Origin of the sequence: Shewanella polaris (assembly GCF_006385555.1) — a bacterium.
Taxonomy (GTDB): Bacteria; Pseudomonadota; Gammaproteobacteria; order Enterobacterales; family Shewanellaceae; genus Shewanella; species Shewanella polaris.
Genome location: NZ_CP041036.1, coordinates 2,998,913 through 3,056,583, shown reverse-complemented (window position 1 = coordinate 3,056,583; position 57,671 = coordinate 2,998,913). Strand labels below are relative to the sequence as shown.

Sequence of the window (57,671 nt, the reverse complement as noted above, 5' to 3'; positions counted from 1 at the left end):
AATTTCATGTCTATGGTCTAGTGGCTAATGCCAGCGTAGATAAAATGCTGGCATTGTGTATTACCTATCAACCTGAATATGCTCATATGGTGGATGAGAGCGCCGCCATGCAACTTAAAGCCTTATTACCTCAAGGAAGTGTTACTCAGGTAACAACAGGGGCAGAAGCGCTTAATGCATTGGTTACCGATGCTAATACCGATACCGTTATGGCTGCCATTGTTGGTGCTGCGGGATTGGTGCCAACATTTGATGCTGTTAAAGCGGGCAAACGGGTACTGTTAGCCAACAAAGAAGCATTGGTGATGTCGGGTGAATTATTTATGCACACGGCAAGGGCTTCTGGTGCAACAGTGTTACCGGTCGATAGTGAACATAATGCGATTTTTCAATGTTTACCTACCAATGCACAAGCACAATTGGGTTATTGTGATTTAGCCGCATCAGGCATCGCTCATATTTTATTAACCGGTTCAGGTGGTCCGTTTTTGCAAACGGATTTATCGACACTTAGTGCGATGACACCGACACAAGCCTGTAATCATCCTAATTGGTCTATGGGACCTAAAATATCTGTCGATTCAGCCACGATGATGAACAAAGGCTTAGAGTTTATTGAAGCTCGCTGGTTGTTTAATACTCAGGCCGATCAACTCAAAGTAGTGATACACCCTCAAAGCGTTATTCATTCCATGGTGCAGTACCGCGATGGTTCAGTTATTGCGCAAATGGGTAACCCTGATATGCGTACTCCTATTGCTCATTGTATGAGCTATCCGCAAAGAATTAACGCTGGTGTTGAACCTTTGGATTTTTTCAAAGTCGGACAGTTAAGCTTTTGTGAACCTGACTTCAGTCGATTTCCATGTTTACGTTTAGCAATGCAAGCATGTGAACATGGACAGGAAGCGACCACAGTGTTGAATGCGGCCAATGAAATTGCCGTTGAAGCTTTCTTAAATGGTCAAATACGTTTTACTGATATTGCGGATATAAATGCACGGTGTTTAGATAGCATACCGCAAACATGTTTAGCGAGTATTGGCGATATTTTACAGTTAGATGGACAAGCTCGCATGACAGCAATGTCTGCTATTAAAGCACTTAATTAGTTCAGGGGAATGATGATAGATTTTTTTTGGAGCTTAGGTTCTTTTATTGTTGCATTAGGTATTTTGATTACCGCACACGAATACGGCCATTTTTGGGTTGCCCGTCGTTGTGGGGTAAAAGTTGAACGATTCTCTATTGGTTTTGGTAAAGCCATTTGGCGCAAAATGGGTAAAGATGGCACCGAATATGTGGTGGCTATGATCCCGTTAGGCGGTTACGTCAAAATGCTTGATGAGCGGGTAGAAGACGTCCCAGCCGAGCTCGTCGATCAAGCCTTTAACCGTAAAACGGTATGGCAGCGTATTGCCATTGTTTCAGCAGGCCCCATTGCTAACTTTATTTTTGCTATAGCAGCCTTGTACGTTATGTATCTGATAGGTACTCCATCAATCAAACCCGTTATTGATAGCACCACGTTAAATAGCCCTGCCAGTGTTATTCAGTTGGTTGAACCGCAACAAATAATGGCAGTATCAGGACAAAAAGTAAGAACCTGGGAAGAGGTTAACTTAGCCTTGGTTAGCCATATTGGTGATGAAAGCATTGATATAACCTTAGCGCCATTATCTGAACTATCAGGTGTGGATATGCCCTTACGTACCGTTAAGCTCGATACGCGTCAGTGGCAATTTGATCCAGAAAAAGAATCTCCAATTACTTCATTAGGTTTAGGCATTTTCCGTCCGGGAATAGATCCTACCATTGCGGTGATCAGCAAAGACAGTGCGGCAGAAAAAGCTGGCATTAAAGTGGGCGATAAACTCGTCAATATTAATGGTGTCCAATACAGTGATTGGAAAGCGTTTGTTGATGTGGTACAAAGCTCTGCCAACAAAAATATTAATATGACATTGATACGTGAAGGTCAATCCATCAATGTGAATGTAGTGCCAAAAGCACAGCAAAATTCTGACGGTAAAACTATCGGAATTATAGGCATTAGTCCAACCCAAGCACCATGGCCTGATAATATGCGCTTTGAGCTTGAGTATGGCATAGTAGATTCGATTGTCGCTGCAACAGATAAAACTTGGCAACTTGTTGCCGTCAGTTTTAAGATGATTGAAAAATTATTTACCGGCGATGTGTCGGTTAAAAACCTCAGTGGTCCTATTTCCATTGCACAAGGCGCTGGCGCCAGTGCAAGTTACGGATTAGTGTACTTTCTAGGGTTTATCGCGCTCATCAGCGTTAACTTAGGGATTATTAATTTAATGCCTTTGCCAGTGCTCGATGGTGGACACTTGCTGTATTACTTTATAGAAGTGATTACTGGTAAGCCTGTACCCGAAAAGGTACAGGAAATAGGTTTCAGGTTTGGTGCAGCTTTGCTGCTAATGTTGATGGGCGTAGCCTTATTCAACGATTTCGCCCGACTCTGAGCAAGACAGACAATAATTAGAAGTGCTCTATGAGATTGAATAAAATTTTTGCCTCGATGTTATTCGTCGGCGCGTCTTTTTCAGGGAATGGTTGGGCAGAGTCTTTCCAACCTTTTGAAGTGACCGACATCCAAGTAGAAGGTTTGCAACGAGTTGCTCTCGGTGCAGCACTATTGAGTTTGCCTGTGAAAGTAGGTGACACAGTAGATGAAGTTAAATTACAGCAAGCGATAAAGAGCCTTTACGGTTCAACCAATTTTGAAAACATTAGTGTCAGTCATGAAGACGGTATACTTTATGTAACAGTTAAAGAACGTCCAACTATTAGCGTTATCTCATTCGAAGGTAATAAAGATATTAAAGACGAACAGTTGCAAGAAAGTCTTGACGGTTCTGGTGTTAGAGCTGGCGAATCGCTCGATAGAACTATGTTGACAGGCATTGAAAAAGGTCTGCAAGATTTCTATTACGGTGTAGGTAAATACGGTGCCAAAGTTGAAGCGCAAATCATCAACTTACCTCGTAACCGTGTTGAGCTTAAATTTAAGTTCACCGAAGGTTTAGCGGCTGAAATCCGCCAGATAAACGTAGTGGGTAACACTGTGTTTTCTGATTATGAACTTATTGGTATGCTTGAATTGAAAGATTATGTTGCTTGGTGGGATTTGTTTGGTGAGCGTCGTTACCAAAAACAAAAGCTACAAGCTGACCTAGAAACCATCAAAACTTATTACCATAATCAAGGGTATATTCGCTTTGAAGTGACTTCAACACAAGTAGCAATGACACCAGACCGTAAAGGTTTGTACATTACTATCAATGTGAATGAAGGCGAAAAGTATAAAGTAAAAGAAGTTAACTTAATAGGCGATCTTATGGGTCGCGAAAAGTTAATGAAAGCTATTTTGCCGATTAAAGCCGGTAATATGTACAACGGTGCCGATGTGACATTCACCGAAGAAATGTACAGTAAATACCTTGGTCGCTTTGGTTATGCTTATCCAGAAGTGAAAACGTATCCTGAAATTAACGATGAAACTAAAGAAGTGGTTCTTAACATCAATGTTAATCCGGGTAAACGTGTATATGTTCGCTCAATTAACTTCACTGGTAACACAGTTACTAAAGATGAAGTAATGCGACGAGAATTGCGCCAAATGGAAGGGGCTTGGTTAAATTCGGCCCAAATTGAGCAGTCTAAACTACGCCTTAACCGTTTAGGTTATTTTGAAACGGTTGATGCTGAAACGATTCAAGTTCCGGGCAGTGATGATTTAGTAGATGTGGCCATTAAGGTGAAAGAGCAACCTTCTGGTTCATTTAATGCTGGTGTTGGTTATGGTACTGAATCAGGCGTGAGTTTGCAGTTTGGTGTTGAGCAAAATAACTTCCTTGGTACAGGTAACCAAGCTGGTTTCAGTATTAATACCAACAAATACTCAAAAAGTGCTAATTTATCTTATACCGACCCATATTTTACTAAAGATGGCGTTAGCTTAGGTGGCAGCATCTTTTGGAACGAGTTTGATGCTAATGAGGCTAATCTTGAGCGTTATAAGAATAAATCTTATGGCGTTGCATTAACTTCAGGGTTTCCAATTAACGAATCTAATCGTTTGAACGGTGGTATTGGCTACCGTCATAATACGATTTCAGAAATATCGTCTTACGAACAAGCTGTACGTTTTTATAATGTTTATCGTAATGATGATCCTGACGCAGACTTAAGTTTTGATAACTTTGAATTAAATGCTGGTTGGTATCGCAGCACAGTTAACCGTGGTCAGTTCCCTACTGATGGTTCGTCGCAACGTTTAAGCGGTAAGATGACAGTGCCGGGTTCTGATTTACAGTATTTTAAAACGGATTTTGACACTAGTTTTTACTTCCCTCTGACACCTCAACATGGGTTTGTCATGTTAGCGCGTGCTCACCTAGGTTACGCCAATGGTTATGGCAAATTTGACGACAACGATCAAATATTGCCGTTCTGGGAAAACTACTATTCAGGTGGTTCGAGCTCGTTACGTGGTTTTAAGTCTAATTCTGTAGGTCCTCGTTCATTTTACTTATATCGTGGTAGTGAGGCATGTTCACCAGACGCGTCGGGTGATGGTTGTAGCTTACCAGGCAATGTTGATACTGTTTATGTGAGTGAAGGTAATTCAATTGGTGGTAACGCCATTGCAACTGCAAGTTTGGAAGTGATTGTTCCTACACCATTCTTAGATGAAGCTTACACTAACTCTGTACGTACCAGTTTCTTCTTAGACGCAGGTAACGTGTGGGATACCGAGTTTGATTATGATGGTTATCGTTATTTACCAGCTGATCAATTCTCTCAGTTAAGTGATTATAGCGATCCGGAACGTATACGTGCCTCATGGGGTATGAGCGTCCAGTGGATATCCCCAATGGGTCCTATGGTGTTCAGTTTGGCTTGGCCATTGAAAGAATATGAAGATGACGAGACAGAAATTTTCTCGTTCAATATTGGCAAAACGTTCTAAAACAAATACACTCGGCAAGTTTTGCTGATAACAACAAGTTTAACAAGGAGTCTACTTTGAAAAAGATGGTAAATCGCGCCTTAATTACATTGGCATTTTGTGCAACACCTATGCTAGCTCAAGCGGAAAAACTCGCTGTAGTTGATATGGGCGAAGTGTTTGAACAGCTGCCTCAGCGTGAACAGATTTCAAAATCATTAAAAGCTGAATTTGGAGATCGTGTTGCAAGCGTCCAAAAAATGCAGGAAGAAATGCGTTCTTTGGTTGAAAAGCAACAACGTGATGGCGCGTTAATGAGCGACACACAAAAGACTGAATTAGTGCGTAAAATGGAATCTCTAAAATCTGAATTCCAATTGAAAGGCAAAGCATTAGACGAAGACATGCGTCGTCGTCAAGGTGAAGAGCAAAACAAGCTATTAGTTCTAGTTCAAAAAGCCATTAATACTATTGCTAGTAAAGAACAATATGACATGGTGCTACAACGTGGCGCAGTTATTTTTGTTAAGCCAGAAGCTGATATTAGCAGCCAAGTGGTAGAAGCCTTAAGCAAAGGCCAATAATAAATATGCAGAAAGTGACTTTAAAAGAGCTTGGCCAATTATTGGGGGCAACGGTTAAAGGTGATGACACCCTGGAAATATTTAGCGTGGCTACCCTTGAAAATGCAACTCAAGGCCAACTCTCTTTTTTAGCCAATAGCAAGTATCGCGATCAGCTTGAGGCTACTCAAGCTAGTGCGGTATTGCTGAGCGAAAAAGATGCAAATGGTTATTCTGGCAATGCCTTGATCGTTAACGATCCTTATGTCGGCTTTGCTCGTACAGCGCAATTACTTGATACCACCCCTAAAGACCCCCCAGGTATTCATCCCTCTGCACAAATAGATCCTTCAGCCATTTTGGGTGAAGGTGTTGCTATTGGTGCTAATGCGGTCATTGGTGCCAAGGTTATTTTAGGTGAAAATGTTCAGATAGGTCCAGGTTGTGTCGTCGGAGAAACCAGTATTATAGGTTCAAATTCGCGTCTTTGGGCCAATGTGAGTGTTTATCATAATGTTCATATAGGCCATGATTGCATCATCCATTCCGGGTCTGTTATTGGGTCTGATGGTTTTGGTTATGCCAATGAGCGCGGTAACTGGATTAAAATCCCGCAAACCGGTGGCGTTCGTATTGGCAATCATGTCGAAATTGGCGCATGTACCAGTATAGACCGTGGTGCATTATCAGATACCGAAATCCACGATGGTGTCATTATCGATAACCAAATTCAAATTGCTCATAACGTTGTTATTGGGCAAAATACCGCCATTGCAGGTGGTACTATTTTGGCTGGTAGCTGTACCATAGGTAAATACTGTATTATTGGCGGTAATTGTGCAATCGCAGGACACTTGAGTATTGCTGACGGAGTTCATGTTAGCGGCGGAACGAATGTGACCAGCATTATCCGTGATAAAGGTGTGTATTCATCTGCGACGATTGCGATGGAAAATAAATTATGGCGTCGAAACACTGTTCGTTTCCGTCAATTAGATGAGCTTTTTAATCGAGTAAAACATCTCGAAAAAAGTGCTAAGGGCACAGAATAATTGTAATTCTGCCTTATTTAAGGAATGTAGTGTGTCAAATCAATTAAACACCATGGATATTAAAGAGATACTTAAATATCTGCCTCATAGATATCCATTCTTGTTAATTGATCGTGTGTTAGATTTTACCGTAGGTGAGCAATTACATGCGATTAAAAATGTCACGATTAATGAACCATTTTTTCAGGGACATTTCCCTATACAACCTGTTATGCCTGGGGTTCTAATTTTAGAAGCTATGGCACAAGCAACAGGTTTGCTTGCGTTTAAAACCATGAGCACAGAACCATCTCCTGACGTATTGTATTATTTTGCTGGTATTGATAAAGCGCGTTTTAGACGTGTTGTTGAGCCAGGCGATCAAATACATTTTCACGTTAAAATGATTAAAGAGCGTCGTGGTATCGGTGTGTTTATTGGTGAAGCCTTGGTTGATGGTGAACTGGTTTGTTCAGCTGAAATTATGTGCGCACGTAGAGAGATTGAAAAGTGATAGATAAATTAGCGTTTGTTCACCCAACAGCCAAAATTGGTAACAATGTCACCATTGGCCCTTGGACCTATATTGGTGAAAATGTTGAAATCGGCGATGACACATGGATAAATTCTCATGTAGTGGTCAAAGGTCCAACCGTTATTGGTAAAGGTAATCGTATTTTTCAATTCGCTTCTGTTGGCGAAGAGTGTCAAGACAAAAAGTACGCAGGCGAACAAACTCGCTTAATTATTGGCGACAATAACATTATTCGTGAATCTGTCACGATTCACCGTGGTACCACTCAAGACAAGGGCGAAACTCGCATAGGGTCTAATAACCTATTTATGGCGTATGTTCATATTGCTCATGACTGTCTTGTCGGCAATAACGTTATTATGGCCAATAATGCTTCTATTGCCGGTCATGTGCATATTGGTGATTGGGTTATTTTAGGCGGCATGACTGGCGTGCACCAGTTTGTTCACATTGGTGACCATGCATTTACCGCCGGAGCATCATTGATTTTACAAGACGTACCGCCGTTTGTTATGGCTGCAGGTTCACCCGCGGCTCCGCGTGGCTTAAACCTTGAAGGCTTGAAACGTCGTGGATTTAGTAAAGCAGACCAGCGTGCTATTCTTAATGCTTATAAAACGGTATTTCGTAAGAGCTTAACTATTGAAGAAGCTAATGCGGAATTAAGCAGTGCGGCCGAAAATGACATAAATGTAAAAGCATTTATGGAGTTTATTAACCACTCTGGTCGTGGCATCATTCGATAGAAGACATAATGACTCACACTTCTCAAAAAGTATTTGCCATTGTCGCCGGAGAAATCTCCGGCGATATTTTAGGTGCCGGTTTAGTTAATTCACTTAAACAACGCTATCCAGATGCGCGCTTTATTGGCATTGGTGGCCCTCGTATGCAAGCGCTTGGGTTTGAAAGTTTATTTCCAATGGAAGAGCTTTCGATTATGGGATTAGTCGAGGTGTTATCACATTTACCACGACTGCTGCATATTCGTTCAAGCTTAGTGGAACAAATTACGGAATTAGCGCCAGACTGTTTTATTGGTATTGATGCGCCCGATTTTAACATTGGCCTAGAGCTTAAATTAAAAGCCAAAGGGATCAAAACAGTCCATTATGTCAGCCCGTCAGTTTGGGCTTGGCGTCCAAAACGTATATTTAAAATTGCTAAAGCCACTAATATGGTGTTGTCGTTATTGCCGTTTGAGAAAGCGTTTTACGACCAACATCAAGTGCCTTGTACTTTTGTAGGGCATACACTTGCAGACGACATTCCGATGCACAGTGATAAGCTGGTTGCTCGGCAGTTATTAGGATTAGATCCTAATGCTGAATACTTAGCGATATTACCAGGGTCCAGAGGCGGAGAGCTAAAGCAATTGGCAGAACCGTTTGTCAAAGCGGCTCAATTGGTCAAACAAGCTTATCCAGATATTAAATTTGTCACTCCAGTGGTTAATGATGCTCGTCGTCAACAATTTATTGCTGCGCTTGAGGAGTTTGCTCCCGATTTAGACGTCACTATTATTGAAGGGCAATCTCGCGAAGTGATGGCTGCTGCGGATTGTATTTTATTGGCATCTGGCACCGCGACGTTAGAGGCTATGTTAGTAAAACGTCCTATGGTGGTGTCGTATCGTGTCAGCCAGATTACCTATGCAATAGGTATCCGGATGATGAAAATTAAAAACTTTTCGTTGCCTAATCTACTGGCTAACGAAACCATAGTGCCAGAACTGATGCAAGCTAATTGCCAGCCACAGTTAATTGCCGATGCAGTGATCAAGCAACTCAATCAAGATTTTGCGCCACTAAATGCTCGCTTTGAAAAATTACATCAGTTACTTAAGTGCAATGCCAGTGAACGTGCAGCTGATGCTGTAGTTGCGCTAATTGAAACATCTTAGTGCTGTAGGATAAAACGAATGACTTCTATTAACGCATTACCCGTCGTGATAAAAAATATTACTCCTGAACAAGTTGCCATTATTTCACATGGGCAAGTTGCTGGTGTTGATGAAGTTGGACGTGGTCCATTAGTTGGCGATGTGGTGACTGCTGCGGTGATATTAGACCCGAGTAAACCGATAGTAGGCCTTAACGATTCTAAAAAACTCAGTGAAAAACGTCGTAATGCTTTGTATCAACAGATTATGGATAATGCGTTAAGTGTGAGTGTTGGCCGAGCGAGTCCGGCTGAAATTGATGAGCTGAATATTTTGCATGCCACTATGTTGGCAATGCAGCGCGCAGTGGCTGGATTATCTATTTTACCTGAACGAGTATTGGTAGATGGTAATCGGGTGCCAGAGTTTGGTATTGCTAGCCATGCAATTATAAAAGGCGATGGATTAGTTGCCGCCATCAGCGCCGCATCAATTATTGCTAAAGTGACTCGAGATGCAGAGATGGATACGTTAGACAGTCAATATCCACAATATGGCTTTGCTAAACACAAAGGTTATCCAACCAAGGCACATTTTGAAGCATTAGCCTTGTATGGTGTGTTACCTGAGCATCGTAAAAGTTTTAAACCTGTTGCAGAACGTATTTTGCTTCAGGATACCTTGTAATAAGACCAAGATTAAACGACTTAATCATTGGATAACGTCGCTTAGTTTGCTAGTCTAAATCCCGCATTTTCGTGTTGTTTCATTCATCTTTTTCGAAGAAAAAATAATCTATGTCCGATCCTCGTTTTGTTCATTTGCGTGTCCACAGTGATTATTCAATGTCAGATGGCGTTGCCAAAGTGAAACCTATCATTGCCGCCGCTGAAAATCAGGGGATGGCCGCGATAGCATTAACCGATCAAAACAACTTCTGCGGTTTGGTAAAGTTTTATGGAGCTTGTAATAATGCTGGTATTAAACCCATTGTAGGTGCCGATTTTTGGGTGCAAACCCCAGGTTTTGAGAAAGAATTTTGTGCCTTAACCATTATTGCCATGGATAACGAGGGCTATCAAAATCTGACTCAATTGATCAGTGAAGCCTATCTTCGTGGACATGTCGATAATAGAGTTGTGATAGATCAAGACTGGCTAATCAAATTTAACCGTGGTTTGATCATTCTTTCAGGCGCCAAAGATGGTGACGTCGGTAAGGCATTACTAAAAGGCAATCAACATCAAGTTGAGTCACTGATTACTTTTTATCAACAACATTTTGAAGATCGTTATTATATAGAGCTTATCCGTACTGGTCGTGCACATGAAGAACGCTATTTGCACATGGCGGTTGAGCTAGCATCGGAAAAAGGGTTGCCTGTTGTCGCCACTAACCAAGTGGTATTTTTAAAACAAGATGATTTTGAAGCACATGAAATTCGTGTCGCTATTCATGATGGTTTTACCTTAGTCGACCCACGACGTCCTAAAACCTACAGCGATCAACAATACCTGCGCACCGAAGACGAGATGATCGCCTTGTTTGCCGATATTCCATCGGCCATTCAAAATAGTGTCGAAATTGCTAAGCGCTGTAACGTCACTATTCGTTTACATGAATACTTTTTACCTAATTTCCCGACCGGCGATTTATCGATAGAAGACTTCTTAGTTACTGCCTCAGAAAAAGGCTTAGAAGAACGTCTCGAATTTTTATTCCCTGATCCGCAAGTTCGCCTCGAGAAACGGCCAGAGTATGACGAACGTCTCGAGATTGAACTGAAAGTGATTAACCAAATGGGTTTCCCAGGTTACTTCCTTATTGTGATGGAGTTTATTCAGTGGGGTAAAGACAACGATATTCCAGTCGGTCCAGGTCGTGGTTCTGGTGCGGGTTCGTTAGTGGCATACGCACTAAAAATTACTGATTTAGACCCACTTGAATATGACTTACTGTTCGAGCGTTTCTTGAACCCTGAACGAGTATCGATGCCCGATTTCGACGTCGACTTTTGTATGGACCGCCGTGACGAGGTAATTGATCATGTCGCTGAACTCTATGGCCGTGAAGCGGTATCGCAAATTATTACCTTTGGTACCATGGCAGCAAAAGCTGTGGTACGAGATGTTGGCCGCGTATTAGGTCATCCATATGGCTTTGTTGAACGTCTAACCAAATTAATCCCCGCTGAACCAGGGATGACATTGGCTAAAGCCTTTGAAGTTGAACCCGCGCTTCCTGAAGCCTATGACGGTGATGAAGACGTTAAAGAGCTTATCGACATGTGTCGCCGTTTAGAAGGTGTGACACGTAACGCGGGTAAGCATGCCGGTGGTGTGGTAATTGCCCCCACCCGAATTACAGATTTCGCGCCTTTATATTGCGACGCCGAAGGCTTAAACCCTGTTACTCAGTTTGATAAAAACGATGTAGAAACTGCGGGTTTGGTTAAGTTCGATTTCTTGGGCTTACGTACCTTAACCATTATTGATTGGGCGTTGCAGATGATTAATCCGCGCCAAATTAAAGAAGGTAAAGAACCCGTACGTATCGAAGCTATTCCACTTGCTGATCCTGCCTGTTTTAGATTATTGCAGCGCTACGAAACCACCGCGGTATTCCAGCTCGAATCTCGTGGTATGAAAGACTTAATTAAACGTCTGCAACCTGATTGTTTCGAAGACATGATTGCACTGGTAGCACTGTTCCGCCCAGGTCCTTTGCAGTCAGGCATGGTTGACAACTTTATTGAGCGTAAGCATGGCCGTGAAGAAGTTTCATATCCCGATGCTGAATATCAGCATGAGTCTTTAAAAGAGCTGCTAGCACCCACCTACGGTATTATTTTGTACCAAGAGCAGGTGATGCAAATTGCTCAGGTATTGTCAGGTTACACCCTAGGCGGCGCAGATATGCTGCGTCGTGCAATGGGTAAGAAAAAACCTGAAGAAATGGCCAAGCAGCGTGGCACCTTTAAAGAAGGGGCTATTAATAACGGCATCGATGGCGACTTGTCGATGAAGATCTTCGATTTAGTAGAAAAATTTGCTGGTTACGGTTTTAACAAATCGCATTCAGCTGCCTATGCTTTGGTGTCGTATCAAACCCTGTGGTTAAAAACCCATTTCCCATCGCAGTTTATGGCCGCGGTAATGTCTGCCGACATGGACAACACCGATAAAATTGTCACCTTGGTAGATGAATGTGAGCGCATGGGCTTACCGTTAATTCCGCCAGACGTGAACAAAGGCTTATTTAAATTTACTGTCGATGATGACCTTAATATTGTTTACGGTATTGGTGCGATTAAAGGTGTGGGTGAAGGCCCTGTAGAATCAATTTTAGAAGCACGTAAAGACAGTCCATTTACCGACTTATTTGATTTTTGTGCCCGTGTGGATTTGAAAAAGCTCAACAAACGAGTGATCGAAAAATTGATTTTAGCGGGCGCCTTAGACACGTTAGGGCCGCATCGCGCATCAATGATGGCAACCTTGCCAGAGGCTATTAGTGCCGCAGCACAACACGCAAAAGCAGAAGCCATTGGTCAGCATGACATGTTTGGTTTGCTCAATAGTGAGCCTGAAGACAGTAAGCAAAACTTTGTTCAATGTACACCATGGCCAGATAAAATTTGGCTAGAAGGTGAGCGTGAAACCTTAGGGCTTTATCTTACTGGTCATCCTATCAACCAGTATTTAAAAGAACTTAAGCAATACACTAATGGCCGCTTAAAAGACATTCACCCAACCGAGCGCGGTAAAACCGTTAAAGCGGCGGGATTAGTGGTGGCTACGCGAGTCATGATCACTAAGCGTGGCTCAAAAATGGGTTTAGTCACGTTAGATGATAAAAGTGCCCGTTTAGAAGTGATGTTATTTACCGAACCGTTTGAAAAGTTTGGCCACATGCTTGAAAAAGATCGCATTCTTATTTGTGAAGGTGATGTCAGCTTTGATGATTTTTCTGGCGGCAATCGCATGAACGCGCGCAATATCATTGAAATTGGTGAAGCGCGCAGTCACTTTGCCAAAGCGGTAGAAATCAACGTTCATGGCGATGATGTCACCCCTGATTGGCTAGAAACCTTTGAACAAACATTAACACCGTGGCGTAATGGCGCCGTGCCTGTTGTGATTAACTACACCAAACAACAAGCCAGTGGCAAAATCATGTTAGGTGAAGAATGGCGAGTGAACCCTAGTGATGAATTAATGCTAGCGCTAGAAAGTATGCTTGGTTCAACCAACGTCAAAATCGTGTTTAATTAGGCGATCATCATGATTGAAAAGTCTTCGTTATCAGAGCAAATGAGTGCACAACAACTGTTAAGTTTGCTCGAACAAGCTGTATTACCTCTTTACCAAATGAGTGTAGTTAAAGATGAATCATCGCCTAAGTTAGTACTGGCTTACAGTGGCGGAGTTGACTCAGAGGTGCTGGCGTATGGGTTAAGTGTATTTGCGCAAAAACACCCACATATTGCTTGCCTGCTTATTCATGTTCACCATGGGCTTAGTGCAAATGCCGACACTTGGGTACAACATTGTGTCACCCGAGCAGGGCATTACCAATTACCACTGCAAGTAGAACGAGTTAACGTTGATAAAGGCCCCAGACAAAGTCTTGAGGCACAGGCTCGCGACGCTCGTTATCAAGCATTTGATCGTTACCTTAATCCTGGTGACATTTTGCTAACTGCCCATCACCAAGATGACCAACTCGAAACGCTATTGCTGGCGCTAAAACGAGGCCAGGGGCCAAAAGGATTGGCGGCAATGGGCGTTATGCAAGCGTATAAACAGTCTTGGTTACTTCGGCCGTTATTATCAATAAGCCGTGATCAAATAGAGCAATTTTCCGTTCAATACCACTTAACTCACATTGAAGATGAAAGTAATCAAGACAACAGTTATGACCGTAACTTTCTCCGTTTAGATATTATTCCGCGTTTAAAGCAGCGTTGGCCCAGTATTGCCATCACAGCAGCGAGAAGTGCGGCATTGTGTGCTGAGCAACAACACATTGTTGATGATGAAGTCAGTCATCGCTTACCTCAATGGCTAGTATTGGCCAGTGATGAAAACGCATTAATGACCGAATCAAGCGGGTTTAAGCTCAATGGGTTTGGTCAATTGAGTGCCGCTTGGCAAGCATTACTGTTTCGTGGTTATTTAATTCATTGTGGCGTTAGTTTACCTTCGCAAGCGCAACTACAGCAGATACTGTCACAGCTTTTAGCTGCCAAAGATGATGCTAATGTGACCATTCAATGGGGCGAATATCACGTTAAGCGTTTTGCCCGTGTGGCATACGTACTCAAAAACAGTGAGCTTGAAACGCCACCCTCTAGCCAATTAACGGCTGACTTTATCAGCCTAGTTAATGGCGATAAGGCAGATATGATGTGTGAAATCGGCCAGCATCAATATCATTTAAGCCAACAAACATCTGCTGATATACCTTTATTAGCTTTTCCGCCAACTAACAGCAACATCACGATATGCTTTGGCGCTGTTGGCTCTATAAAATGTTATCCGCAATTTGCCACATCACAACGTCAAAAACCGCGTGAGTTAAAAAAACTGTGGCAAGAATGTAATATCCCACCTTGGCGTCGCCAGCAAATCCCATTGGTTTTTTATGATGACGTATTAGTTGCCGCTATCGGCTTATGGATAGACAAACGTTATTTAGGGCAAGCAGGGCAGCAAGGGATAAGTTTGCCGCTTTTTTAAAGCATCCTTGGGCTTGTGTTAATATCTGGTCTTTATTGGTTATTTCATGAGCAACACGTTCGCTTATTATCCCGTTACATTTTGCTGCTTTCCCTTTGTAAGCTTGCTGTTACAATGATTTTTCTAGTTATTAACAAAGGATGTAGTCTGTGAATACTTTTCGTTTGTTGGCCGTGTTTGGTGTGTTTTTGCTACCAAGCGTAAATGCTACGCCATTTCAATTTGATCAAAAAACCTACCGTCAAGATGTACAAACCCTCGCGAGTGATGAGTTTGAAGGGCGTGGGCCATTGTCCCATGGTGAAAAGCTGACAGTTGAGTATTTAGAAAGTGCATACAAAGCGATGGGACTTGCCCCAGGTTTTGGTGACAGTTACCGTCAAGCTGTGCCAATGGCGAAAATTACTGCCGATCAAACAATGCAACTGACTATGGGTGATGTAGTGTTTAAAAACGGCACTGATTTCACCGCTCGTACAGAGCAAGTGTTACCTCAAGTCAGTTTAGATAACAGCGATGTAGTGTTTGTTGGCTATGGTATTAATGCGCCAGAATATCAGTGGAATGACTACGCCAATGTCGATGTAAAAGGCAAAACAGTGATCATGCTGGTCAATGACCCAGGATTTGCCACCCAAGACCCAGCCATCTTTAAAGGTAATGCCATGACCTATTATGGTCGTTGGACTTACAAATATGAAGAAGCTGCAAGGCAGGGTGCCAAAGCGGTGTTTATTGTGCATGAAACTGCACCAGCAGCTTATGGCTGGAACGTAGTAGAAAACAGCAACACCAATACTAAATACACCTTAGTTGACGAACATAAAAATCAATCACACATTGGCGTTATGGGTTGGATTCAACATCAAACCGCACAAAAGGTGTTTCAGGCAGCAGGGCTAGATTATGACAAGGTAAAATTAACTGCGGCTAAGGCTGGGTTTAAGTCTATTCCTTTAAAGCTTAAAGCTAATCTAGCGGTGAAAAATACCATAGAATTAGCCACCTCATATAATGTCGCTGGGTTATTACCTGGTACAACTCAAGCCGATGAATGGGTGGTCATGCACGCTCATTGGGATCATTTAGGTAAAACCGTTCAAGATGGCAAGACCCGTATTTATAACGGTGCTGTTGATAATGCATCGGGTGTCGCTGGGGTATTACAACTTGCTCGTCATTTTAAACAGCAAAACAAAGCACCAAAACGGTCTATTTTGTTTGCAGCCTTTACCGCAGAAGAAACGGGCCTTATTGGCGCGCAATACTTTGCCGCCCATCCACCAGTGCCTACTAAGCAATTAGTGTCATTTTTAAACATCGACGGCATGAATGTCGGCAAGGGCGTGGATTACATCTTGCGTTACGGCCAAGGCGTCTCAGAGCTTGAAACTTATTTAGATGATGCTACCAAAGCGCAAGGTCGTACTGTAAAAGCCGATCCTCGTCCACAAAATGGCTTAATGTTCCGTTCAGACCACTTTGCCTTAGCCCAACAAGGCGTACCGGGCTTAATGTTTATGAGTTTAGGCGACACCGACCCAGACTACATCGCCCACAAGTACCATCAAGCTGCCGATGACTACGATGCCAGTTGGGATTTAGGCGGGGTAGAGCAAGACTTAGCATTAATCAGCGATATTATTGAAAAGCTAGCCAACAACAACGACTGGCCAAAATGGATCGAAGATTCAGACTTTAAAAAGCGTCGAGCGGAAGACGGTAAGTAATGTCAGTTGGCTATTAAAAAGTGATTAGATAAGCAAAAGGAGGCGAAAGCCTCCTTTTTGGTATTATCGTATAAATGTTAATATTTATACGATAAGTGGGTTAGCTATTCCACTATATCACTGGTTTTCCACCACATGACAAAAGAACGGGTGGGACAAAATAATTTCCAACGATTATCTTCGGTCGCGGTAAGATGTTTATCAATATTTTGATGAAATAGATGCCCAACATCTTGTTGAATATTACCCATAAACGTTAAATCATCATAGGCTTCTTGCTTGGTGTTATAGATAGCCTCAAAACCATCATCAAGGATTAACACATTTGGTTCTGCGCCCATGTCGTAAAGCATATTGTAAGTAATGTTATAACTAAATGCTCTGTCCTTTGTTGTTTTGCTTCTTTTAGCATTGGGAATCATACCTTCTAGAAACTCAAAATGAATCTGTTTTAAACTCGGCGCATTGGCAAATGCGATGATAATGGCATATTTTCTGGCAATTTTATTGAGCTTTTTTAAATCGGCTAAACCGACTGAACGGGAAGCTATTGCTATATCATGGATGCCTATTTGTTCTAAAGCATCTTCAGCTTCCCAATCTTGTAATAGCGGTTTGATATTATCAACACCTGCATTTTTAGCGTTTTTCATACAGCGGGCTAACATATTAGGAAAGGCATCCACAGCCGTTACTTGGCGAGCTCTGTGAGCTAATGGCACAGATAAACGACCCGGGCCACAACCAATATCGACAACGGTATCACTTGCTTCAATAGGCATACAGGCGACTTGCTGTTCGCTAAAACGTGCTTCAAGACGGATCATTCCATCATACATTTCGGCAAACTCATCCCAATTCAATAGAAACTCACTTTCTGGTCTCTTTTTTTTAGATAAGCGCTTATGTAGCAATTGCCAATTGATTAAACTTTGCATTATTAATACCTTATATCCACCGATATTGAATTTTATCTCTAGTAGACTTGATATAAAACGAATAAAAGTAACGCTAGCTCAAAAAATTGAAAAATAAGAACGTTAACTTTATCGAGTTAAGCTCTGGAGGTGATGCTTATTAGCTGATACATATGAGCTGATCTTCAACGTCCTCAAGTTCAGAGTTGAACTTGGACATTTTAGAGTCAAAAAATTAACTCTCTTATATCTCATTTTGTGTTAGTTAAGTTTATCAGGATAAAAATAATAATCAGTCAATGGAAAGTGAAATACTTTAAATCTCACCTTAAAAGGTGTAATCAGAACAGACAATTAGCCGAAAGGTTGTACAAAATACCACTACCGTTAAAAAGCAAATTCCTATAGCATAAAATATACAGATTAATATGGATATGGCATCGGCCAAGCCTAACAAGCGATTTATGCCTTGCAAGCAGCGCAACGCATAAATACTAAAACGTTATGTGTTTAAGATTATTCTCAGTAAATTCACGGATGAGGAGTCTAAAATGAAATTAAACAATAAACTAAATCGAGCGCAGCTTGGTGCTGTAACCTTATGCTTAGGAACTTCACTTGGTATGTCTATATTCGTTGGGAGTTCATCGCCTTTCATAGGATTAATGTTTGGTATAATTACAATTGGTGTTTATGTCATGATTATTTCTGGAAAGTGGGGTACAAAACACACATTTAGAAAGTGGAGTGCAAAAAACAAATAACTAATAAGGATAGGCAGTGAGAAGCCGCGTCCTAATTTAGTGGTGCCATCCATGGCCAGCTCACGCTATTTTCTTCAACGTCCTCAAGTTCAAAGTTGAATCACACCAATTGCAAGCAAGATAAAAATATGAAGATCTAACTATATTGGTTATTAAAACATCCCAATTGGACTGATGTTCAGCGTTAAAGATTATATTGTGTTGGTGGAAGATTCTGGGCGAATTATTCGAGAAGACAAACGCGGTGCAATTAGCTCAACTAGCCAAGATATTCTCAATAGACTCAATATTCCTGCTGACAACAGGCTAAAAATCACTACTGAGTTTGATTCATTATTCAAAGGTGCAGTAGGGGCTTTACCTGCATTAACGGAATGTTGCGAACATCTAGAGTGAAAGCGAAGATAAGGTGAATCAAACAGCCAACGCTGGTTGTGTGCTTAAGGCTTAATTTCAAAACTAGAACTAACACTAAAAAATAACTTGATTGCCAGCTTGGTATCAATCAAGCCACTAGTGCTGTGCTGGATCTGCCGCATTGCTCACCATTTTCCATCTAGCGCTCAGTTTGTTGGTAATTCTCATTCAATTTATACATTTGAATAGAGCAGAAGGTTAACGCAATTAAACTTAAAAGCAGTTATGTTAATTATCATAAAAATGGATGGCATGATTAATCTCATCATATTTAATCGAGAGGGAATATGAACGAATGGAATGAACCGATCGCCTCTTTTGCAAAAAATATTGATACTTGTATTGAGTGTGGTGATATTGACTCCCTAACTAGATTTAGTGATGAAATAAAGAAAATTATTTCTGATGAAAGTGAAGCTCCTGATTTTGTAAAGAGCGTTTTGACCTACTATCTAGCCAATATATATCAACATTTAGGTGTGACAGAAACAAACAGATGGAATAATTCAAATTATGGCAATGCTATTATTTGTCATAGGAAATTCTATCGATATTCGAATCTTGCGCATGAATTACTTCCTCAAGTAGAAGTAAACCATGCAAACACGCTACAAACATTGTATAGAACCTTTGAAGCTATTCCTCTTTGGAAAAAAGGGGTTTCTTACTATGGTGATGCCGAAGAAGTTGGATTATATAGGCTTGCAGCTGGTTTACTTTGGATTTCTCACTACTTATATGATGAAGAGCACATTTATTATTACCAGCTATATGCATACAACTATGCAAAGAAACTTCTAGCTAAAGATAACATTTATCATGAAGGTATTAAGGACGGAATCAAAATTGATTCAGGCTCGGAGGTTGCTCTCTTCCTACAACATGTTCAAAATTCATTTGATGCTGATCCAGATTTATTCGCTCATTCGTACAAACCTGATTATTCAAAAGAAGAAGTAAAATATCGAAGCTGGTGTAAGGATAATGTACTGTTCATAAACCCATTGAATGATCTCGAAAGTGCATGGGTTGTAGACCATGATGTTCTCAACTTCCCATCATATAGCACCCCTGTTTTTGAAGGCCCATATCTATCAGCGTCATTTTCATCAATGAAAAACGAGTATTGCTATAACCGGCATTTATTTTACGAAGGATTGAATAGAAAATACGTACAATTTACTGATAAAGATAAGTACCTTACAGACACACAGGACGGCGTAATCTACGAAGGATACATTGAAAAAATAAAGAGTGCTCTGAAAGGCTGTTTTAGTGTACTGGACAAAATATCAAGACTCTTAGACAAATACTATGAATTAAACAGTTCTAAGATTGCATTTAATAGGCAATGGTTTGATCAGCAGAAAAAATTAAAAGACCAGAATAATCCATTTTTAACTGCATTATTCTGGTTAAGTAAGGACTTTACTCAGCATGATGAGGATAAGAGAAGACCTTCTTATTGGTTGGACGATTCAGCTTTTGAAGTTAGGGAATTACGCAATGAACTTGAGCATGGCTGGGTTAGGGTTGTGAGCCCTGATTATGAAGGATTCTCTACATGGAAAAATGACCACGATTATGCGTATATAATTACAAGTGACGAACTCAACAATAAAGGAATGCATGTTTTCAAACAAACCAGAAATGCATTAATATACTTGTGCTTAGCTATTAACTATACAGAAAAATCTACAAAAAACGATGGTAAATCGGTTACTTTATCAAGTAAAGTACCACTCATTTAACGTTGCTCTATCAAGTAAATCTAGGTGACGCCTACGCAGCACCTGATTTAGGCGATACATATTTGGGGTGTTGTGTATATGGTTAGTTTATGAGTACATTATCGGCTATAGAAAAATCCCTTAAAGATCATGACCTATCAGATATTTCTGGTAGTCCTTTCGATAATGCATTTGAGGTTTTTGATAACGAAAAGGATGACATTAATCTAATTTTGTTAGGTACAAATGGCAATATGACTGACGCTATCAAAAATAATATTGAGTGGGTTAGAGAAAGAGCTAAAAATCCTACATATAGCCATTTAATCTCTGGTGACTGGGGACAATCTCCATTAAGGAAAGAGTTAATAAAAGTACCCGAAATACTGAATGAATTTTTTGGATTTAATAAGTTTTCATTGTCTAGAATGGTACTAACTAACGGGCTATTATTAGCTTCTGAAGGAGTTGGTGACATAAAAATAAAATTTAACTCTTTAAGTAGAGATACATCAAAATTTATTAAAATTAGAGATTTAGTTCATTCATCAATGAGTTTTTTTAATGATTATGTCATCCAAAATTCTAGTCCGGAAATAATATTTGCTTATGGTAATTCAGAGCAAGGTCACTCTGCTTGGAAGTATTTAAGAAGCTATTACCCTGAAATAAAGGGCAAAATTTTAATTCCTATTAAGTCAACAAGTTATAAGTTCTGTTCATTAAATATTAATGACAGGGAAGTTTTTATAATTGGCTCTCCTCACCCTTGCTTCCACTATAACAAATTAAATAAAAGCTTAATTAAACAAGGTTTAAAAGAATTAGGTGCTATTTAAAAATGTATAATTCAACTCTGGACTTGAGGCCGTTGAAGAAAATAACGTGAGCTAGCCAAGGATGGCGAGCTAGCTTTAGAGGGGAAGGGACGCCCCATCTAAAGCGTTAGCATTTTCGAATAAGGCCGAAGCAGGCGAATGATGAGGTTAAAAGCTGGATCAATCCCCATGGCGACCTTTTCGCTGTTTGAAAATGTTGCGGGGCGGCTGGGAGTTCCAAGAGGGAACAGCCGTTGGTTTCCTCTTGGTCTGGTGTGGGCGAAGCGCCACGACGTTAATGGCCGCTGGCCATATACAAAAGATAAAAGAAACAGCTGGATCCTTGTTCAACAGCACTACCAGAACTACAGTAAATTTAGCCTGATCAAGGTGCAACCTTGCGATCTCAATTCAAACGCAGTTTGAAAAGTCAGTTGTGGCCGCAGGCCATAAAAAAACCATCGTTATGATAAAGACTTAACCACTAAACAAGACACCAACTTCTGTTTCCCATACTGCATCACTTGCGCCAGTTCAGACTGACTAATCGGTACATACGCCGCATTAATCGCATCCTTTTGTGCTTCAACAAACGGGTCGTGAATAAACATAAACTGCTCGTTGTAACCGCTTAATACCACCCAATGCGGGCCTTTCTCGCCATTAAAGCGATAAGTACTTATCATCAGCAAAACGGCATAACCACAATCTATCCAATTACGAAGTTGAGCCAAACTTGGCGAGGTATTATGGATCTCAATACCTTGTGCAGCCAATTGTTGGCAAAAATCGTCATGCACAATCGTGATGACTTCTTTTTTATTACTATCACGTACGCTATCAATAAAAGGGACTGACGTTGATTGGCTGTACATCTCAATCTGTAAGCCACGTTTAATCGCCGCCAACGCCAAACCATGAACACTGCAACCACCATGACCGCTGGTCATAAAAATAGTGGTGGCTTCGCGCCAAATGCTCAGTTCATCAACTCGACTTGGTTGATATTGCGGTTTAATAGCACTCATGGCCATCATTAAGCAGGCTGCGCCACAGGTGAATGGTGTGGTTTGTATATATAATGGCATCTTAATCACTTTGCTTGGCCCTGGAGGGTCTAAGCGTTTGTGCATGCGTACGCCATCGGCCAAGTCGTCATAATAATGCACTAAGGTTTTTAGGACTTTATAACCCATTTTCAAATAAAGATTTTTTGCGGCGATATTGTCGTTTCGCACTTCTAGGCGTAATGTAATGAAACCACGCTCGACCACGGTGTGCTCACATTGTGTGACCAGTTCAAAGGCAATATTGCGGCCTCTAAATTCGCTAGCAACGGCAATAGAGTACAGCCTAGCTAGCCGAGTGCCACGATGAAACAACACTAGGGCATAGCCTGCCAGTGTACCGTCTATTTCTACCACTAATAAGCTGTCTAGTGGCGAATTAATGAAACGTTTCATCTGCCGTGAACTGATTTTATCACCGCTAAATGCATTATTTTCGATGTGGTTTAGTTGTGGTAAATCGCTGGGGATAGCTTGACGAAGCAGCATGAGTCGGCTCGAGTTGGCAAACATGATAGTGGCTTAATTTACGCGCTAAACCGCACAAGAGGCAACAGATATTTATGGCTCATTTTTTAATTGTCACCGACGATGTTAATGATTGGCGTCCTTATTTACCCAGTGACCATATGGTCACGGTTCATGATTATTTAGAAATGGGTGCATTTGCAGATCAAAGTGCCATGCAAGTGATTAACTTGTGTCGCAGTTATGACTATTTAAGTACCGGTTATTACTGCTCGCTCATGGCTGAAGCTCGCGGTCATAGGGTGATCCCTAGGGTAATGACCATTAATGATTTATCTCAAGACCGTTTTTTTAGTTTGCCGCAATCAGACTTAGATAAGCTACCAGATACGGTGAATGAAGTGACCATGAAGCTGTTTTTTGGCTATTGTGATAATCCATCACTGGAGAAGCTTGCGCGTAAAATATTTGAACGTTTTACCGTGCCTGTATTGCAGGTGAGTTTGTTAAAAATGTCAGGGAAATGGCAAGTTAATACCATTGAGCCTGCGGCGTTTCAAGACTTAACCGACTCAGAACAAGATTTATTTGCCAAGTATCTTGAAGTGTTTTCGCAAAAAGTGTGGCGTTTACCGAAACCGTCGAAACGTTATCGTTACGAAATTGCCATGTTGGTGGATGAGCATGAAAAAATGTTGCCATCAAACAAAGGCGCACTCAAGCTATTTACTAAGTCAGCTAATCGTATTGGTATGGATTTGGTCCAAATAGGATCTCATGATCTGGCTCGGTTAAGCGAATTTGATGGTTTATTTATTCGCTCAACCACCAATATCAGCAACTTTACCTATCGGTTTGCTAAAGCCGCAGAGCAACTTGGGTTGGTGGTAATGGACGATCCTGAATCCATTATGAAGTGTACTAATAAGGTATTTTTAACCGAGCTATTAAATAAACATAAAGTGCCTGTACCCAAAAGTTTAATCTTTAAAGCCTCAGATAAAAACTGGGCCGATAATGTTATTGATACCATCGGCTTACCGATTGTGCTTAAAGTGCCTGATGGCGCATTTTCGCTCGGGGTGGTTAAAGTGAAAGACCGTGAAACCTTACTTGAACAAGCTGCTATAATTTTTGAACACAGTGCGTTAATTTTAGCCCAAGCGTTTATGCCAACCGATTATGATTGGCGTATCGGGGTGTTAAATCGTCAACCTATTTATGCCTGTCGTTACTTTATGAGTCGCGGCCATTGGCAGATTTACCAACATCATCAAAGTGGCCGCGTAAGCAGTGGTGATTTTGACTGTATCGATTTGAAAATGGTGCCGCAAAATATTGTTGATGCAGCGGTAAAAGCGTCTAATTTAATTGGTGCAGGATTGTATGGTGTCGATTTAAAAGAAATAGACGGTAAAGCTTATGTGATTGAAGTGAACGACAATCCAAGTATTGACCATGGCGTCGAGGATTTGTTTTTAGGTGACTTAGTTTATGATCGCGTAATGACGGAGTTTTTAAGGCGTATTCAACTGCGTGGAATGTAATGTCATTTTAATGCAGATATTAAAGACCTTATTGATTGATATAAGGTCTTTTTTTACAATTAGTTGTCAGTTTGGATGGAAACTTTTATGTTATTTATCCCGAGCTCAGGTTATTTATCGCAGATTCGATAACAATTGCGACCAGCTGCTTTTGCTGCATACATTGCTTTATCTGCTCGCTCATATAAATCTTCAACCTCTTGCTGCGGTAACGACTCCGCAACGCCGAAACTGCATTGAATGTTATATTCGGTGAGTTCAGCATGTTTTGGCATCATTTCTATAATACGTTCGCATACATTTGCCGCCGCGTGGGATCCGCCTTGGGTAATTATGACAAATTCGTCACCACCGATCCTGAAAGCTTGGTCGGTATTACGAATGGCCTGATTGATTAACTCTGCAAAACCAACTAATACAAAATCACCCACTTTATGGCCGTGTACATCATTAAGTTGTTTAAATTTATCTAAATCTAAAACAATTAACGACACTTGCCCTTGCCGGCGATTGACTCGTGCTAATGCAATATCAATAGCTTGCCGATAATAATAACGGTTACCTAAGTTAGTTAATGCGTCAAACATGGCTTGATTTGACATATTTTGATACTTTAACGCATTATTTAACGGCTGAACTAACACACTTTCAAGTCGTTCTAATGTTTGTTTTTGTGACGGCGTGAGGGGTACTGATAACTGATATGTTATGTAAAACATATCATTAACAGTACGTTGTAGTTCAATACCGTAGTGACGTCCCCAAACAAATTTTTGTTTATCTAGGGTCAACTGCACTCCTTTGACAGGCAAATGTTGTCCTAGGGTTTTGCCAAAACAGGCAAAAACTGTCCGAGGATCTAAACTTCCATGTAGTTGTTGAATTACTTGAATAAGGTCTAATTCAGATTCCGTATTCAAGTAAGTGTCTGAACGATACCAGTAATCCTCAGGATATAATTCTGTTGCTATTGAAAAATCCATTGTATTTGTTCCAGTACGTGACAACTAATTACTATGTTAATAGCAATAATCGTGCCTATGAAAATTTTTCTATAGTTATTAATTGGTTATTGTTTTACTGTAGTAGAATTAAAACGTTTAATTCCCTTTCGACAGTTTTTTGACAAGGAGCCTAATCCCGAATGGAACACAGCATTTTTATCCATATTTTGTTGATGCTTGTGATTGCTATTGTGGCGATTGCATTGTTACGTAGACTTGGCTTGCCAGCTATTTTAGCTTATTTGTTGACCGGGGTTGTGAGTGGCCCCAATGGTTTCCATTGGTTTACCCAGTTACAAATGCAATCAGTGGCTGAGTTAGGTGTTGTACTGTTAATGTTTACCCTCGGCCTTGAGTTTTCAGTACCTCGATTGTGGGCAATGCGTCGCACCGTTTTTGGTTTGGGTAGTGCACAAATGCTGTTAACGGCTTTTGTGGCTGGCGGTATTGCTATGTTGGTTGGGCAAAACTTAGTCGCTGCAGTGGTGATTGGGTCTGCTATCGCGCTATCGTCGACAGCCATTGTGTTGAAGTTGCTTAATGAACTGGGTTGGTTAAGACGAAAGCATGGCGAGCTGTCGGTTAGTGTGTTGTTATTTCAAGATTTAGCGGTAGTGCCGTTATTGATTTTAATGCCGCTGTTAGCCAAAGGCGGTGCTGAAATGAGCTTCAACAATATCGCCTGGGGATTACTCACCGGTATTTTGGCCTTTTTAGGATTAATGTCATTTGGTAAATGGATATTGCCGCGGATTTTTGACGAAGTGGCACGCTCACGTTCAAATGAGTTATTCGTGTTATCAACCTTGGTTGTAGCCCTAGTGACCGGCGCATTTACCCAATGGCTTGGGTTGTCGATGGCATTAGGGGCTTTTATTGCGGGGATGTTGTTGGGTGAAAGTCAGTATCGACGTCAGTTAGAAGCTGACATTAGGCCATTTCGTGATTTATTAATGGGCTTATTTTTTATCTCTATTGGTATGCTGTTAGATTTCAATTTAGTGATGCAATATTGGTGGCAAGTATTATTGATTTTGGTCGGCGTGGTGTTAACTAAAATATTGATCGTGCATGGTTTGCTTAAACTTGTGGGCGAAAATACCAAGGTATCGCTCAGTACCGCAATCAGTCTAGGCCAAGTTGGTGAGTTTAGTTTTGTATTGTTAGCATTGGCGGTAAATTATCAATTACTCGAAACCGAAGTGAGTACTGTGTTAGTTGCGGTGGCGGTGATTTCGATGTCGATAGCACCTTGGTTGATCCGTCATAGCGTTGATATTGCCAAAAAGGTCAGCGGCAATAGATTGTCTTCTAAACAAGAAGCAATAGAGAGAGCATTGCCTCCTTCTGATAGCAGTGATGCAGTTCTTATTTTAGGTTATGGCCGTGTAGGACAAACCATTGCCCGTTTTTTAAAAACTGAAGCCGTGCCTTACATGGTAATGGATTTAGATCCTACTCGGGTGACAGAAGCGAGGGCTGCGGGTGAAAATATTCATTTTGGTGATGCCTGCAGGATGGCGCTATTAAAGAATATGGGCATACGCCAAGCCAGTTTAGTAGTAGTGACGTTTTGCGAACCCAGACAATCCGAAGAGTGTTTAGCCGTGGCGCGTAAGCTTGCTCCTGACGTAAAAATATTGGTGCGTACTCGTGATGATAGTAATTTGCATGAGCTTAAAGACGCGGGTGCCACGCAAGTTATTCCAGAGTCGCTCGAAGGTAGTTTGATGTTGGTCTCGCAAGTGTTGTACAAATGTGGCGTACCATTACCTCGTATCATTAAACGCCTTGAGTCTGAGCGGCGTAATCACTATCAATATCTACATGGCTTTTTCTCGGGAACTGAAACTGATTTCACCTTGGATTTATTGCACGCGGTGTCATTGGCTTCTGGAGCCAGTGCGGTAGGTAAAAAAGTTGCCGATATTCCGTGGCAAACTTTGGATGTAGAGCTACGTGCTGTACGCCGTAAAGGGGAGGAAATAGATCCGCCACCACCAGAGTGGGTGTTAACTCGTAATGATATTTTAATGCTGGTGGGTAAACCGCGCAGTATTGAGAAAGCGGAAGAATATTTACTCCAAGGCTAAGGACTGTTGATTATCTTAGAAACACCATAGCGAACCTATGGTGTTTTTTTATAGGTTTGTTTAATGCATTGATGTTTTATAATTGACTTCCTAGGTTGTTTATCCACATTTTTTGTAAACGTTAATAAGTACTTTACTGAATAACAATAATCTGGCAGGTAGAAGCTTTTGTATAACTGATTGTTTTAATAGCAAGCTAAAGCATTGTTGGGTCGCGCTATTAATGATAAAACGTTAGTATTACTCGCCGTCATCTTTGTCTCGAAAACATAGTCTGTAAGGACCCTTTAGTGAAACGATATAGACAATTCCTTAAGTTGTTCACCAGCAGTGTATTATTGCTTTCGATATTATTTTGTTATAGCAGTTTTGCCCATCAAATGAGCACCAGTTATTTGTCCGTTAACGTGGATAAACAAGGGCAAATACAGGGGACTTGGCAAGTGGGATTTTTTGATATCAATCAAATTGTTCCTATGGATGATAACCAAGATGGCGAGATCACTTGGGCAGAATTACAAGCCAATCATGTGGCTATGGTTGATTATTTACAATCTTCTTTAGCCATTGGTCGACAACAAGATTGTCCGCTGACTTTTAAAGACGCCCAACAAATTGATCAGCATTTTAATGAAGGCTATTTAGTCGCCTCGTTTCAAGCTGAGTGTAATAGTTCGGGGGTGTTATCCATCAATGATCAAGCCTTTTTTGATATTGATCCCGATCATCAAGTGATTGTGACTATTACCGCGCCCGATCATCAATACGCTCGTGTAATCAATAACGATAAGCCAACAATATTGGTTAATTTAGGTGAAAGTCAGGCCAGCGCTACGTTTACTGAATATGTTTATCAAGGCATGATTCATATTTGGAAAGGCACAGATCATATTTTATTTTTGCTGGCATTGTTGCTCACTTGTGTATTGGTTCGAGAACAAAAAAAATGGCATGCAATCGATAACCCGAAACAAATTTTTAAAGATACCGCGTGGATTGTTACCGCATTTACGTTAGCGCATTCAGTCACGTTAACGGCCACTGCGATGGGAGTCCTTAATTTCAGTAGCCATTGGGTTGAGCTTGGCATCGCATTGTCGGTGTTGTTTGCCGCCTTAAATAATGTGTGGCCAATTGTATTGCGATTAGGTTGGATCACTTTTGCGTTTGGCTTATTACACGGCATGGGATTTGCTGGAGTATTAGGTGAACTTGGATTGCCTGAAAATCAAAAATTATTAGCAATCTTAGCATTTAATGTTGGCGTTGAAATAGGCCAACTGGCTATTTTAGCGGCAGTTTTGCCGTTATTAATATTTATTCGTCATACCCTCTGGTATCGAAACTGGGGGATGCAACTTGGCTCGGTCGCGATTGGATTGATGGCAATACAATGGTCTGTTGAGCGTTTTTAGTGAGTCATTAATTTTTTCATAGTAACCATTTTACATGGCTGTTACTTTTTAACGTGATTGATCGAATAAGATTTTTGAACGTGTTGGTATAGGTAAATAGAGGCGTTAAATGATTGTGTTTAGTTGGGTTGTTTTATCAATAATAACAATGAGTTTTTTGATATATAAATTGAATATGATGACCCAAGGTATTTGCCAATATATTCAGCTTTACTATCCTGACGAGTATCAACGTTGCCATGACATGAGCAGTAAAATGGAGCAGGCACAAAAGTATACTCAAATTCTGTTGATGGAGTCGTTTCATTCTGGTCATTTATCATTGTTGCAAGATCCTGCTTTACAGCGGTTAAGACATCAATTAACTCGCTTAAAAACCTTGTTTTTACTTTCGCCTTTTTTATTGATGATTGTGATTACCATAATCACCTATTGATGGCGCGAATGGGTTAAGTGTGAAATTTTTGTTTGTTTTAGGGCCTGTTGATCTTTCAAGGTTGTTTTTGCAGCGAATTGTTGGTCATTTGTACAAGGCAGAGACTTTGTGGTGTAGTTATTCTACATAAAAAGTCGATAACGCAGTAAAAATGACCAACAAACGCTGCCCGAAGGGTTCGGCTAAAAACGTTTTACTCTTTGTTGAGCTAATTTAGCTTAGATTGCTAGGCAGCAATCCGCTCGCCTCGATTAAAATGTTTTTATCTCGAACAAAATTTAACCTGCAAAGATCAACAGACCCTAGGGATCGACAGTCGATTTTTAATCTTGGTGTACTTTAGCTAAGCCACAGCTGCGCGATTGCGTTATTAGTTGAGTTTTTTGCTCGAAACATCAGCAAAGCCTAGATATTATCTGCTTTCTTCCATAGAATGGTAAGTTAACTTTTTATCAGCAGCCATTGCTTATTTTGCTGCGGTTTTATTAGGTATATTGATGTCGGCGAAACTGTTTAATCTTCCCATTAAGCTCTCATTAGAGATGATTGCGAAACTGTTTTCGGCCCCCCAAATTCAAAAAGCGCAAAACTATTTGATCCAAGGCCGTGTGCTAGAAGTCACTGCTAGTAGTGATAACCATGACATTGAAGCCTATGTTCAAGGTTCTGCAGCAGAGCCATATAGGCAAGAAATCACCCTAGTGAATGTTAATCACAAAATTGTGATGCGTTCTTATTGTACTTGTCCGGTCGGAACCAACTGCAAACATGTTACAGCAGCATTGCTGGCACTGGTCGATAAAAAGCCAGTTGAAGAACAACGTATTCACCAATGGTTACGTCAGCTTGACGAACAAAAGACGGTTGCTGAGTTTGAGGTTGAAGATGAAGAAAAAGACCGCATTATTTATGTGTTGTCCAATGACCCTCAGGGCATTTATGTTGAGTTTAAACGCAGTAAATTAAATAAAAAAGGTCAATTTAATAAGGGCAGTAAACTTGCTTTGGCCGATATTCGTTACAGTATGCCGTGGTGGATAGATCCTGAAGATAAGCAAATTATCAGCTTATTATTATCATCAAATAATCATGGTTCTAAAATTTACATTGAAGGTGAAATTTCATTTTTAGCGATTACAAAAATGCTGGCTGCAGAAGTGTGTTTTTGGGAAGAAAATCGCACACCGTTAACGTGGGGCAAAGCCATAGTGCCTGAGTTTATTTGGCTTGAGCATGATAAAAAACACACCCAAATGCAAATGCGTATGCCAGGGCTGGAAAATTGGGAATTTATCGCCACAGTGCCACCATTATATGTCGAGTTAGATTATTTGCATTTAGGTCAAATCGACACTGATTTGCCGGTAAAAAAATTGAGTTTATTGCAACACATGCCGCCCGTTCCATTAGCTCAAGTTGATGCGATTAGCCATAAAATGCTGCAGCACTTTTCACCTAAAACGGTACCGGTGCCAAGTGAAATTGATTTTTGTGAAATCACGGATCCATTACTGACTCGATTAACCTTTACCCGCGAGTTTTTTGCCGGCAGTCAGATTATGCAACCGGTTATTCGGGTGGATCATTGTTATGGCGAAATAATATTTAATGCCAGCACTAAACCTGAGCGTATTAGTCTTGTTAAAAAAAATCAGATTCAGTATCAAGTACACCGAGATACTGAAAAAGAACTTGCGGCATTGCAATCATTAACTGATGTTGGTTTGGTGACACTAGAGCCTGAGAATGTTTTAGCAAGTTCCCAGCAAGCTTATTATGTCAGTGTTGGTTTATTACCAGAATCTATCTTCGAATGGTCTGAATTGACCAGTAACGGTCTTGATGCATTGAATGCATTAGGCATGGAGATTCATTTTGATGATGACTTTGACCTACAAATTACCGATGCTCAGCTAGATGTCGACCTCGTAGACGATGATGAATCAGGATGGTTTTCACTATCGCTGAGTGCCGATATTGACGGCCAAAGCGTACCGTTATTAGCCTTAGTGGCTCGTTGGTTGCAACAAAATGGTGAGCCGGCAGATGATGATGAATTACTTTTACCTGGGCCCAATGGTGGCTTTATTAAAATTAAAGCTAAAACCATTAAGCCATTAATTAGCATTATCCAAGAATTGTTTAATCGTCATTCTGGTGATGTTATTGCTATACCCCGTAACCGTGCACATATTTTGAATGATTTATCGGCCAGTGACGTGCGTTTGCTTAATGGTGAACGAGTACGCAACCTAGCCACAAAACTGGCAGAGTTTAAAGGTGTCGTTCTCGTAGAGTTACCTGCTGGTTTACATGCAACGTTACGTGATTATCAAAAGCAGGGATTTGATTGGCTGTGTTTTCTTAAAGAATATCAATTAGGTGGCATTTTGGCCGATGATATGGGCCTAGGTAAAACCATTCAAACCTTGGCTTTTTTACTGAAAGCTAAGCAAGACGCGACGATACGTCGCACCAGTTTAATTGTTTGTCCTACTAGTTTAGTGGGGAACTGGTTAAAAGAAGCCCATAAATTTGCACCATCGCTGAATGTCGTGGTGATCCACGGTAGTAAACGCCAGTCGTTATTAGAGCAAATTAACCAGTTTGATGTGGTGGTAACCACTTATCCATTAATGCTTCGAGATGAAGCCATTTACAGTGAATATGTGTTTGAGCACATTATTTTGGATGAAGCACAGCAAATCAAAAATGCGCAAGCCAAAGTGACTCAAGTGATTAAAACCCTTAAAGGTAAGTTTCGCTTATGTTTATCTGGCACACCGCTTGAAAACCATTTAGGCGAGCTAAAGTCGTTAATGGATTTTTGCTTACCGGGTTTATTAGGCCAACACACTTATTTTAATAAAGAGTTTCGTGGCCCAATTGAGAAACAAGCTGATGTAGAAAAGTCGCAGTTATTGAGCAAACGAATCGCTCCGTTTATGTTGCGCCGAACTAAGAAAGAAGTGGTTTCTGAGTTACCCGAAAAAACGGTGATTATTCAAACTTTGGAACTTGAAAAAGACCAACGTAATTTGTACGAATCTATCCGTTTAGTGATGGAGAAAAAGCTGCGTGAATTATTTGCTAAAAAGGGAGTTTCAAGTAGTCATATTGAATTTTTAGATGCACTGTTGAAGCTACGTCAAGCTTGTTGCGATCCGCGTTTAGTGAAGCTTGAACAAGCGCAGCAAGTCAAAGACAACGCTAAAATGACGTGGTTAATTCAAAACCTGCCAGACATGATTGAAGACGGTCGTAAAATTCTTATCTTCAGCCAATTTACTGGCATGCTGGCGTTAATTGAAGATGAACTAAAACGTTTGGCCATTAGTTATAGTAAGTTGACGGGGCAAACTCGTGACCGACAGACTCAAATTGATGCGTTTCAAGAAGGCGATAATTCAGTGTTTTTGATCAGTTTAAAAGCTGGTGGTACTGGGCTTAACCTAACCGCTGCTGATACTGTTATTCACTTCGATCCTTGGTGGAACCCAGCGGCAGAACGTCAAGCAACTGATCGCGCTCACCGTATTGGTCAGTTAAATCCAGTATTCGTGTATAAATTGATTGCTCAAGGCACCGTTGAAGAGAAAATTCAAGAAATGCAGCAGCACAAACAAGGTTTAGCAGATAGTATTTTATCGGATGGCACTCAAGGTCCATGGCAGGGTAATGCCAATGATTTATTGGCTTTGCTCAGCTAGCTTTGGGCGATCTCGTCTACTTTAATCAACGTACATTGGCGCTCCAGGTTTACTACACCAACTCAATATGTCATATGTTGAGTTGGTGTTTGGTTCTATATTGGTTTTGTATTTCGACCAAGTATGTTTGGAGTGTTAAAGATTATTCATATAGTAGGGAAATTACTCAAAATTCTTAGATTTTTCTGTTAATACTAGAACAACTGTTATGTTCAAGTTACTTGGCATTGATCTTTAGAAAAAATCGGAGTGATGTTCATAGTGTTAAGTAAACTAAATCACTTCTGTCGGAATACTGCCATTAAGCTGCTCTTTGTCCTACAACAGTGTTTCATTAACTTATCATAGGCTCGAGATTGATATGTCAATGTGCCTTGTTAGTAAAACAAATGACAAGTTTGATTTGAAATAGACCCAATATTCTATTGTTAACTAATTTATCCCACACCTTAACCCGATCTGAAGTTAAGTCGAGCTCAATGATCTTCGATTAAAATCATATTTCTAGATTTAGACATTAGTATGATGTTGTAACATTTTGTTGTGAAATTATTTTGTGAATTTTCAATAAGGAATTTTGATATGTTCTGCAATTCACCAGTTAAACAAATGGTTGATGATAGATTTTCTGTGAAAGCTTTGGTTAATCTTGCTGTATTACTTTTGTTAGTATCATGGGCAAATGTTATTTATGCAGAAACGCCAATCTCCAAGCCTGATAGTAAGCCATTCTCCCATGACACAGTCGTAGAAGTTGCTCATAAACTGTCCCAGACCCCCTTTATCGAACCCAAACAAGCCCCCGAAGCGCTGACTAAAATAGATTACTCAACCTATCGTCAAATTAATTTCCAACAACATGCCGCTATTTGGGGCAATGCGCCCACGCCTTTTTCTATACAGTTATTTGCTCCAGGTTATATTTATCAACAGTTGATTGACATTGATGTGGTCGAGAGCGGTAAATCATTTCCGGTTAAACTCTCTGAATCCTCTTTCAAAGTACCCAATCAATCCATCGGCAAAATATTAGAACAAGTCGGTAAATATGCTGGATTTCGTCTGCATTATCCAATAAATCGCGATGATTATAAGGATGAGTTTCTGGTATTTCAGGGCGCAAGTTATTTTCGCGGAGTATCGAAAGGGCAAGCGTATGGTTTGTCCACTCGAGGACTTGCCATCAATGTTGCCGATCCTAAAGGCGAAGAATATCCTCTGTTTAAAAAGTTCTGGATTGAACGACCATCAAGTCACCAAAAGGCGATTGTTGTTCATGCGTTGCTAGACAGTGTAAGTGTGACGGGTGCCTATCGTTTTGCTATTTATCCCGGTGATCCAACTCGAATGGGTGTCGATGTGATGCTTTTCCCAAGGCAGGATGTTAAAAATGTGGGGCTGGCACCGTTAACGTCAATGTTTATGCATGGTGGCATAGATCGCGCTGATACTGCCGATTACCGTCCAGCGGTGCATGACTCTGAAGGACTGTTAATGGAAAAAGGCAACAGTGAGAAAATTTGGCGGCCACTCAATAATCCTCGGGGATTACAAGTGAGTTCTTTTATGGATGAGAATCCTAAAGGATTTGGTCTGATTCAACCACATAGAAAATTAGATTATTATCAGGATCTTGAAGCAAATTATCATCTTCGTCCATCTGCCTGGGTTGAACCAACTGGTGATTGGGGTAAAGGTAGAGTTGAACTGGTTGAAATTCCATCTGATTCTGAAGCCAATGACAATATTGTTGCCTATTGGAAGCCAGAACAAGGCTTGAAAAAAGGTCAGTCATTTGCGTACTCATACCAACTGACTTGGGTTGATAATATTCCCAACACAGAGGGGAAAGTCAGGATTGTTCGAACTGCTGGGGGCCGTAAGTTATCGACGGATAAAAACGAAATCGTTATCGATTACAGCCATATTAGTGCTGACGATGTCAGTCATATTCACGTGGATGCCAGTATCAGCAGCGGCGCTATTTTGGAATCACGCATTGAGTTTAATCCCAATGTTGATGGTGCCAGAGTTTTTATCACGTTTGATCCTCAAGATGCCGATGTTGCTGAATTACGTGTACAGCTTAGGAACAAAGATAAACCAATTGGTATGACATGGCTGTATCGATTTACAGCAGAGGACTGGCCTTTATGATAGAAAACAATAATCCTCGATCTGCTCAAGTTAACAATACCTACTATGGCGGACGTGCATTGCCTGACGAGTCGCCATTGGTTATGTCTCGTCATGAGGTTTCTGAGCCGGGCCACAGGTTGAATCCGAGTCAACAAACTGTGTGGTTTACGCTTCGAACATTTGTTGCACGGTTATTTGTGTTTATGGTCACCGCGGGTTTATCGACTTATGGCATAAGAGAAATGTATTTGGTGCTTAATACCAATGCAATTACCAGTTTACAGATGGTCTTTTTAGTGTTGTTTAGCATTAACTTTCTCTGGGTTGCTTTTGCTTTTTCACAAGCTTTATTGGGCTTTCTGTTACATCTCAAACCGCGTCTAATTAAAGAGAACGAGATAGAACCAAGCTTCAGAACGGCTATATTGCTACCCATTTATAATGAAGACCCGCTTCGTATCAGGGCCACCATAGAGGCTATGAGTGCGGATCTCATTGCTACAGCACCTGGAAAATATGCTTTTTTTATTCTCAGTGACACTAATCGAGCTGATGCATGGATTGCTGAGGAGCATACTTTCTTTGAGTTGATCAATAAAAATCAGTATGGCTGTCCGGTTTATTATCGTCGACGTCATCAAAATAGTGAACGTAAAGCTGGGAATATCGGCGACTGGGTTCAACGCTGGGGAGGGGATTATGATGCCATGATAGTGCTTGATGCTGACAGCATAATGAGCGCAAAGTCGATGGTGACATTATCACGTCGTTTAGCTGGCGCACCTGGCGTCGGTCTTATTCAAACCTTACCGACACTGGTGTTTGCCAATACGCTTTACAGCCGTTTGCAACAGTTTGCCAATCAATGCTTCGGTCCTATTTATGCCGAGGGTTTGTCGGCTTGGCATGGTTTGTCCTCAAATTTTTGGGGCCATAATGCCATTATTCGCACCAAAGCATTTGCTGAGTCATGTCATCTGCCTATTCTGTCCGGTAAAGCACCTTTTGGCGGCCATGTATTAAGTCATGATTTTATAGAAGCGGCGTTGCTGCGTCGTGCAGGGTGGGGAGTACGTTTTGATACTGATATTGAGGCTTCATTTGAAGAAGCTCCACCGTCGTTAATTGATGTGATGATCCGTGACCGTCGATGGTGCCAGGGTAATTTACAGCATTCAGCATTTATGTTTGCTCGCGGTTTTGTGTTACCGACTCGATTACATCTATTGTCTGGGGTGATGTCTTACCTGAGTGCAATTTTTTGGTTAGCCTTGATTATGGTAGGGCTTGCGATTGCCGTGCAGGCGGCTTTTATTCGTCCGGAGTATTTTGCCAATCCATCGCTGTTCCCAACATGGCCAGTATTTGATTCTGAGCGTGCGTTAAGTCTGTTTATCGTCTCAATGGCAATTGTTCTCGCACCTAAAGCGTTTGGGTGGTTTGCTGCCTTGATTAATATTCCTCGTTGTTTACGATTTGGCGGGCCAATATTGTTAACGCTGAGTACGTTGTTGGAAATGGTGATGTCAGGTCTATATGCGCCTATTCTGATGGTTTCTCAATTTGGCGTGGTGTTGTCTATATTTCGAGGAAAAGACAGTGGCTGGATGCCGCAATCTAGAGATGATGGTGCATTGAGCTGGATATCAGTTGTGCGTGCTCATGCAGGTCACACTGTGTTTGGCGTTATGCTTGCATTGACCGCACTGCTGCTGAGCAAAGAACTATTTTACTGGTTACTACCGATTACGATAGGGTTGATGTTATCGATCCCTTTGTCATGGCTAAGTGGTGGCGCGAGGCGAACTAAATGGATTAAAACCATTGGATTACTGCGAGCGCCTGAAGAAAAGAATCCAGTTAAGATTTTGGTGGAATTGAAAAAGAATCTAGCTAATTTGCCCCATTTACAGCACATACATCCGTTTAGTCGACTGATAAATAATCCTATATTATTTAAATGGCATCTTGCTCAGTTACCTGACTTAGGCGAACAGAAACCGACATTTTATGCCCCGAGAATCATTGCTGAGTGGAAATTGAATCATGCTGAAAGCTTATTGCAATTAGAATCATGGTTAGAACCGGCAGAGGTGATAGCATTATTAAGCAAAGCGGATTATCTACAGAAATTGAAAACAATCGGTAACTAATTTCTATCACTCGTCTTTGTAACACTTACTAAAAAGCCCCTCAATAACGTGTTATTGAGGGGCTTTTTAGTACTTAATACTTAGCAATTAAGATTAGATTTAGGCTCTAGAGCATCATTTAGCGCGAGCCATTGCTGATGTTACTGCATTATTTATGTTGAGCCATCAATCGGGTTGCAAAATCACTTGGACCCGCCAAAATAGCCCTGCCTACTGCCACTAAATCGACTTGCTTAGTCGCCAAAATGGTTTCAATGTAATTCACTGTTTCAATACCGCCGACACCAATGACCGCGGCAGAGGTTTTACCGGTTAACGGTGCTGCATCTTCAACTAAAAAGCCTTCGCCGCGTTTATCTTTGGGGCGATTCCAACCGCCAATACCTGAAGATACATTGAGTATTTCAACACCTGCAGCAACTAACCACAGGCTAACTTGACCCATATCGGCATGAGATAACCCTCCGGGATAACCATCTTGACCAGGAATGCGGGTCATTATTGCCAATCTTGGTGTGGCTTGTTTTATTTTGCTCACAATTTCTAGCAATATTCTGGCGCGATTTTCAATACTGCCGCCATATTGGTCTTGGCGTTGATTGGTCAGCGGCGATAACCACTGATTGATGCCGTAACCATGGGCACAATGGATTTCGACTAAATCAAAACCAGCTTTATCCGCTCGAATAGCGCCATTAACAAAGTCTTGTTGCCAAGTCGCGATATCCTCCAATGTCATGGCGCGGGGGGTGGGTAATACCCGATCGTATGCTGGCACGGTTATGCCAGAAGGGCCCATTATATCGGTGCTAATACCGGCACTGTCTTTACCGCCACAATGGGTTATCTGTAAGCCTGTTTTAACATCCATTTGATGTAATAACTTGGCAATGTTGCTTAGTCCGGGTAAACACGCGTCATCATGTGCACCCAGTTGATTCGCTTCGCTGCGACCAGCAAGATTGACATGGCTGTACTCTACCATTACTAGGCCCGCGCCAGACTGGGCTAAGTTTTGATAATGGCTAAAGGTTTGTTCGGTAGCTAAACCATTACTGTCAGCCGTTTGTGATGCCATTGGTGGTACCACAACACGGTTTTTTAAGGTTAATCCACTTGTTAAGGTTAATGGGGTAAAGCGTAACGCGGTCATTGATAATCCTATATCGTAATAGCAACTAAAATGCCTGAAAGCAGCATGATAGAGCCTGCTATACGATTCATTATGGTTGTAAAATTGGGTGAGATAAAGAGTCGTTTAGCACCCGATGCGAGGTAAGCGTAAGCGAGGTTTACAGAACCAAAAGCGCAGGTTGCAATAGTGAGTATTAGGATAACGTCGGTAAAGCTGACGTGATTCATCGGTACAAAAGCAGGAAAAAAGCTGACATAAAATATCAATGCTTTAGGGTTGCTTAGGGCGATAAAGCTACCTGTGATGATGTTTTTAAACTGACTCACTCTCAGTGTCGTTGTTAATTTAGCGCCTTTAGCCGTTGCGCGCAGCATGCTGAATCCAAGCCAACATAAATACAACGCACTGGCGTATTTTATCAATTCGAATGCTGGCCCTATGGCGTTAGCTATAGTGGATAAGCCAAACAGTGCTAACAATATATAGAGAAAATCACCAAGCAATACGCCAAACGTTATTGCTGCGCCGTGACTAAATCCATTTGACAGTGATCTTGATACGACCGCAAATACTGCGGGGCCAGGCACTATAGCTAAAATAAACATGGCAAAAAATAACGCGATAACTTGCTGGAATATCATTAGCTGATTTCAACTCGGATTAAAGGACGTGTGACACAAAATAGATTTTGGCGATTATAGCTTAAATTGATGGTGCAAATGTACTGCAAAGAATAACGTAATTCTATTAGGGTATATTTTTATCATGTTGGCATAGTTGCTGTTTTATGATTTTAGCATCGCTGTGTTACATTATGCAGATAAAGCATTCATTCGGTTAGGTATTATTGTGAATATTATTTTGTTAACCCATACTCGCGAAGTGTTGCGAGCCAATAATACTGGGCAGTTGGTGTCTAAGGTATTAGGTGAACGAGCCCGAGTGGTTGAATGGCACCGTAAACAACCTGATGCAGCCTTATTGAGTTTGATCGCAGCAGGTAAGGTAGGGTTGGTATTTCCAAGCGATGAGGCTGTGATAGAGACTACTGTATCGTCAGCATCTGCAGAGTATTTAGTGCTTATCGATGCGACGTGGCAAGAAGCGCGCAAGATGTTTAATCAAAGCCCTTATCTTAAGACCTTGCCTCGCGTTGCATTACAAGCTTCTCAGGCTTCGATTTATCCATTACGGCGTAATCAGATAGAAGGCGGTTTATGCACCGCAGAATGTGTTGCTTTGCTGCTGAAAAATGCTGGTGAGCCTGTGTTGGCGAAACAACTAACCGATCAGCTAATGGCATTTATTGAAGATTAATGTTTAGTTGAGATTGGCGAGTACCTGCACCACAATGTTTACGTTACACAGGTAGAATATATTGGCAGAACACGGGTACATAAAGCTGTGTCCTGCCTTTTTGCTGGTGTATAAAGCAGACTTATCGTCAGTAAACTTAATGCAAGTAAACTTAATGCAAGTAAACTTATTGTCCATAAAGAATGCTAGCAAGTCACAAGCTATTATTTAGCCTTATTCTGATAGTCAAAAGTTTTGCGTAAGCGAATATCGGCAACCGATGCGCCAATCATTACTTTAAACTCGCCAGATTCTGCCAACCAATCATTAGTGTTAACGTCCCAGAATGATAAATCACGTTGAGTGAGGGTAAAGCTAGCGGTTTTCGTTTCGCCGGCTTTTAACCAGAGTTTATCAAAACCTTTTAGTTCTTTAGTGGGGCGCGGAACACTGGCTTTGGCATCGTGTAAATACAACTGCACTACTTCAGCGCCATCCACTTTACTGGTGTTGGTAATATCTACCTTGACTGTCATAGTGTCATCGCCAGCAATACTCGCACTTGATAGCTTGATGTTTTGGTAACTGAACTGGCTGTAAGACAAGCCATGGCCGAAGGCAAACAAAGGTTTAATTTGTTGTTGCTCAAACCAGCGGTAACCAATAAATACCCCCTCAGAATACAACGACTCGGTTTCGTTATAGTCATTTAAAGCTATAGGTGCTGTATCGGTGAGCTTTTTCGGTAAGGTTATTGGCATTTTACCACTTGGATTGGTATCGCCAAATAACATGTCTGCATAAGCATTACCGGCTTCCATACCACCATACCAACCCCAAGCTATGGTGTTGGCCGTTTCAGCCCACGGCATTTCAACCGCTGAACCACCAATCAAAAACACTATTGTGTTTGGGTTGACGTTAAGCAGTTTAGTTATCACTTCGTCTTGCTGGCCGGGTAAGGTCATGTTTGGGCGGTCAATCGATTCACGATCGTCAGCATGGCTTAAGCCACCAAAATAAATGACAGCGTCTGCTTTTTTTGCAGCGGCTAAATACTCTTGTTCACTATTGTATAAGCTGTTGGGTGTTTCCCAGCCTAATGTGGCTTGTTTGTCGCCTTGGTAGCGTAAGCTAATCGCATAGGTTTCGCCCGCGGTTAACTTGACTGTGTTAGTTATCACTTTTTCCGAATTTGCTGAGGTTGTATTGAGCAGTGGTTTGTCATTAATGTATAACGCTACTTTGCCATCTGCTTTAATATTAAAGCTGTGGCTGCCTGTTTCGATAGGTTTAAGGCTTGCTTTAATTTCAATAAATTGGCTTTTTCCTTTGGCATCAAATTGCGGATCGGCGATCCATGATTCGCTGGCCAGCTGCTTCATTTCATTGTCTCGGTAATAGTTAATTTGCCAAGACGGTGTGCCTGTCCAATGGCGAGTGGTGAGATAGTCATTCGGAATAGGCATAAAGTCGCTGCTGGCTGGGCGCATAAAAGTAATATCGACTTTGTCACCTAGTTTGGCTTTTAAACCATCAAGCGGGCTAATTTCATATAAAGCTTTGACTTCAGATGAGCCACCACCAAAACCATGTCGCTTATCGGTATTAGGGCCTAACACCAGTACCCGTTTGAGTTTATTCGGATTAAGCGGCAGAGTATTAGTGTCATTTTTTAATAGCACGATACCGTTAGCGGCAATGGTTTTGGCATCATTACGATGTGCTTGAGTGTTACGCTGACCCGATAAGCGCTGTTTATCCATCATGCCGATACTGAGTTGTACCCTTAAAATACGGCGGACTTTGTCATCTAAAACCGCCACGGGTACTTTGCCTGCGTTAATCATGTCCAATAATGGTTTAGCTAAAAAGTAATCGTCGAAATCAGCGACATCGGTACCCATTTCAATATCAAGGCCATTCATTGCGGCATCATAGGTATTGATGTCGACATTCCAGTCGGTTAATAACACGCCTTGATAACCCCATTCACCTTTTAATATTGTATTGACTAGGTGAGCGCTTTGGTTGGCATTGGTGCCACGAAACTCGTTATATGCGCCCATAATGGCATGCACATTGGCTTGTTTTACTGCCGCCTCAAAGGCGGGTAAATACACTTCGCGCAAGGTGCGTTCATCCGGTTTAGCGTTTACCCCAGTACGGTTGAGTTCCTGAGTGTTTAAGGCGTAATGTTTTACTGTTGCTCCTACATCATTAGCTTGAATCGCTAATACTTCTGGCACCACTAAACTGGCGGCTAAAAAAGGGTCTTCACCCATGTATTCAAAGTTACGCCCATACAATGGCAATCTTGCGAGGTTAACCCCTGGGCCAAGAATAAGGTCCTTATTGCGATGACGTGCTTCTGCACCTAATACATTACCGTGTAGGCTCGCCATATTAGGGTCCCAACTTGCCGCAACGGCAGTTAGTGGTGGCAAGTAGGTCGAATAATCGTTAGTCCAGCCTGCGGGTGCCCAAGAATCACGTTCAATTTCGTAACGTACTCCGTGGGGGCCATCTGACATCCACATTTCATGTATGCCTAAGCGCTCAATGGCAGGGATATGAAATTTACCTGCAGCATGCACCAAGGATACTTTTTCAGCCAGTGTGAGCTGTGGTAATAAACGATTAATCTCATCTTCAACATTACTGATCCGATCGCCAATACGCAGTTTTTCGCTGTCTGGCAATGTTGTTAATGCATGCAGCATTTCTGGGGTGATATTCGGGTGTGAGGCAAATGCGCTAGGAGTGACACTGAATAAGCTGATCGCCAGTAATGCAGCATGCGTTTTATTCAGTTTATGTTTATAACAAATAGACATAAATGCCCAAAGAGGGTTAATCATAACGAGATCCTTGTTATTGAAAATTGATAAATATGTTGGCGGTGAGGCGGCCAGAACTGGGAGTGGCATCTATGTCGGTTTGTGGGTTTACTAAGGTTGAATGAAGCAAGTTACCCGGGTAAATCACTAAGCGATTAGGCCGATATTCTATTTGATGATACAAGCTGTAATGTTCATCGCTGGCAACAAAGTAACTGGGTGTAGTGTGTTTTTTGTCATCGAGAAAAGGTTGTGCTTTAGCAAAATAATGGTCGATATTTTCCGCTGTGATCCGCTCATAACCACTCAGATTATGCCTAAAAAAACCCGTGTTGCCGTGGGGCCCATCATTTAGATAATGCAAAATGGCAAAGTAATGCGGGCTTGGGGTGTCAAAATGGGGTAAGCATTGCAGCGGTGCTAGGCTTTCTGGTTGTTTGTCGATTAACGAATAAACACATTGCTGCGGCTTTAGCCGTAATTGGGTTGGAATGCGGTAAACATCATAAATCAGCTGAAATACCGAATTGATAACGTCGATGATATATTGCCTTGGCAGCGCAGTGCGTTGCCCCGGGTAATATGAGCCTTGGTCTTGACTAAATTGACTGTCATTGATGGCGATATCAATTAGCTTGGTGATATCACCTGCAAAGTTATCAATAACGATGATCGGCGTTTGTTGTTGGCCAATGTATTGCACCTGTGGTGCAATGTTATTGACCTCAACAATCGGCGTTGTAGTTTCTGATGCTGACATCCGCTTTAGCCTTGCATCGCAGTCGATTTACAATAATGTTCCACAAAATCATGATGAGCGGGCAAGGTTTCGACTTTGCGTTTTACGGTCGCTTTAATGCTGTTTAAAAAGCTTTGTAATTCAGCTTCTTCCATCATGTCGACAATTGGGTGGTACTCTTTAGGTTCTAGACCTTGTCCCATCATGACTTGGATCCACGAGCTTTCACCAAATAGCTCGTTACCGTATTTGTAAACCTTGCCAGACTGACTGAACATGTCGATACGATGTTGTAATGACGCTGGAATTGGCATGTTTTTACAATAACGCCAAAAACGGCTGTCTTCGCGGTCAGTCACTTTGTAATGGAGAATGATAAAGTCGCGAATATTGTCCATTTCTATCTTGGTTTGCTGATTAAATTCATCTACGTCAGCCTGAATAACCCCATGAGAGGGGAATAGCTGTAATAAGCGTACAATACTACGTTGGATCATATGAATGCTGGTGGATTCTAAAGGTTCTAAAAATCCTGCTGATAAACCAACTGCAATACAGTTTTTGTTCCAATGTTGACGACGAGTACCTGTTTTGAACTTGATTACCCGCGGTTGATTGATAGGTGAACCTTCAATATTGTTCAGTAACAACTCGGTCGCATCGGCATCAGAAATATATTTACTGCAAAAAACTAAACCATTACCAGTACGAGTTTGTAATGGGATACGCCATTGCCAGCCAGATTCTCGAGCAATTGAGCGTGTGTAAGGAATGGGTTTCTGTACCGCTTCAGTTTGCACTGCAATAGCGCTGTCGCAAGGTAACCAATGACTCCAGTCTTCAAAGCCAGTATTTAACGTTTGTTCAATTAATAAGGCTTTAAATCCGGTGCAGTCGATAAATAGATCGCCTTCAATTAACTCACCATTTTCAAGTTGTAATGCGCGAATATTACCTGTGTCTTCATGTTGCAACACATCGGCAATTTTACCTTCAATACGGCTTATGCCGTGTTGCTCAGCAAATTTTCGCAGAAACTTAGCGTAAAGGCTGGCGTCCATATGGTAAGCATGGTTGTAATCTTGATTGGGTAGCACTGCAAATCGGCCTTGGCGAGCGGCTAAATGTTCGGTGCAATAATCACCAATTTGGCTGACCATATTTTGCTGTTGACCTTTAAGCCAAAAGTGCTGAAAACCACAGGCCCAGCAGTCTTTGCCTAAAAAACCAAATGAATGTAAATAGTCTTTATTGACGTCATGCCAGTTTTCAAATTGAATACCGAGTTTAAAAGTCGCGTTGGTGGCGGCCATCACATCTTGCTCTTTTAATCCCAGCAAACGATGGAATATATGCAGGGTAGGGATAGTGGCTTCACCTACACCGACGGTGCCAATCTGATCCGATTCGACTAAGACAATATCGAGGTTTTTGCCTAATAGTTTGCTAAAAGCGGCAGCTGCCATCCAACCTGCTGTACCACCACCGGCAATCACTACTTTTTTGATTGATTTATTCATCTTGGCATCCTGTTTAATGTCTTAGTTTCTTGCTGTGTTCAGCATTATCGTTTTAATTTGTTGATTAAATCTGCACGTAATTTGCGGGCGTTTAACTCATCTAGTGGCTTGGTTAACATGCCTTTGGCGTTGTCAGGAATATGGCTATCATCAACGTCATCGTGGTCGAAAATATAATGATCGAATAAGGCTTTCCACGCTTGGCGCTGTGCTTTAGGTAATGAGCGTAAACTTAGCATGCTGTGCAGTAGAGCATTATTCGGTCGACCTAAATGGCCTGGTGTGTTGCGCCACCAATGAGTAATGAGTACGTTAAAGTCTTCAATGCCGCGAACGTGATGCCACCACATACTGGGGATAAAAAGCACATCGCCTGGGCTCAATTCTGCTGTGAATGATGCCGCCAGTGCCTGCTTGAACTTAGGGAAACGCACAAAATCAGGGGCGGCGAAATCCACCATACTGATATCTTGTCCGCCAGGAGCAAACTCCATTGGGCCAACATATAAATTACTGATTTGTTCTGGCGGAAATAAGGTGAAAGTACGTTTACCTACCGCGTTACAAGCTAGATTGAGCGGAAAATCAAAATGAGCTGCGACATTCGTTTGATTGCCGAGCCAAATACTGGTTAACGCTTGTGTCGGTGATAAATCTAAGCTGTTGTGTTCACCCAGTCCTGGCAAACATTGATGTATGTCAGTTGAACCCATGTATATCCCAGCAGGTTCTGGGCTGGTGTTTTCTTGTTGTAAACGGCTTAATAATTGTTTGAAATCAAGGCGTCCAGCTTGGTAATTAAAGCCATCAACTTGTTGGTTGTAAAACACCCGCCCATGTTGCTCATGGGGTAAATAATATGCTGTAACTTGTGAGCCTTGATAAAATTGACGCAGATAATCCATGGCTTTGTCTGCAGATTCTAGACCTGCTTGCACTAGTGGCCATGTAAGGCATAAGCCTTTAAATACCATGGGTTTATCTGCATGTTCAATATGAGCCAACACTTGATCTAAGGTCCAACCGCTAACGCAGCTAACCATTTGCATAGCATCCGTTTGTATTGAATCAGTGTTGGGCATCAGCATAATCGATTAACCTTGTGCATTTTTAAGGTTAAGTAATTCACGGACTTTGCTTTGCGATGCTAGTGCCATGTATATGGCTTGCAAGTATCCTTGTTGATGCAAAGTACCTAGTGTTTCGGCTGACAATGTCGCTAGGGTGTTTTCATTAATGGTATAAAAGCCAATCATTTGATGTTTTTGGCCATTATCTAATTCGATGTCTAAGGTGAATGATTCGAGTAACTCATGTTGAACTAACACATCAATGAAACGATTGTTGTCGATGAGTCCGTGATGAATGGCTTCAAGCATTTCACCGACGTCATCTAATAATGGTGTGTTACCGCCATAAGGTAAAAACAAGGCTTCACCTTCTGTTTTGCTCACTCTTGGGTGGGCTAAATCAACGTGGATAACACGTTGTTGATGTTCAACACCATCTTCTTGTACTGTTTGTTGACCAATCAAAAATGGCTGACGACGCACACTTAATGGGATATATGATGCATTCCAACCAGCGTCAGATAAAAACAGATTTTCATTCTGCTGAAAACCAAACAATGCTACTGAGTAAAACTGACCCGTGGCAGCGTCTTTATGAAAGAAAATAGGGTAATGAGCTTGAACGCTGCGAAATTCTTGCGGAAAAGTCAGGCTGAACCAAAGGTTGTCGCCTAATGCGGCAGAACGAGTGGTAATAACCTTAAGGTCTTTATGATCGATGCTGTTGAGTAATACATGTTGGCTCATATTGATGTCCTATCTTGTTCGTTCAAATACGTTGTTGTTATGATTATTGTAGGTGATTCATGGTGCTAGTCGTTGCTAGAGCTAATCTTTTTCAATACTAGCAGCTTGCTCTGCTAAAGTAGATTACAGTTTAGAAAACCCATATTGAGCCACTTTTTCAAGTAAAGCGCGATTGCTGAGTAAGTTATTGCTTAATGCTTTAGTGCGTTGCTGGTTATCGTTAAAAAGTCGTTGAGCGAGTTGCTGCATTGATGGTTTTACATGAGTGGGCAACTGAGTGTTAAATCCCATTCCATACAATACATATTGAAAGCTAGCCGCAGGAAACAGTGCTTCTTTGTAGCTAATGTCTTGTTGGCTTGGCACTTGGTAGCGCCACAATTCAAGTTGCGCCTGTAAGCTGTCGGGTATCGATTGGTTGTCGCGATGATCGCGCCAATAACCATCAACTTCGCGTTGGCTTATTACATAATGCAGCTTTAAAAAGTCGATAATTTGTTGCCAGTGTAATTGGTAACGTTGGTTAACCCGTGCAGATATAGTGTCCATCACTTGACGATTTGGCGGTAATTGCTGCGCTAAGGTTGATGCTGTCCATTCAATTAATGCTAATGCAGAGGCTTCTAATGGTTCAATAAACCCAGCAGCCATACCAATGGCAATACAATTGTTTTGCCAACACTTGGCTCGATAACCGGGGTTAAAAGATAATTTCCGCGGTTGAAGTTTATCGGCAGCGACACCATTAACCCCTAAATAATTAAGCAGCGTTTGTTCTGCATCACCGTCATTGGTGTGGCTTGATGAATACACATAACCCACGCCTTTACGTGTTGGTAGGCCTATATCCCAAATCCAACCATTGCGTTGCGCAGTTGAATGAGTACAAGATGCTATAGGACTATCGGCTTGCTCATAAGGCACTTGCACGGCAAGGGCATTATCATTAAATAAAACGGATTTTTGACATAAAAAGGGCACCTCTAAATGCTCACCTAACAATAGTGACTTGGCACCCGTGCAGTCGATAAATAATTGGCCACTAATTTCACCATGCTCTTTGGTCATCAGTTTATCAATATCGCCTTGGTCATTATTAACAATTTGGCAGACATGATCGCGGATATGTTTTACGCCAAGTTTTTGGGTGCAATGTTCGCTTAATAGTTGACTGAATTTTCCGGCGTTGAGGTGATAGCCGTAATTATTTTGGAAGTGATACTGTGGCGATGAAATGGCTTTTGGCGCTAACCCCATTTGAGTCAGAACTTCTTGGCTACTCACCGCCTCTGCAAAACTCACTTGGTCTGCATGGGATAACCAAAATGGGCATAAGTCGAGTTCTTGATGGCCGTGGGGTAAGCTAAAGGGATGTAAATAACTGTCAGATTGAGTTTGGGCGTTATTATTAACTGAGTCATGGCGCCAATGAATAAATCGTGAACCTTGTTTAAAGCTAGCGTCACAACGGCGAATAAACTCGTTTTCATCAATACCGATTTTACTCAATGTTGAACGCATTGAAGGCCAAGTGCCTTCGCCAACGCCTATAGTGGCAACGTCGGGAGATTCTATTAGGGTAATCGTTAACTTTGGGTCGTGGGCTAGAACACCTTTGTCGACATTATGCTCAGCAGCCAATAATCCAGCCGTTATCCAACCGGCTGTACCGCCACCTACAATGACTATTTGGGTGATTGGTTTTTGCATAATATTTACCTACGCCTTTGGCGTTATTGTTATTTTGTGTTTGTAATGCAGGTTTTATAATGTTCAAGTCACATCATATGTAGAATTCAGGAAAATGTAATCACTTTCAAATACTGGTTTTCAATATTGGTAGATGTTGTTGCCAAGTTCCTTTATTAACAATAAAAATAGTAACGTCCTTGTTACTTAATATCTAGCAAAAAGAGGTGATAAAGTTTATTCACCTCAACGACCTTAAAGGAGACTTCAGTGCATTCCACCCAATATTAGTTATTAGGCGGAATGTCACTTAGCTCAATATCATTTAGAAAGTGTAACGAGCACCTAAGCTATAGCGTGCGCCGGTTTCAGTTAGATTTAACACTTGCTCGTCAGCACGTCCGTGAACACGGGTATACTCTTCAGTAATGTTAAGTCCTTCGAAAAACACCGTTAAGCCTTCAACTGATTCAATGTCATAGCTGACAGACAAATCAATTTGCGAGTAAGCTTCGGTGTACTGTGGGTTTGCACCAGTACCTTGATTTGTAGAGTTTAAAAACTCATCACGCCAGTTGTAAGCGACACGAGCTTGGAAACCATAGTTTTCGTAAACTAACACGGCGTTAGCGGTATCACTGATGCCGACCAATGCTGATTGTGCTTCAAATGAGTAATTATCGTAAGCCTGATCACTATCAACTAATGTGTAGTTAGCAATTACACCAAAACCAGTTTCGCCAAAGAAGTGCTGAACGGCAAATTCCCAACCATCAATCACTGAACTATCAGCGCTGTTTGATGGTGTTGTGATATTGAAGTTTAATAACTCATCATTATTAGCGGCACTGCCGCTAATAATTTGGTTTGCAACATCTACAGCAGCATTACTAGCATAGTTTGCGAAAATATAGTCACGAACAGCTCCAGCTTCAGTTGTACCTGTTGCAGCAACTGCAGCTTTGTATAAATCACCTGATGCAGGGTTATAAATACCGTTAGTGGTTTGAACCGTCTCTGAGCTGATAAAGTTTTTAGTGTCTTTACGGAAGTATCCTAAAGACACGTAGCTTGAAGGGGCGTAATACCACTCAGCAGAGAAGTCGATATTTTCAGATTCTAATGGCAATAATGTAGGGTTACCTGCTGAACCACCGCCATTACTACGATTCGCAAGGGTTGCTAATACAGTTCCACCTTGGATAGCTGTATAATCAGGGCGACCAATTGTCTCACTGTACGCAGCTCGAAGCATAACATCTTCTACGACTTCGATATTAAAGTTGAAGCTTGGTAATAAGTAATCGTAATCACCTGATTTAGTTTCAAATACCTGCTCACCAGTGCCAACTAAAGCGATTTCAGTTTCAGCTATCCAATCTGCACCATTATAACCCGCTACAGCAGCAGTTGATGTTACATCGGTTTGCTCATAACGAAGCCCGAAATGCACATCATATGGCATGCCTGCAATTTCGTTATCGTAGTTATACTGTATATAAACAGCTTGAGATTCTTCTTCTGTATAACGATCTGTTTCAGCTGCATAATTTGTAGAAGGGCAGAAGCCATTTCCACAATCACCGCTTACTGAAGAGGCATAATTTGCTGCTGCGAAGTCACGTACTGCGGCAAAATCCCACATAAAAATGGTATCTAAAACATCAAAGTTGCCATCAGCAAGCGAAAAATCACCGCCATTTGCATCAAATTTGTCTTGAATAGTATCTGCTGGGAACCACGCATCTTCAAAGTCACCAGCCGAACCCACGCCACCCCAATCGTTACGTTGTACGTTAACGCTTTGCGAGTGATTATTAACATTCGTTAGGGCGATACCAAAGTCAATGCTACCAGCATCTTCAAATAGATATTCACCGTCAAACTGATATTGATCAATTTCAGACTTATTGCGTGAGTTACCAAAAACAGAACCTGTTAGCATCATGTCTGCAGGTGTCACTGCGTTACCACCACCAACAGCAAGTATTGGTAAATCACCGCTAAAGTCAGTTGCCGCACTGGTACGCACAAAAGCAGCGGTACTTAAGTTATTACTTGAACCATATAGGTTGTTCGGTTTGTTTTCTGCCGTTGAGTTGTGAGCATCAAAGGTTAGCTTTAAGTCATCACTAGCTTGCCATTCAATGTTAAAACCTAATGAACCACTTTCGTTACGTACGCCGTAGTCACCTGCAGCCATAGATAAGTCAGCTGGTGAATCGTAGGTTTCTGAATAAATGAGTGGTGAGGCGATAGGACCATCACTCCACACGTTTTCAGATGGTACAAAGTTAAACCATGCTGATACATCGTTAGATTGAGTATCAATATCGTTACGCATATAGGTGTAATCTAGAGTCGCTACTACGCTATCAACTGGGCTGTACTGTAAAACTAGTTGGCCGTTAGTACGTGTACGTTGTTGTTCTTCAAAGCGATAAACTGTGGTTTGCGGTACTGAATAAATGTCATCATCACCTGGGCGATTGATTTGGGTATCGTCTTTAGCTACACCACCCCAATCACTGTTATCAGCAGTACCTGGAAAGCTGCGCCAGCCAGTACCGACTTGGGCCTGTTGGTTACCACTTTCACGTTCTTGATAACTGGCTGAAAGCGAAATACCAAATTTGTCATCTGCAAAAGTATTGGAATATAAACCAGATAATTCAGGTGTTACTGAGCCATTATCTGTTGATTGATCATCAACGGCTTTTACACCAAATGTCGCTTTTAAGCCCGGAGAACTGAAGGGCCTATGGGTTAAGATATCGATAGTAGATCCGATACCACCTGTAGAATCTGAGGCTTGACTCGTTTTATGTACTTCAACACCGCTAATACTTTCTGAAGCGATGTTTGCAAAGTCAAATGATCGCGAACCTGTAGTCACAGGCATTTGGCGACCATTTAGAGTGATTAAGTTGTAGTCTGGACCAAAACCGCGCACAGATACTTTACTGCCTTCACCGTTAGAACGGTCAATTGATACACCAGTAATACGTTGAAGTGATTCAGCTAAGTTAGTATCAGGAAACTTACCGATATCTTCAGCAGAAATAGAGTCTACGACCCCACTTGATGAACGCTTTACATCCATCGATTTAATTAAACTGCCACGAATACCTGTGACCTGTAACACTTCGATATTTTCATCACTAATCTCATCAGCAGCATAAGCAGGTAGCATACTGCTAACGCCTAGCACGACAGATAAACTGGTCGCAAGTTTAGTTTTTGTAAATTTTGTTGTTTTCATCTAGGAAATCCCCATTGACTAGATTTTACTTCTCTCAATATTGCGGGTAGGCGCAAATCGTTTTTTTAATACTCTATCCACGCGATAATCATTATTTATAATTGTTGTGTTATAAAACATCTAATGTAAGCGCTTACATAAAACTAGTGTAAAATGTGACCGCAGTCAACAAAAACAAGTTTAAATTATTACATTTCATTAACCGTAATATTTACTATCTCATACGAATATTTTTTAACCATTGTTTTTAAATGATTTTATTTACAGCATTTATCACAAACAATATGTAAGCGCTTTCTTTTGTTACAAAAAATGTTACAGGGGTGATGGGCGTTTATTCTACAAATTGATTCTACAAATTAAGTATGAATTATCAAATGCTGGCAGGATTTTAATCAGTAACCATTAAGTGCTTAATGTTAATGGTTTTGTAAGTTGTCTTGGGGATGATTGTTAACAGCAGGGCAATCGCTAACGAGAAGGTACATCTACGTTGTGTAAATGCATCGATTGGCTAAATTTGAGGCATAAAACCAGGAGACGAGTTTGCTTGAAGCGCTAATTGATCGATTTTGTTGACGTTCGGATAAATAATTCGGGTTGAAATGAGTGTTCAATAACGACGTCTTTATCGTTGTACACTTCCTGAAGTACCCAGCGAGCAGCCATTTTGCCCATTTCGTGAATTGGATTACTTACGGTAGACAATTTAGGTGAAATATATTGTGGGAAGGGGATATTATCGTAACCGATAAATGAAATATCTTCCGGTACACGTAACCCGTGCTCTAAGCATACGGCAATAGCCCCTGCGGCCATTTGATCATTGGCGCACACTACAGCTGTTATCGGCTTGTTTAACGACAATAAATGTTTCATTGCATTGCTACCTCCAAGTTCACGGAAATCGCCTTCGTAACAAAGCGTTTCATCAAACGGAACATGGTATTTTTGCAATGCTCTTTTATGGCCTTTTAAGCGATCACGCACATCGAGTTTGAATAGCGGTCCCGAAATATAGGCGAGGTGTTTATGTCCTAGGGATAAAATGTGTTCAGTTGCCATGTAACCACCTTGTTCATTTTCAAGGTAAACACAGCGATCTTTAATTTCATCGATATAGCGGTTAATAAAGACGATGGGCGTTGAGGCTTTACTGAGTTCAATTAAATATTCGTCAGACACGGCTTCAACATCTAAAATGAGTGCGTCGCAACCACGGCTCATTAAAAATTCCACTCCTTCTTTTTCTTGTTTTTCATCACTGTGACCCGCGGCAATGATGACGTGTTTATTGGCACTGCGCAGCACCATTTCAATTTCGGTCATCATCGGTCCATAAAATGGACCGTCCAGTTGCGACACCAACACTCCGACACTGTTTGAACGGTTTGACGCTAATGACTGAGCAATAGTGTTGGGGCGATAACCTAATGACTCCATCGCATCAACTACTTTTTGTTTCGTTTTATCGCTGACTTTGGTGTTGTTATTCATCACTCTGGACACAGTTGCCAGAGATACACCCGCCATTACAGATACATCGTAAATTGTTGCCATATAATTAGTTTGCAAAAGCCATCTTGGAGCACATGGCTCCAAGACTAACATGCTTTTATTTTGCTTCTCTATTTAATTCTAAGTGAATTTGGTCGACTTTTTGATTGTCTAAAACGTACCAGCGCATTACAAATGCAACCAATATCGATCCAATCGCAGGGTAAATTGTAAAAGATAACAATATCCCTTGCTGAGTGTTTGGTGTTTGAAGCGTATCAGCTTGGTAACCGTAGCCAGCTAACAACCAACCCGCAGCGGCACCACCAATGGCAACACCTAATTTAATGAAGAATATTACCGAAGAGTAAATCATCCCAGTAATACGAACACCATTTTTGTATTGACCATAATCAACTACATCTGCCATTTTTGCCCATAATAATGGGGTCGACATATTAAAAGTGAAACCCCAAATAATAAACATGAAGAATGCTAATTCAACTTGGTTACTGGGTACAAAGTAGCTCACTATACACATGGCCGCGGCTAACAATTGCAGGGTAATATAAGCTTTAACTTTACAAAAACGTTTTGCTAAAGGTTGGGCTAAAATGCAACCAAAAATATTACCGACCATTCCCAGCGTAATAAACAGGGTAATTGAGTCGGGCATGTTTAAGACATATTTAACATAATAAATAGCTAAGCTGGTGCGCAATACCATACCTGATAATAAACACACTGATGCAACGGATAACACGCGCCACTGATCGTTTTTAAGCATATCCGTGAAGTCTTTTTTGAAGCTAGATTGCTGATCAATCGGTGGGTGTAAGCGTTCCTTAGTGCCCCAAAAACACACCAAAAACATCGCTACACCCAAAATGCTCATGGCTGTAATGGTTAATTGGTAACCTTTAGCTTGGTCGCCTTCACCTAAAAACTCGACTAATGGCAGGGTTAATCCTGACACTAATAAACCGCCAAGCATTGCAAACACAAAACGGTAAGACTGTACTGAGACGCGCTCTTTTGGATCTGCTGTTAGTACACCGCCTAACGCACAATACGGAATGTTAATCGCGGTATAAACCATCATTAATGCAGTATAGGTGACGAAGGCATAAATCATTTTGCCATCTTCAGTTAAATCAGGGGTCGTAAAGGCCAACACACTGATGAAACCGAATGGCAGTGCAAACCATAACAAGTAGGGTCTAAATTTACCCCACCGGGTATTGGTTCTGTCTGCAAGAGCCCCCATTAAAGGGTCTGTTACGGCATCGATTAAGCGAACGGCTAAAAACATGGTGCCGACAAATGCTGGCGAAATACCGAAAATATCGGTATAGAAAAAGGTTAAAAACAGCATTACGGTTTGGAACACGATGTTACTCGCTGTGTCCCCAAGTCCGTAGGCTATTTTCTCTTTGATACTGATCATACATGCCCCAATTATTGTTGTTATTAATTAAAATGATGCGACTGTTTGAAGTTGGCTAAGTCATTTATGTAACATTCAGCGCTGATTAAATGACTATTTTCTAGCGCTGATAAAGTCTCGATACTCATAGGCACTGGCTTTTAGTGTTCGCTGTTGAGTTTGATAGTCAACATAGACGATTCCGAAACGTTTTAAATAACCTTCAGCCCACTCAAAGTTATCCATTAAGCTCCAGGCAAAGTAGCCTACAACGTTCACTCCTTGCTCAATAGCGTTATTAACGGCATTTAAATGGCCATTATAATATTCGACTCTATCTTGATCATCTACCTTACCATTAACCAGTTTATCGTCCATCGCCGCACCGTTTTCAGTTATGTATATTGGTGGCAAGGGATAAAGAGCATTTAATGAGGTTAATAAATCAGTAAAGGCTTGTGGGTAAATTTCCCAGCCAATGTCTGTTTTAGGTTTATCGACCATGTCTACTTGGCTAAAACCATTTACCGCATCCGCTTCATATACTGCACGGGTGTAGAAATTGATGCCTAAAAAGTCGATAGGTTGAGCAATAATATCAAAGTCGCCATCTTCGATGATGGGAACATCTTCAACTGCAAAATCATAAATTATTTCTGGATAACAACGATCAAAGAGTGGCTTTATGTACCATTGGTTGAAGTACTGATCGGCTTTGCTGGCAGCTTCGACATCGGCTGCTGAATCGGTTGCGCTATAACAAGGGGTAAAGTTAAGCACGATACCATTTAAGCTATTAGGGCTATTCTTTTGCAAAACTTTCATGGCTAAGCCATGAGCCAATAATAAATAGTGCGCTGATTGGCGTCCATAAGCTTTTTTGGCTAATCCTGGTGCATGTACTCCGATTTCATAACCTAAGTACGAGCTGCAAAAAGGTTCGTTAAATGTGGCGTACGAGTAAACTCTATCACCAAATGCTTGAGTAATTTTGTCGGCATAATCAGCAAAAAGATATGCTGTTTCACGATTTAACCAACCGCCATTGTCTTCAATATGTTGTGGTAAATCCCAGTGGTATAAAGTAACAAAAGTTTTAATTCCACGTTGATTTAACTCATCGAGTAAGTCGGTATAAAACTTAACACCTTGTGGATTTAGGCTGCCATCTTTGTTCATTACTCGCGGCCATGAAATCGATAAACGGTAAGCGTCAACACCTAATGATTCAATTAAATCGACATCTTCACGCCATAATTTTACATGCTCGCAAGCTTGTTCTCCGTCTGAACCATCACGAATTTTCTCTGGGATGGCACAAAATGTGTCCCATATACAAGGGAGGCGTGATGCCACTGCGCCTTCAATTTGAAAAGAAGCAGTCGCCACACCAAAGGTGAACGCTTTTGAATGCATTTTGGAATCGGCTGGTAACATAATTTTCATATTTTAATTCACTTAGTATTGATTAATTTTTTCTATTTTTATGATTAACTAATTTGCTTGAAACACACTGGTAATGGCATTGTGCCACGTTAGTTACACAGTAAAGATTATGCTCTAGTAGTTAAAAATCGTTGACATCAGTTATCGATATGTTAAAAATGAAAGCGCTTACATTGAGATTAGTGATTAATTATCCAAAGGTCAATAATTGATTTGGCTAATTATTAAATCCTCATCTGCTTGAACAGGTATGGGGAAGGTGATGAGTCAAATAGCGAGAGTTTACGGGGGAGTTAACTTTCAAACGACGATGATTGATTTTGATTCACTGTCATTATGGGCAGAAACCCAAGATAACTATTAACAAAAATAAGGGAATGTCATGGCGACTTCACAACTTCAATCTGAACTGGCAAATGCCAATTCAACACACCAGCAAGGTAACTTTCGCTTTGCGTTAGTGGCATTAACATCATTATTTTTTATGTGGGGTTTCTTAACCTGCTTGAATGATATTTTAATCCCTTATCTAAAAAACATGTTCGACCTTAACTACACCCAAGCAATGCTGGTGCAGTTTTGCTTTTTTGGTGCCTATTTTATTGTGTCGATTCCAGCTGGTGCGCTAGTGGGTAAAATTGGTTATCAAAAAGGGATTATTACCGGATTGATTATTGCCTGCATTGGTTGTTTATTATTTTATCCATCAGCCAGTTATGGCTCATATAACATGTTTCTGTTTGCTTTTTTTGTATTGGCATCCGGTATTACTATTTTACAAGTTTCAGCAAACCCATATGTGAGTGTACTTGGGCCGGCTGAAACAGCATCATCAAGACTGACATTAACTCAAGCATTTAATTCGTTAGGTACGACTGTTGCGCCATTTTTTGGTAGTTGGTTAATTTTATCAACCGTTGAACACGATGAAAAAATCACTGAAGTTGGTGAAGTGATTGGTCAGTTGTCAGTACAGCAGCAGGCGAGTGCGGTACAAACTCCATATTTAATTTTAGCCGCGTCATTGTTTGCATTAGCACTTATTTTCATGTTGTTAAAATTACCGTTATTGGGAAAAAGAGAAGCTAAGTCTAAGACCTCTGCATCGGGGAGTGCTTGGCAGTATCCGCATTTAGTGTTGGGGGCTGTGGGGATTTTTGTCTATGTTGGCGCTGAAGTAGGTATTGGTAGTTTTCTGATTAGTTTTATTACTCAAGATGGAACGAGTGGCGTATCTGAATCTGAAGCTGCACATTATATAGCTTATTACTTTGGTGGCGCTATGGTGGGACGATTTATTGGCGCTGCAGTGATGCAAAAAATTAAAGCCGGTAAGGTGTTAGCATTTAATGCCTTATGTGCGTGCATTTTAGTTGCTGCTGCAATATTGAGTGCCGGCACTGTTGCCATGTGGGCATTGTTGTTAGTGGGTTTGTGTAATTCAATTATGTTCCCCACTATTTTTAGTTTAGCGCTACAGGATTTAAAACAACACACTAGCCAAGGTTCAGGTATTTTATGCTTAGCCATTGTTGGTGGTGCAGTATTACCCTTATTACAAGGCATGTTAGCTGACAGCATGGGAATACAATTTGCCTTTATTTTACCACTATTATGCTACGGCTTTATTGGCTACTACGGTTTGATTGGATGTGATGTAAAACGTCCCGAGACAACAGAAAATGCCTAAGGGAAATAGAATGAAACAGACTCAATTGCAAGGTGTCACGAGAGTAAATATGCTAACAAAAATCAGCTTGATAACCTTAGGGGGGTTGCTTGGGCTTAGCGGATGTGGCGACAATCAAACCACTAATCAGCTTGCTACAGAAGCCGCGGTTGTTACAGTCACCGCGGATG

Annotated in this window: 41 protein-coding genes and 1 pseudogene (2 of these 42 running past the window's edge); 27 read left to right on the top strand and 15 right to left on the bottom strand. The window is 41.2% G+C overall.

The features are described from left to right. The 12 genes from ispC to FH971_RS13230 form a co-directional block, all read left to right on the top strand. A protein-coding gene (gene ispC / locus FH971_RS13285) for a 1-deoxy-D-xylulose-5-phosphate reductoisomerase (protein WP_140235606.1) crosses the window boundary here: on the top strand, window positions 1–1,112 show its 3' portion. 79 nt of this gene lie to the left of the window's left edge; 1,112 of the gene's 1,191 nt are visible here — the last part of the coding sequence; its start codon lies off the left edge, out of view; the stop codon is at window positions 1,110–1,112. A 12-nt stretch (window positions 1,113–1,124) separates the two neighbouring features. Then, the gene (gene rseP, locus FH971_RS13280) at window positions 1,125–2,495 is read left to right on the top strand and encodes a sigma E protease regulator RseP (protein ID WP_140235605.1); all 1,371 of its coding nucleotides are present in this window, start codon (window positions 1,125–1,127) and stop codon (window positions 2,493–2,495) included. A 29-nt stretch (window positions 2,496–2,524) separates the two neighbouring features. Continuing rightward, window positions 2,525–5,005, top strand: a complete 2,481-nt coding sequence (gene bamA, locus FH971_RS13275) for an outer membrane protein assembly factor BamA (protein ID WP_140234619.1) — start codon at window positions 2,525–2,527, stop codon at window positions 5,003–5,005. 65 nt (window positions 5,006–5,070) lie between these two features. Next, on the top strand, window positions 5,071–5,568 hold the full coding sequence (locus tag FH971_RS13270) for an OmpH/Skp family outer membrane protein (RefSeq protein ID WP_140235604.1): 498 nt from the start codon (window positions 5,071–5,073) through the stop codon (window positions 5,566–5,568). 5 nt (window positions 5,569–5,573) lie between these two features. Then, complete coding sequence (gene lpxD / locus FH971_RS13265; protein WP_140234618.1) at window positions 5,574–6,599, top strand: UDP-3-O-(3-hydroxymyristoyl)glucosamine N-acyltransferase; 1,026 nt, start codon at window positions 5,574–5,576, stop codon at window positions 6,597–6,599. Between the two features lie 31 nt (window positions 6,600–6,630). Beyond that, window positions 6,631–7,092, top strand: a complete 462-nt coding sequence (fabZ, locus tag FH971_RS13260) for a 3-hydroxyacyl-ACP dehydratase FabZ (protein ID WP_140234617.1) — start codon at window positions 6,631–6,633, stop codon at window positions 7,090–7,092. Beyond that, the gene (gene lpxA, locus FH971_RS13255; RefSeq protein ID WP_140234616.1) at window positions 7,089–7,859 is read left to right on the top strand and encodes an acyl-ACP--UDP-N-acetylglucosamine O-acyltransferase; all 771 of its coding nucleotides are present in this window, start codon (window positions 7,089–7,091) and stop codon (window positions 7,857–7,859) included. Before fabZ ends, lpxA begins: the two co-directional genes overlap by 4 nt. Before the next feature lie 8 nt (window positions 7,860–7,867). Then, window positions 7,868–9,016 (top strand): lipid-A-disaccharide synthase, encoded by a 1,149-nt coding sequence (gene lpxB / locus FH971_RS13250; protein WP_140234615.1) that lies wholly within the window; start codon window positions 7,868–7,870, stop codon window positions 9,014–9,016. Between the two features lie 18 nt (window positions 9,017–9,034). Beyond that, entirely contained in the window at window positions 9,035–9,682 is a 648-nt protein-coding gene (gene rnhB, locus FH971_RS13245; RefSeq protein ID WP_140234614.1) for a ribonuclease HII, read from the top strand. A gap of 110 nt (window positions 9,683–9,792) precedes the next feature. Then, complete coding sequence (gene dnaE / locus FH971_RS13240) at window positions 9,793–13,269, top strand: DNA polymerase III subunit alpha (RefSeq protein ID WP_140234613.1); 3,477 nt, start codon at window positions 9,793–9,795, stop codon at window positions 13,267–13,269. 9 nt (window positions 13,270–13,278) lie between these two features. After that, window positions 13,279–14,736: a tRNA lysidine(34) synthetase TilS gene (gene tilS, locus FH971_RS13235; RefSeq protein WP_140234612.1), complete on the top strand. Its 1,458-nt coding sequence runs from the start codon at window positions 13,279–13,281 to the stop codon at window positions 14,734–14,736. Window positions 14,737–14,918: 182 nt separating this feature from the next. Further along, window positions 14,919–16,466: a M28 family metallopeptidase gene (locus FH971_RS13230; protein ID WP_240778503.1), complete on the top strand. Its 1,548-nt coding sequence runs from the start codon at window positions 14,919–14,921 to the stop codon at window positions 16,464–16,466. 104 nt (window positions 16,467–16,570) lie between these two features. Here FH971_RS13230 and FH971_RS13225 read toward each other — a convergent pair whose 3' ends face one another. Continuing rightward, entirely contained in the window at window positions 16,571–17,404 is an 834-nt protein-coding gene (locus FH971_RS13225) for a class I SAM-dependent methyltransferase (protein ID WP_140234610.1), read from the bottom strand. A 530-nt stretch (window positions 17,405–17,934) separates the two neighbouring features. Here FH971_RS13225 and FH971_RS13220 point away from each other — a divergent pair. From FH971_RS13220 to FH971_RS13200, 5 genes and pseudogenes are all read left to right on the top strand, one after another. After that, the gene (locus FH971_RS13220; protein ID WP_140234609.1) at window positions 17,935–18,147 is read left to right on the top strand and encodes a hypothetical protein; all 213 of its coding nucleotides are present in this window, start codon (window positions 17,935–17,937) and stop codon (window positions 18,145–18,147) included. Between the two features lie 156 nt (window positions 18,148–18,303). Beyond that, window positions 18,304–18,543, top strand: a pseudogene (locus FH971_RS13215) (transposase); the annotation flags it as partial. 308 nt (window positions 18,544–18,851) lie between these two features. Beyond that, the gene (locus tag FH971_RS13210; protein WP_140234608.1) at window positions 18,852–20,315 is read left to right on the top strand and encodes an LA2681 family HEPN domain-containing protein; all 1,464 of its coding nucleotides are present in this window, start codon (window positions 18,852–18,854) and stop codon (window positions 20,313–20,315) included. Window positions 20,316–20,404: 89 nt separating this feature from the next. Next, window positions 20,405–21,133 (top strand): hypothetical protein, encoded by a 729-nt coding sequence (locus tag FH971_RS13205; RefSeq protein WP_140234607.1) that lies wholly within the window; start codon window positions 20,405–20,407, stop codon window positions 21,131–21,133. A 168-nt stretch (window positions 21,134–21,301) separates the two neighbouring features. Beyond that, on the top strand, window positions 21,302–21,538 hold the full coding sequence (locus FH971_RS13200) for a hypothetical protein (RefSeq protein WP_140234606.1): 237 nt from the start codon (window positions 21,302–21,304) through the stop codon (window positions 21,536–21,538). 38 nt (window positions 21,539–21,576) lie between these two features. On the opposite strand, the gene FH971_RS13195 is transcribed toward FH971_RS13200, so the two are convergent. Further along, window positions 21,577–22,668, bottom strand: a complete 1,092-nt coding sequence (locus tag FH971_RS13195) for a GNAT family N-acetyltransferase/peptidase C39 family protein (protein ID WP_140234605.1) — start codon at window positions 22,666–22,668, stop codon at window positions 21,577–21,579. A gap of 74 nt (window positions 22,669–22,742) precedes the next feature. Between FH971_RS13195 and FH971_RS13190 the strand changes: the two genes are divergently transcribed. Next, window positions 22,743–24,194, top strand: a complete 1,452-nt coding sequence (locus tag FH971_RS13190; RefSeq protein ID WP_137226578.1) for a RimK family protein — start codon at window positions 22,743–22,745, stop codon at window positions 24,192–24,194. Between the two features lie 110 nt (window positions 24,195–24,304). Here the strand turns inward: FH971_RS13190 and dgcS are convergent, their stop codons facing one another. Then, window positions 24,305–25,177 (bottom strand): diguanylate cyclase DgcS, encoded by an 873-nt coding sequence (gene dgcS, locus FH971_RS13185; RefSeq protein ID WP_140234604.1) that lies wholly within the window; start codon window positions 25,175–25,177, stop codon window positions 24,305–24,307. A gap of 161 nt (window positions 25,178–25,338) precedes the next feature. On the opposite strand from dgcS, the gene FH971_RS13180 reads away from it, so the two are divergent. The 6 genes from FH971_RS13180 (at window position 25,339) to mdoH (ending at window position 37,144) form a co-directional block, all read left to right on the top strand. Next, on the top strand, window positions 25,339–27,291 hold the full coding sequence (locus FH971_RS13180) for a monovalent cation:proton antiporter family protein (RefSeq protein ID WP_140234603.1): 1,953 nt from the start codon (window positions 25,339–25,341) through the stop codon (window positions 27,289–27,291). Window positions 27,292–27,581: 290 nt separating this feature from the next. Further along, on the top strand, window positions 27,582–28,706 hold the full coding sequence (locus FH971_RS13175; protein ID WP_240778305.1) for a HupE/UreJ family protein: 1,125 nt from the start codon (window positions 27,582–27,584) through the stop codon (window positions 28,704–28,706). A 157-nt stretch (window positions 28,707–28,863) separates the two neighbouring features. Next, window positions 28,864–29,142: a hypothetical protein gene (locus FH971_RS13170; RefSeq protein WP_137226581.1), complete on the top strand. Its 279-nt coding sequence runs from the start codon at window positions 28,864–28,866 to the stop codon at window positions 29,140–29,142. Between the two features lie 497 nt (window positions 29,143–29,639). Beyond that, a complete protein-coding gene (locus FH971_RS13160) occupies window positions 29,640–32,852 on the top strand; it encodes a DEAD/DEAH box helicase (protein WP_140234602.1) in 3,213 nt (1,070 codons plus the stop codon). A 582-nt stretch (window positions 32,853–33,434) separates the two neighbouring features. After that, on the top strand, window positions 33,435–35,009 hold the full coding sequence (locus tag FH971_RS13155; protein ID WP_140234601.1) for a glucan biosynthesis protein G: 1,575 nt from the start codon (window positions 33,435–33,437) through the stop codon (window positions 35,007–35,009). Further along, complete coding sequence (gene mdoH, locus FH971_RS13150; protein WP_140234600.1) at window positions 35,006–37,144, top strand: glucans biosynthesis glucosyltransferase MdoH; 2,139 nt, start codon at window positions 35,006–35,008, stop codon at window positions 37,142–37,144. The genes FH971_RS13155 and mdoH overlap by 4 nt, the downstream gene beginning before the upstream one ends. A gap of 148 nt (window positions 37,145–37,292) precedes the next feature. Here mdoH and FH971_RS13145 read toward each other — a convergent pair whose 3' ends face one another. Both FH971_RS13145 and FH971_RS13140 read right to left on the bottom strand, forming a co-directional pair. Beyond that, window positions 37,293–38,297: an oxidoreductase gene (locus FH971_RS13145; protein WP_140234599.1), complete on the bottom strand. Its 1,005-nt coding sequence runs from the start codon at window positions 38,295–38,297 to the stop codon at window positions 37,293–37,295. An 8-nt stretch (window positions 38,298–38,305) separates the two neighbouring features. Then, window positions 38,306–38,920 (bottom strand): LysE family translocator, encoded by a 615-nt coding sequence (locus FH971_RS13140; protein WP_140234598.1) that lies wholly within the window; start codon window positions 38,918–38,920, stop codon window positions 38,306–38,308. A gap of 208 nt (window positions 38,921–39,128) precedes the next feature. On the opposite strand from FH971_RS13140, the gene FH971_RS13135 reads away from it, so the two are divergent. Next, window positions 39,129–39,596 (top strand): tRNA-uridine aminocarboxypropyltransferase, encoded by a 468-nt coding sequence (locus FH971_RS13135; protein WP_167496021.1) that lies wholly within the window; start codon window positions 39,129–39,131, stop codon window positions 39,594–39,596. A gap of 203 nt (window positions 39,597–39,799) precedes the next feature. Here the strand turns inward: FH971_RS13135 and FH971_RS13130 are convergent, their stop codons facing one another. The 10 genes from FH971_RS13130 to FH971_RS13085 form a co-directional block, all read right to left on the bottom strand. Next, window positions 39,800–42,436 carry a glycoside hydrolase family 3 C-terminal domain-containing protein gene (locus FH971_RS13130; RefSeq protein WP_240778304.1) on the bottom strand — a complete coding sequence of 879 codons (2,637 nt, stop codon included), beginning with the start codon at window positions 42,434–42,436 and terminating at the stop codon, window positions 39,800–39,802. A 13-nt stretch (window positions 42,437–42,449) separates the two neighbouring features. Then, window positions 42,450–43,175: a DUF6445 family protein gene (locus tag FH971_RS13125; protein ID WP_140234596.1), complete on the bottom strand. Its 726-nt coding sequence runs from the start codon at window positions 43,173–43,175 to the stop codon at window positions 42,450–42,452. 5 nt (window positions 43,176–43,180) lie between these two features. Beyond that, a complete protein-coding gene (locus FH971_RS13120) occupies window positions 43,181–44,674 on the bottom strand; it encodes a tryptophan halogenase family protein (RefSeq protein ID WP_140234595.1) in 1,494 nt (497 codons plus the stop codon). 44 nt (window positions 44,675–44,718) lie between these two features. Then, window positions 44,719–45,762, bottom strand: a complete 1,044-nt coding sequence (locus FH971_RS13115; RefSeq protein WP_240778302.1) for a cupin-like domain-containing protein — start codon at window positions 45,760–45,762, stop codon at window positions 44,719–44,721. Window positions 45,763–45,768: 6 nt separating this feature from the next. Further along, window positions 45,769–46,491 carry a SapC family protein gene (locus FH971_RS13110; RefSeq protein WP_140234594.1) on the bottom strand — a complete coding sequence of 241 codons (723 nt, stop codon included), beginning with the start codon at window positions 46,489–46,491 and terminating at the stop codon, window positions 45,769–45,771. 123 nt (window positions 46,492–46,614) lie between these two features. After that, entirely contained in the window at window positions 46,615–48,201 is a 1,587-nt protein-coding gene (locus FH971_RS13105; protein WP_140234593.1) for a tryptophan halogenase family protein, read from the bottom strand. Window positions 48,202–48,505: 304 nt separating this feature from the next. Continuing rightward, window positions 48,506–51,442 carry a TonB-dependent receptor gene (locus FH971_RS13100; protein ID WP_140234592.1) on the bottom strand — a complete coding sequence of 979 codons (2,937 nt, stop codon included), beginning with the start codon at window positions 51,440–51,442 and terminating at the stop codon, window positions 48,506–48,508. A 558-nt stretch (window positions 51,443–52,000) separates the two neighbouring features. Further along, window positions 52,001–53,002 (bottom strand): LacI family DNA-binding transcriptional regulator, encoded by a 1,002-nt coding sequence (locus tag FH971_RS13095; protein WP_140235600.1) that lies wholly within the window; start codon window positions 53,000–53,002, stop codon window positions 52,001–52,003. Window positions 53,003–53,057: 55 nt separating this feature from the next. Then, window positions 53,058–54,386 carry a glycoside-pentoside-hexuronide (GPH):cation symporter gene (locus FH971_RS13090; protein WP_140234591.1) on the bottom strand — a complete coding sequence of 443 codons (1,329 nt, stop codon included), beginning with the start codon at window positions 54,384–54,386 and terminating at the stop codon, window positions 53,058–53,060. 93 nt (window positions 54,387–54,479) lie between these two features. Continuing rightward, window positions 54,480–55,811 (bottom strand): GH1 family beta-glucosidase, encoded by a 1,332-nt coding sequence (locus FH971_RS13085; RefSeq protein ID WP_140234590.1) that lies wholly within the window; start codon window positions 55,809–55,811, stop codon window positions 54,480–54,482. Window positions 55,812–56,193: 382 nt separating this feature from the next. Here FH971_RS13085 and fucP point away from each other — a divergent pair, with 382 nt between their 5' ends. Both fucP and FH971_RS13075 read left to right on the top strand, forming a co-directional pair. Continuing rightward, window positions 56,194–57,501 (top strand): L-fucose:H+ symporter permease, encoded by a 1,308-nt coding sequence (gene fucP, locus FH971_RS13080; protein ID WP_140234589.1) that lies wholly within the window; start codon window positions 56,194–56,196, stop codon window positions 57,499–57,501. Window positions 57,502–57,511: 10 nt separating this feature from the next. Next, on the top strand, window positions 57,512–57,671 hold the start of the coding sequence (locus FH971_RS13075; protein WP_140234588.1) for a glycoside hydrolase family 3 protein. It continues 2,480 nt past the right edge of the window; only the first 160 of its 2,640 coding nucleotides appear in the window; the start codon lies at window positions 57,512–57,514; the stop codon falls past the right edge of the window.

Excerpts from the sequence above, each read along its gene's own strand:
- rseP (WP_140235605.1), top strand. The coding sequence starts at position 1,125 with ATGATAGATTTTTTTTGGAGCTTAGGTTCTTTTATTGTTGCATTAGGT.
- bamA (WP_140234619.1), top strand. The coding sequence starts at position 2,525 with ATGAGATTGAATAAAATTTTTGCCTCGATGTTATTCGTCGGCGCGTCT.
- FH971_RS13270 (WP_140235604.1), top strand. The coding sequence starts at position 5,071 with ATGGTAAATCGCGCCTTAATTACATTGGCATTTTGTGCAACACCTATG.
- lpxD (WP_140234618.1), top strand. The coding sequence starts at position 5,574 with ATGCAGAAAGTGACTTTAAAAGAGCTTGGCCAATTATTGGGGGCAACG.
- lpxB (WP_140234615.1), top strand. The coding sequence starts at position 7,868 with ATGACTCACACTTCTCAAAAAGTATTTGCCATTGTCGCCGGAGAAATC.
- rnhB (WP_140234614.1), top strand. The coding sequence starts at position 9,035 with ATGACTTCTATTAACGCATTACCCGTCGTGATAAAAAATATTACTCCT.
- dnaE (WP_140234613.1), top strand. The coding sequence starts at position 9,793 with ATGTCCGATCCTCGTTTTGTTCATTTGCGTGTCCACAGTGATTATTCA.
- tilS (WP_140234612.1), top strand. The coding sequence starts at position 13,279 with ATGATTGAAAAGTCTTCGTTATCAGAGCAAATGAGTGCACAACAACTG.
- FH971_RS13225 (WP_140234610.1), bottom strand. The coding sequence starts at position 17,404 with ATGCAAAGTTTAATCAATTGGCAATTGCTACATAAGCGCTTATCTAAA.
- FH971_RS13220 (WP_140234609.1), top strand. The coding sequence starts at position 17,935 with ATGAAATTAAACAATAAACTAAATCGAGCGCAGCTTGGTGCTGTAACC.
- FH971_RS13210 (WP_140234608.1), top strand. The coding sequence starts at position 18,852 with ATGAACGAATGGAATGAACCGATCGCCTCTTTTGCAAAAAATATTGAT.
- FH971_RS13205 (WP_140234607.1), top strand. The coding sequence starts at position 20,405 with ATGAGTACATTATCGGCTATAGAAAAATCCCTTAAAGATCATGACCTA.
- FH971_RS13200 (WP_140234606.1), top strand. The coding sequence starts at position 21,302 with ATGGCGACCTTTTCGCTGTTTGAAAATGTTGCGGGGCGGCTGGGAGTT.
- FH971_RS13195 (WP_140234605.1), bottom strand. The coding sequence starts at position 22,668 with ATGCTGCTTCGTCAAGCTATCCCCAGCGATTTACCACAACTAAACCAC.
- FH971_RS13190 (WP_137226578.1), top strand. The coding sequence starts at position 22,743 with ATGGCTCATTTTTTAATTGTCACCGACGATGTTAATGATTGGCGTCCT.
- dgcS (WP_140234604.1), bottom strand. The coding sequence starts at position 25,177 with ATGGATTTTTCAATAGCAACAGAATTATATCCTGAGGATTACTGGTAT.
- FH971_RS13180 (WP_140234603.1), top strand. The coding sequence starts at position 25,339 with ATGGAACACAGCATTTTTATCCATATTTTGTTGATGCTTGTGATTGCT.
- FH971_RS13160 (WP_140234602.1), top strand. The coding sequence starts at position 29,640 with ATGTCGGCGAAACTGTTTAATCTTCCCATTAAGCTCTCATTAGAGATG.
- FH971_RS13155 (WP_140234601.1), top strand. The coding sequence starts at position 33,435 with ATGTTCTGCAATTCACCAGTTAAACAAATGGTTGATGATAGATTTTCT.
- mdoH (WP_140234600.1), top strand. The coding sequence starts at position 35,006 with ATGATAGAAAACAATAATCCTCGATCTGCTCAAGTTAACAATACCTAC.
- FH971_RS13145 (WP_140234599.1), bottom strand. The coding sequence starts at position 38,297 with ATGACCGCGTTACGCTTTACCCCATTAACCTTAACAAGTGGATTAACC.
- FH971_RS13140 (WP_140234598.1), bottom strand. The coding sequence starts at position 38,920 with ATGATATTCCAGCAAGTTATCGCGTTATTTTTTGCCATGTTTATTTTA.
- FH971_RS13130 (WP_240778304.1), bottom strand. The coding sequence starts at position 42,436 with ATGATTAACCCTCTTTGGGCATTTATGTCTATTTGTTATAAACATAAA.
- FH971_RS13125 (WP_140234596.1), bottom strand. The coding sequence starts at position 43,175 with ATGTCAGCATCAGAAACTACAACGCCGATTGTTGAGGTCAATAACATT.
- FH971_RS13120 (WP_140234595.1), bottom strand. The coding sequence starts at position 44,674 with ATGAATAAATCAATCAAAAAAGTAGTGATTGCCGGTGGTGGTACAGCA.
- FH971_RS13115 (WP_240778302.1), bottom strand. The coding sequence starts at position 45,762 with ATGCTGATGCCCAACACTGATTCAATACAAACGGATGCTATGCAAATG.
- FH971_RS13110 (WP_140234594.1), bottom strand. The coding sequence starts at position 46,491 with ATGAGCCAACATGTATTACTCAACAGCATCGATCATAAAGACCTTAAG.
- FH971_RS13105 (WP_140234593.1), bottom strand. The coding sequence starts at position 48,201 with ATGCAAAAACCAATCACCCAAATAGTCATTGTAGGTGGCGGTACAGCC.
- FH971_RS13100 (WP_140234592.1), bottom strand. The coding sequence starts at position 51,442 with ATGAAAACAACAAAATTTACAAAAACTAAACTTGCGACCAGTTTATCT.
- FH971_RS13095 (WP_140235600.1), bottom strand. The coding sequence starts at position 53,002 with ATGGCAACAATTTACGATGTATCTGTAATGGCGGGTGTATCTCTGGCA.
- FH971_RS13090 (WP_140234591.1), bottom strand. The coding sequence starts at position 54,386 with ATGATCAGTATCAAAGAGAAAATAGCCTACGGACTTGGGGACACAGCG.
- FH971_RS13085 (WP_140234590.1), bottom strand. The coding sequence starts at position 55,811 with ATGAAAATTATGTTACCAGCCGATTCCAAAATGCATTCAAAAGCGTTC.
- fucP (WP_140234589.1), top strand. The coding sequence starts at position 56,194 with ATGGCGACTTCACAACTTCAATCTGAACTGGCAAATGCCAATTCAACA.